General features: G+C 57.6%; 47 protein-coding genes and 2 pseudogenes (2 of these 49 running past the window's edge). 32 read left to right on the plus strand and 17 right to left on the minus strand.

The genetic code is table 11. The features are described 5' to 3' along the window. From RBH71_RS10185 to RBH71_RS10195, 3 genes are all read left to right on the plus strand, one after another. Positions 1-63: the 3' end of an ABC transporter substrate-binding protein gene (locus tag RBH71_RS10185; protein WP_003518329.1), read on the plus strand. The gene continues 852 nt to the left of window position 1, outside the view; the window shows 63 of its 915 coding nt (coding positions 853-915); its start codon lies beyond the left edge, outside the window; the stop codon is at positions 61-63. A gap of 104 nt (positions 64-167) precedes the next feature. Next, on the plus strand, positions 168-911 hold the full coding sequence (gene hutC / locus RBH71_RS10190) for a histidine utilization repressor (protein ID WP_035252724.1): 744 nt from the start codon (positions 168-170) through the stop codon (positions 909-911). Between the two features lie 79 nt (positions 912-990). After that, positions 991-2,481 carry an HAL/PAL/TAL family ammonia-lyase gene (locus RBH71_RS10195; RefSeq protein WP_065705719.1) on the plus strand — a complete coding sequence of 497 codons (1,491 nt, stop codon included), beginning with the start codon at positions 991-993 and terminating at the stop codon, positions 2,479-2,481. A gap of 23 nt (positions 2,482-2,504) precedes the next feature. On the opposite strand, the gene RBH71_RS10200 is transcribed toward RBH71_RS10195, so the two are convergent. Next, positions 2,505-3,251 carry a phosphate/phosphite/phosphonate ABC transporter substrate-binding protein gene (locus RBH71_RS10200; RefSeq protein WP_035252707.1) on the minus strand — a complete coding sequence of 249 codons (747 nt, stop codon included), beginning with the start codon at positions 3,249-3,251 and terminating at the stop codon, positions 2,505-2,507. Between the two features lie 20 nt (positions 3,252-3,271). Continuing rightward, entirely contained in the window at positions 3,272-4,315 is a 1,044-nt protein-coding gene (locus RBH71_RS10205; RefSeq protein ID WP_003518325.1) for a fatty acid desaturase, read from the minus strand. A 135-nt stretch (positions 4,316-4,450) separates the two neighbouring features. Between RBH71_RS10205 and RBH71_RS10210 the strand changes: the two genes are divergently transcribed. Then, complete coding sequence (locus RBH71_RS10210) at positions 4,451-5,287, plus strand: helix-turn-helix domain-containing protein (protein WP_003518324.1); 837 nt, start codon at positions 4,451-4,453, stop codon at positions 5,285-5,287. 172 nt (positions 5,288-5,459) lie between these two features. Here the strand turns inward: RBH71_RS10210 and RBH71_RS10215 are convergent, their stop codons facing one another. Genes RBH71_RS10215 through RBH71_RS10230 form a run of 4 tightly spaced genes read right to left on the minus strand, consistent with a single transcriptional unit; the run spans position 5,460 to position 10,767 of the window. Then, positions 5,460-7,070 (minus strand): ABC transporter ATP-binding protein, encoded by a 1,611-nt coding sequence (locus RBH71_RS10215; RefSeq protein WP_038494790.1) that lies wholly within the window; start codon positions 7,068-7,070, stop codon positions 5,460-5,462. 1 nt (position 7,071) lies between these two features. Next, positions 7,072-8,202, minus strand: a complete 1,131-nt coding sequence (locus tag RBH71_RS10220; RefSeq protein ID WP_003518322.1) for an ABC transporter permease — start codon at positions 8,200-8,202, stop codon at positions 7,072-7,074. Beyond that, entirely contained in the window at positions 8,195-9,118 is a 924-nt protein-coding gene (gene oppB / locus RBH71_RS10225; RefSeq protein WP_003518321.1) for an oligopeptide ABC transporter permease OppB, read from the minus strand. Before oppB ends, RBH71_RS10220 begins: the two co-directional genes overlap by 8 nt. Before the next feature lie 53 nt (positions 9,119-9,171). Beyond that, positions 9,172-10,767, minus strand: a complete 1,596-nt coding sequence (locus RBH71_RS10230; protein ID WP_003518320.1) for a peptide ABC transporter substrate-binding protein — start codon at positions 10,765-10,767, stop codon at positions 9,172-9,174. A 597-nt stretch (positions 10,768-11,364) separates the two neighbouring features. Here RBH71_RS10230 and RBH71_RS10235 point away from each other — a divergent pair. Together RBH71_RS10235 and RBH71_RS10240 are read left to right on the plus strand one after the other, a co-directional pair. Continuing rightward, positions 11,365-13,308, plus strand: a complete 1,944-nt coding sequence (locus RBH71_RS10235) for a methyl-accepting chemotaxis protein (protein ID WP_003518314.1) — start codon at positions 11,365-11,367, stop codon at positions 13,306-13,308. A 313-nt stretch (positions 13,309-13,621) separates the two neighbouring features. Further along, entirely contained in the window at positions 13,622-14,320 is a 699-nt protein-coding gene (locus RBH71_RS10240) for a DUF2161 domain-containing phosphodiesterase (protein WP_003518312.1), read from the plus strand. A 180-nt stretch (positions 14,321-14,500) separates the two neighbouring features. On the opposite strand, the gene RBH71_RS10245 is transcribed toward RBH71_RS10240, so the two are convergent. From RBH71_RS10245 to RBH71_RS10270, 6 genes and pseudogenes are all read right to left on the minus strand, one after another. Continuing rightward, entirely contained in the window at positions 14,501-16,042 is a 1,542-nt protein-coding gene (locus RBH71_RS10245; protein WP_003518309.1) for an aldehyde dehydrogenase family protein, read from the minus strand. Between the two features lie 11 nt (positions 16,043-16,053). Next, positions 16,054-16,941: an NAD(P)-dependent oxidoreductase gene (locus RBH71_RS10250; protein ID WP_013762195.1), complete on the minus strand. Its 888-nt coding sequence runs from the start codon at positions 16,939-16,941 to the stop codon at positions 16,054-16,056. 134 nt (positions 16,942-17,075) lie between these two features. Continuing rightward, on the minus strand, positions 17,076-17,987 hold the full coding sequence (locus tag RBH71_RS10255; RefSeq protein ID WP_003518306.1) for a LysR family transcriptional regulator: 912 nt from the start codon (positions 17,985-17,987) through the stop codon (positions 17,076-17,078). A 62-nt stretch (positions 17,988-18,049) separates the two neighbouring features. Continuing rightward, a pseudogene (locus tag RBH71_RS10260) lies at positions 18,050-19,208 on the minus strand (M20 aminoacylase family protein). 61 nt (positions 19,209-19,269) lie between these two features. Beyond that, positions 19,270-19,788 carry a hypothetical protein gene (locus RBH71_RS10265; protein ID WP_003518302.1) on the minus strand — a complete coding sequence of 173 codons (519 nt, stop codon included), beginning with the start codon at positions 19,786-19,788 and terminating at the stop codon, positions 19,270-19,272. Next, a complete protein-coding gene (locus RBH71_RS10270) occupies positions 19,785-20,618 on the minus strand; it encodes a DUF3100 domain-containing protein (RefSeq protein ID WP_013762197.1) in 834 nt (277 codons plus the stop codon). The genes RBH71_RS10265 and RBH71_RS10270 overlap by 4 nt, the downstream gene beginning before the upstream one ends. Before the next feature lie 502 nt (positions 20,619-21,120). Here RBH71_RS10270 and RBH71_RS10275 point away from each other — a divergent pair. Continuing rightward, positions 21,121-21,873 carry a FadR/GntR family transcriptional regulator gene (locus RBH71_RS10275; RefSeq protein ID WP_080581068.1) on the plus strand — a complete coding sequence of 251 codons (753 nt, stop codon included), beginning with the start codon at positions 21,121-21,123 and terminating at the stop codon, positions 21,871-21,873. On the opposite strand, the gene RBH71_RS10280 is transcribed toward RBH71_RS10275, so the two are convergent. After that, complete coding sequence (locus RBH71_RS10280; RefSeq protein ID WP_080849816.1) at positions 21,870-22,667, minus strand: carbohydrate-binding protein; 798 nt, start codon at positions 22,665-22,667, stop codon at positions 21,870-21,872. The genes RBH71_RS10275 and RBH71_RS10280 overlap by 4 nt on opposite strands. A gap of 10 nt (positions 22,668-22,677) precedes the next feature. Next, positions 22,678-24,466: pseudogene (locus RBH71_RS10285) on the minus strand (heparinase II/III domain-containing protein). Between the two features lie 246 nt (positions 24,467-24,712). On the opposite strand from RBH71_RS10285, the gene RBH71_RS10290 reads away from it, so the two are divergent. The 10 genes from RBH71_RS10290 to RBH71_RS10340 all read left to right on the plus strand — a co-directional run bounded on the left by RBH71_RS10290 (position 24,713) and on the right by RBH71_RS10340 (position 37,665). Then, entirely contained in the window at positions 24,713-25,642 is a 930-nt protein-coding gene (locus RBH71_RS10290; protein ID WP_236759678.1) for a carbohydrate ABC transporter permease, read from the plus strand. Positions 25,643-25,645: 3 nt separating this feature from the next. Continuing rightward, positions 25,646-26,482, plus strand: coding sequence for a carbohydrate ABC transporter permease (locus RBH71_RS10295; RefSeq protein ID WP_003518288.1), 837 nt, complete (start codon positions 25,646-25,648; stop codon positions 26,480-26,482). A 4-nt stretch (positions 26,483-26,486) separates the two neighbouring features. Then, complete coding sequence (locus RBH71_RS10300; RefSeq protein WP_003518286.1) at positions 26,487-27,659, plus strand: glycoside hydrolase family 88 protein; 1,173 nt, start codon at positions 26,487-26,489, stop codon at positions 27,657-27,659. A 13-nt stretch (positions 27,660-27,672) separates the two neighbouring features. Further along, positions 27,673-28,782 (plus strand): ABC transporter ATP-binding protein, encoded by a 1,110-nt coding sequence (locus RBH71_RS10305; protein WP_003518284.1) that lies wholly within the window; start codon positions 27,673-27,675, stop codon positions 28,780-28,782. A 19-nt stretch (positions 28,783-28,801) separates the two neighbouring features. Continuing rightward, positions 28,802-29,506: a DUF624 domain-containing protein gene (locus RBH71_RS10310; protein ID WP_003518282.1), complete on the plus strand. Its 705-nt coding sequence runs from the start codon at positions 28,802-28,804 to the stop codon at positions 29,504-29,506. Between the two features lie 47 nt (positions 29,507-29,553). Continuing rightward, positions 29,554-30,834 carry an ABC transporter substrate-binding protein gene (locus RBH71_RS10315; protein WP_416349311.1) on the plus strand — a complete coding sequence of 427 codons (1,281 nt, stop codon included), beginning with the start codon at positions 29,554-29,556 and terminating at the stop codon, positions 30,832-30,834. Between the two features lie 69 nt (positions 30,835-30,903). After that, complete coding sequence (locus RBH71_RS10320; RefSeq protein ID WP_323687270.1) at positions 30,904-32,778, plus strand: DUF2264 domain-containing protein; 1,875 nt, start codon at positions 30,904-30,906, stop codon at positions 32,776-32,778. Beyond that, on the plus strand, positions 32,775-34,472 hold the full coding sequence (locus RBH71_RS10325; RefSeq protein WP_003518277.1) for an acyltransferase: 1,698 nt from the start codon (positions 32,775-32,777) through the stop codon (positions 34,470-34,472). The genes RBH71_RS10320 and RBH71_RS10325 overlap by 4 nt, the downstream gene beginning before the upstream one ends. A gap of 74 nt (positions 34,473-34,546) precedes the next feature. Continuing rightward, the gene (locus tag RBH71_RS10330) at positions 34,547-36,499 is read left to right on the plus strand and encodes a putative bifunctional diguanylate cyclase/phosphodiesterase (RefSeq protein WP_162632381.1); all 1,953 of its coding nucleotides are present in this window, start codon (positions 34,547-34,549) and stop codon (positions 36,497-36,499) included. An 896-nt stretch (positions 36,500-37,395) separates the two neighbouring features. Then, complete coding sequence (locus RBH71_RS10340; protein WP_003518274.1) at positions 37,396-37,665, plus strand: DUF1488 domain-containing protein; 270 nt, start codon at positions 37,396-37,398, stop codon at positions 37,663-37,665. A gap of 111 nt (positions 37,666-37,776) precedes the next feature. On the opposite strand, the gene RBH71_RS10345 is transcribed toward RBH71_RS10340, so the two are convergent. Then, positions 37,777-38,064 carry a hypothetical protein gene (locus tag RBH71_RS10345; RefSeq protein ID WP_003518273.1) on the minus strand — a complete coding sequence of 96 codons (288 nt, stop codon included), beginning with the start codon at positions 38,062-38,064 and terminating at the stop codon, positions 37,777-37,779. A 526-nt stretch (positions 38,065-38,590) separates the two neighbouring features. Between RBH71_RS10345 and RBH71_RS10350 the strand changes: the two genes are divergently transcribed. Genes RBH71_RS10350 through RBH71_RS10375 form a run of 6 tightly spaced genes read left to right on the plus strand, consistent with a single transcriptional unit; the run spans position 38,591 to position 44,280 of the window. After that, complete coding sequence (locus RBH71_RS10350) at positions 38,591-39,616, plus strand: LacI family DNA-binding transcriptional regulator (protein ID WP_035252703.1); 1,026 nt, start codon at positions 38,591-38,593, stop codon at positions 39,614-39,616. Between the two features lie 35 nt (positions 39,617-39,651). Next, positions 39,652-40,605, plus strand: coding sequence for a substrate-binding domain-containing protein (locus RBH71_RS10355; protein ID WP_003518267.1), 954 nt, complete (start codon positions 39,652-39,654; stop codon positions 40,603-40,605). Beyond that, the gene (locus tag RBH71_RS10360; protein ID WP_003518266.1) at positions 40,602-41,411 is read left to right on the plus strand and encodes an ATP-binding cassette domain-containing protein; all 810 of its coding nucleotides are present in this window, start codon (positions 40,602-40,604) and stop codon (positions 41,409-41,411) included. Before RBH71_RS10355 ends, RBH71_RS10360 begins: the two co-directional genes overlap by 4 nt. After that, positions 41,408-42,412 carry an ABC transporter permease gene (locus RBH71_RS10365; protein ID WP_003518264.1) on the plus strand — a complete coding sequence of 335 codons (1,005 nt, stop codon included), beginning with the start codon at positions 41,408-41,410 and terminating at the stop codon, positions 42,410-42,412. Before RBH71_RS10360 ends, RBH71_RS10365 begins: the two co-directional genes overlap by 4 nt. 4 nt (positions 42,413-42,416) lie before the next feature. Continuing rightward, positions 42,417-43,484, plus strand: coding sequence for a phosphotriesterase family protein (locus tag RBH71_RS10370; RefSeq protein WP_003518262.1), 1,068 nt, complete (start codon positions 42,417-42,419; stop codon positions 43,482-43,484). A gap of 25 nt (positions 43,485-43,509) precedes the next feature. After that, positions 43,510-44,280 (plus strand): glutamine amidotransferase, encoded by a 771-nt coding sequence (locus RBH71_RS10375; RefSeq protein ID WP_003518260.1) that lies wholly within the window; start codon positions 43,510-43,512, stop codon positions 44,278-44,280. A 31-nt stretch (positions 44,281-44,311) separates the two neighbouring features. Here the strand turns inward: RBH71_RS10375 and RBH71_RS10380 are convergent, their stop codons facing one another. Beyond that, positions 44,312-45,208, minus strand: a complete 897-nt coding sequence (locus tag RBH71_RS10380) for a ribokinase (protein ID WP_019566855.1) — start codon at positions 45,206-45,208, stop codon at positions 44,312-44,314. A gap of 24 nt (positions 45,209-45,232) precedes the next feature. On the opposite strand from RBH71_RS10380, the gene RBH71_RS10385 reads away from it, so the two are divergent. The 9 genes from RBH71_RS10385 (at position 45,233) to nadE (ending at position 57,426) form a co-directional block, all read left to right on the plus strand. After that, positions 45,233-46,075 carry a BtpA/SgcQ family protein gene (locus RBH71_RS10385; protein ID WP_003518257.1) on the plus strand — a complete coding sequence of 281 codons (843 nt, stop codon included), beginning with the start codon at positions 45,233-45,235 and terminating at the stop codon, positions 46,073-46,075. A 19-nt stretch (positions 46,076-46,094) separates the two neighbouring features. Then, positions 46,095-47,351 carry a Zn-dependent hydrolase gene (locus tag RBH71_RS10390; protein ID WP_003518255.1) on the plus strand — a complete coding sequence of 419 codons (1,257 nt, stop codon included), beginning with the start codon at positions 46,095-46,097 and terminating at the stop codon, positions 47,349-47,351. 262 nt (positions 47,352-47,613) lie between these two features. Beyond that, positions 47,614-48,171, plus strand: a complete 558-nt coding sequence (locus tag RBH71_RS10395; RefSeq protein ID WP_003518253.1) for a fasciclin domain-containing protein — start codon at positions 47,614-47,616, stop codon at positions 48,169-48,171. Positions 48,172-48,508: 337 nt separating this feature from the next. Continuing rightward, positions 48,509-51,298 (plus strand): bifunctional aconitate hydratase 2/2-methylisocitrate dehydratase, encoded by a 2,790-nt coding sequence (locus RBH71_RS10400; RefSeq protein ID WP_003518250.1) that lies wholly within the window; start codon positions 48,509-48,511, stop codon positions 51,296-51,298. Between the two features lie 467 nt (positions 51,299-51,765). Then, a complete protein-coding gene (locus RBH71_RS10405) occupies positions 51,766-52,668 on the plus strand; it encodes a hypothetical protein (RefSeq protein WP_323687384.1) in 903 nt (300 codons plus the stop codon). Beyond that, entirely contained in the window at positions 52,668-54,620 is a 1,953-nt protein-coding gene (gene asnB, locus RBH71_RS10410; protein ID WP_003518247.1) for an asparagine synthase (glutamine-hydrolyzing), read from the plus strand. The genes RBH71_RS10405 and asnB overlap by 1 nt, the downstream gene beginning before the upstream one ends. After that, a complete protein-coding gene (locus RBH71_RS10415) occupies positions 54,617-54,880 on the plus strand; it encodes an acyl carrier protein (protein ID WP_003518245.1) in 264 nt (87 codons plus the stop codon). Before asnB ends, RBH71_RS10415 begins: the two co-directional genes overlap by 4 nt. 18 nt (positions 54,881-54,898) lie before the next feature. After that, positions 54,899-56,431: a class I adenylate-forming enzyme family protein gene (locus RBH71_RS10420; protein WP_003518243.1), complete on the plus strand. Its 1,533-nt coding sequence runs from the start codon at positions 54,899-54,901 to the stop codon at positions 56,429-56,431. Next, on the plus strand, positions 56,428-57,426 hold the full coding sequence (nadE, locus tag RBH71_RS10425) for an NAD(+) synthase (protein ID WP_003518241.1): 999 nt from the start codon (positions 56,428-56,430) through the stop codon (positions 57,424-57,426). The genes RBH71_RS10420 and nadE overlap by 4 nt, the downstream gene beginning before the upstream one ends. Before the next feature lie 166 nt (positions 57,427-57,592). Here nadE and RBH71_RS10430 read toward each other — a convergent pair whose 3' ends face one another. Further along, a protein-coding gene (locus RBH71_RS10430; RefSeq protein WP_003518238.1) for a hypothetical protein crosses the window boundary here: on the minus strand, positions 57,593-57,671 show its 3' portion. The gene runs 440 nt beyond the window's last position; 79 of the gene's 519 nt are visible here — the last part of the coding sequence; the start codon falls outside the window, past its right edge; the stop codon is at positions 57,593-57,595.

Here is a 57,671-nt window from a genome sequence, read left to right on the forward strand (position 1 = left end):
GCCAATCACGACAGTTTCGATGTCGTGGCGGGCGACTGGCTGGCCGAACACAAATTGAACTGAATCCATCGGCAAAGGGCGTGGCATTGCCCCTCCCTTTGCCGACAACCCTGCGTATTGGTGACGTCATAGCTATGGATCACGACAGAAAGATTTTCCGGGAAGTGATGTCACCGATATCTGAGAACGCTCATGACGCGCAGGGCACCGAAGACCAGAGTTCACCACTCTATGTAAAGCTGAAGGACTATGTCCGCAGTCGCGTCGAGGCGGGTGAGTGGAAGATCGGTCAACGTGTTCCATCGGAAAACGAACTGGTCGATATTCTCGGTGTCAGCCGTATGACGGCCAACCGCGCTTTGCGTGAGCTGGCCGACGAAGGGCTTGTGGTGCGTGTACGCGGCAAAGGTTCGTTCGTTGCGTCCAAGAAGCGCACATCGCAGTTCCAGAGCGTACCCAACATTGCCGAAGAAATAACACGCAACGGCGGTGTTCACAGCGCGCGGGTCATACTTCTTCAAATCGAAACCTGCGATCCAGATCTTGCCGAAGCGCTCGCTGTTCCGGCTGGCAGCCTTGCTGCGCACTCGATCATTGTGCATGCGGAAGACGGCGTGCCGATGCAAATCGAGGATCGTTTCGTCAATTCGGACTGCGCGCCCGATTACATCAAACAGGATTTCAACCTCGTAACACCCAACGGTTATCTCACGCGAGTGGCACCGATCGTGAAAGCCGAGCAGCATATCGAGGCGGTCAGCGCACAGCCCTGGGAATGCAAGCTGCTGGCGATTTCCAAGACGGAACCATGCCTGCTCGTGCGTCGTCGCACATGGTCGACAAAGGGGATCGTGTCTTCTGTCCGCCTCCTTTATCCCGGCAGCCGCTATCGTCTTTACAGCAGTAATTGAGACACGGGCCAACGCCGGCAGTATTCAAGATGGAAAATTCCCGCTCCTCGCAGCCGTTTCTGCATCATAGGAAAACGTCATGACTGTTCTACTGGATGATGGATTGAGTTGGCGCGATGTGGCCCATATCGGCAAGGGCGAGGCACTGCGTGTGTCAGACGCGGCCTATCTGCGGATTGACCGGGCGAGCCAGATCGTTGACAGCATCGTCGAAAGCGGTGTGCGTGCCTATGGCATCAATACCGGGGTCGGTGCACTGTCGGACACTGTGGTGGATCGCACCGCGCAGGGTCGGCTGTCGCGCTCCATTATTCTCAGCCATGCCTGCGGTGTCGGCCCGTTGTTGGATCCTCGCGAAGTTCGGGCAATCATGGCGGCGCAGATCGCCAATTTCGCCCATGGGCACTCCGGTGTCCGACGCGAGATCGTCTCGCATCTGTCGACGTTTCTGGAACAGGATTGTATTCCCGACGTGCCGTCCCGCGGATCGGCGGGCTATCTGGTGCACAACGCGCATGTTGCGCTTGTTCTGATCGGAGAGGGCCAGGCCCGGCTCGGCGGGCGCGTTATGAGTGGACGAGATGCCCTGGCGGCAATGGGACTTCAACCCATCGTGCTGGGTGCCAAGGAAGGGCTGAGCCTCGTCAATGGTACAGCCTGTGCGACCGGTCTTTCCTGCATGGCACTCGCGCGGGCCAATCACCTGCTAGATTGGGCCGATGCCATAGCGGCGCTGACGCTTGAAGCAGCAGGCTGCCAGATCGACGCTTTTGACGAGACGGTTCTCGCGCTGCGTCCCTCGACGGGAATCGCGGCCGTCGGGGCCGCTCTGCGATCCCGGCTTGAAGGCAGTGGGCTGGTTGCCGCCGCTCATGGCAGGCGGACACAGGACGCGCTAAGCCTGCGTGCCGTGCCGCATGCGCATGGTGCTGCACGCGACATCTTCGATGCCTGCGCCTCCATCGTTGACCGAGAGCTCGCCTCCGTCACCGACAATCCCGCGATCCTTGGCACGCCCGAGCAGCCCATCGTCTCGTCGGAGGCCCATGCCGTTGCCCCGGCATTGGGGCAGGCGGCAGACAGTCTCGCCATCGCCATTGCACAGATTGCGTCCATGAGCGAGCGCCGTATCGACAGGCTGGTCAATCCTCTGGTGAGTGGTCTGCCGCCATTTCTGGCGACCGATGCCGGAAGCCATTCAGGTTTCATGATCGCGCAATATACGGCCGTAGCCCTTGTCGGCGATAGCAGACGTCTTTCCGCGCCTGCCTCCACAGATGGAGGGCTGACATCGGGATTACAGGAGGATTTCCTCTCTCATCCCACGGCAGCCGCCAACAAGCTGCTCGCGGTTCTCGACAATGCAGAATATATTCTGGCCATCGAATGGATGGCCGGGGTGCAGGCCCATGATTTCCTGGAAAATGTTGCCGGGCGGGCAGCCGGAACAAATGCGGTCTACAATCTGCTTCGCGAGCACCTCCAGCCCTATTCGGATGACCGGCCCCTGTCTGCGGACATGGAAAAGGCAAGGCTGCTCCTGCGTGATTTCTCGCCACCGGATATGTGATTGAAAGCCGTAAGGCTCGTGCCTTACATGGTGAAAGGCAGATCGATACCCTTGGCGCGGATGAAGGGCAGGCCTTTGCGCCGTGCAGTCCAGCCGATAACGTGAAGGCTCCGGGCGGCCGGTTCATGCCGTTGCGCAAGCATCCAGGATTTGCAGTCGATCGCGGCAATGTCCGCCCGGCCCTCGGCCACTGCGATGACGGAAGCGCGGTGCGCACCGGTTTCGAGACAATTTTCAAACAGATCGAGGCCCGCGCCTTCTGCTTCCAGATCGCGTTTCAAGCTGAGATAGCCGGATAATGACTTGTGCTCGTTGAATGCCAGTATTTTCCCGCTAAGAAATCCTTTCGGCAAAGCGGCCTCACCGGTTTTCGAAGGTTCAGCACCCTCTCCACCGTCTGCTATGCGGGCAATGATGGCGCTGGAATAGAACTCGCCTGCACCACCCTTGATGCCATTATAATCGCTCTGTCCAATCACCTGCACATGATCCTGCAGGCCAAACTCCATTGGGCCCCAGCAGGTGCCGGATATCAGCAGAGCCGGATGCCGCCAGAGCACCGCAAGATCCAATGCATCGGGATCGAGCGTGGCAGGGTCTGCGGCAATGATGGCGCCGTCCTTTCCACGAATACCTCCCGGAACCGCCGGCATATCGCCGTTGCGTCTGGTGAGGCCTTTGGGAGCGTCGATACCCTCTGCTAAAAAACGGGTGCGCATATCGGCCCACAGCCTGTCCGTCTCATTGCGCAGTTCGGGCCAGTCATACATTGGCAGTGCCGCGATCCATGTCACGATGGAATTTCCAGTCTCACGTCTTGTTCCTGCATCGCATTGTCAGAAAAAATCAGAGCGGCAGGCACGACGGGTGACGCGATTAAAACTTGCTCGTCCCGTCGCAAGACAGGATGCGCTACCGGTTCCTTGGCCTTGAAGGCGAAAGCGCGGAACACCTCGAAATAATTGCTGAACACATATCCGTCATTCATCTTCTGCCACTCCGCCCGCCTCTCGCTGTAGAGGGAGGGCAATTTATACCAGGCGGCTGTCGGCATTTTGTGATGCACGAAATGCAGGTTGTTATAGAGAAACAGTGGAGCCAGGATGGAGTTTTCAACAATGATCGTTCTCCCATCCGGCTGTTCGGACCATTGATGTTCGCAATAGGAGCGAATGGCAATGATGGATATGCCCAGATAGGCCGCCACACTAACATAGAGCCAGATTGGAACGCCGAAAATCAGGGATATGACCAGCAGTGTCGGAACAAGTCCGGCCAGATGCAGGGTCCAGGCATAGATCACCCTCCGATCACCCTGCGCGATCTTGCGCCATTCGGATATCGTGAAACCAACAACCATCAGCGGAGGGCCGATGACCAGACGCCCGATGAACGTATTGTTCCATCCCAGCAGGACCTTGAGGAACGACGGCATCTTTTGCCAGTCGCCCATAGCCCGGTAATAGCTTTCCGGATCGTCGAATGGGTCGGTCAGACGCTCGTCTGCATGGTGTTGCAGATGCGTGCGCTTGTAACTGCGATAGGGGTAGAAAATCCCGAGCGGCAGAAAGACCATAGCTTCGTTCAGTCGTGCATTGCGCGTGGGGTGCCCATGTAGAACCTCGTGCTGGAGCGAGGAGTGCAGGGCAACTGCAATGCCCATGAGCACCAGAGAAACGATTGGAAACATCGGATACAGAAAATATCCCGCGAAAATCCAGAGACCGTAACAGACCGCCAACAGCGAGACTGTTGGCCATTCAATTCGGTCACGCGTTCTTCTGCGGCGCACGCCAGTCAGCCGCGCCGTCTTCTTTGCCAATATGTCTGTCATTTCATACTCTTGATGCCCCTGTCACCGTAGGGTCGCATCAGTCTCAGCCAGCCACAACGGGTTTATGGTGACCAACTGTTGATTTTGATAACAGTTTAAGCATTATGGTGATAATTATAAACAAACGGGTGAATTATGGACAAACGCGCGCTCGCAGAATTGTTTCGTGCCCGCCTGATCCAGCTGGTGAACAGGTCAGAAGACAACCAGGCGTCTTTTGCCGCCGCTATTGGCATTGATCGATCAGCACTTTCGCAATTGCTTTCCGGTGATTCGGCGCGGCTTCCGCGTGTGGAGACGCTGCTGAATATCGCCGAGCGACATTCCGTCTCGCTCGACTGGCTACTCGGTCTTTCCCATGATCAGGGGTTGATGGGGGAATTGCGGCCAAGTTTCGAGATCGAGGAGGGCGGTGCTGATTATACGGATACGCTGTTGATGAAGTGGCATGCGGAAGCTGCAGGCACCAAAATCCGTTATGTTCCGGCACGCATTCCCGATCTGCTTCGCACACCCGAGATCATCGCTTTCGAGGCCATGGGCGCGCATCAGAGTGTGATGGCGCAGGCCAGCGAAACGGCGTTTCGACTCGATTATAATCGCCAGCCTGGTACCGACATGGAAGTTTGCATGCCGCTCGAAACGCTGGAAGCTTTTGCGCAGGGGCGCGGTATGTGGAGCGGTTTGGACCGCGAGACACGTGCCGAACAACTCAAACATATGTCGGGACTTATCAGCGAGCTATACCCATCATTCCGGCTGTTTCTGTTCAATGAAAAAGAACGCTTTTCCGTGCCCTATACGATCTTCGGTTCGCAACGGGCAGCACTTTTCGTCGGCGCCATGTATCTTGTGCTCAACAACGCTGAAGCCATCCGTAAGATGCAACGTCACTTCGACGAGCTGATACGTTTTACCCGCATTCATGCCCATGAAACCGCGGATTTCGTTATGAATTTGGAAGTCGCTTAGTCCTGTGACGGGTACCAGCTTTCGCACATCATCGAACCTGCTTGCTACGTGGCGATATGGTCGGGATTGAACAGGAGAGGAAGGCCGCCATGGCCTCTAAATAACGACCTCCTCCACAAACCGGATCTTTTGTAACGGCGCCAGAAAAAGCCCGGCAGTGCCGGGCTGTAATCTATGATGTTACTTCGGCCGAAAACGCGGATTTGATCAGTGTTTTGGTATATTCAGCCGCCGGCCGCTCGAATATCGCGTCCGTTTCTCCCTCTTCGACAATCTTCCCGTTTCTCATCACGATGACATAATCCGAAATGGCCTTGATGACAGAGAGGTCGTGGCTGATGAAGATGTAGGAAAGGTTGTGCGTTTTCTGCAAATTACGCAAGAGGTCGATAACTTGTCCTTGAATGGATCGGTCCAGCGCCGATGTAGGTTCATCGAGAATGACGACATCTGGTTTGAGGATGATCGCGCGGGCAATTGCGATACGCTGACGTTGCCCGCCTGAAAACTCGTGCGGGTAGCGGTTGCGGGCGGCGGGATCGAGGCCGACTTCTTTCAGCGCTTCTATTGCTCGCTCGTCGCGCTGCGCGCGGCTGAGCTGTGGGTCGTGCACAAAGAGACCCTCAGTGATGATCTCTCCAACAGTCTGCCTTGGCGAAAGAGATCCATACGGATCCTGGAACACAAGCTGCAGCTGCCGCCGCAATGGCCTCATTGCCGTTCGGCCAAGTCCGGTGATTTCCGTCTTGCCGAAGAAAATGCGGCCCTCTGCAGTGACAAGGCGCAGAAGCGCGCGACCGAGCGTGGACTTGCCTGATCCGGATTCACCGACGATGCCGATGGTCTGCCCTTGATGAAGGCTGACATTAACGCCGTCCACGGCCCTGAAAGCCCGTGACTTCGACAGGAAGGCGCCCGGGATCACATAATCGATCGTGACGTTCTGGCCAGCGAGAACGACCGGCGCTTCTTTGCCGACCGGCGGCTTGTGGCCGCTGGGTTCGGCATCGAGAAGCATCCTCGTATAGTCCGCCTGCGGGCGCTCGAAGATCTCTTCCGTCGGACCGGTTTCAACGATCTCGCCTCGGCGCATAACCGCAACACGATCGGCAAAATGCCTGACGACACCGAGATCGTGCGTTATCAGCACCACGGCCATGCCGAAGCGCTGCTGCAACGACTTCAGAAGATCGAGGATCTGCGCCTGGATTGTCACGTCGAGCGCGGTGGTTGGCTCATCCGCGATCAGAATATCCGGCTCGTTTGCCAGCGCCATGGCGATCATGACGCGTTGGCGCTGGCCGCCTGAAAGCTCATGCGGGTAGCTGTCGATGCGCCGCTCCGGGTCCGGAATACCGACAAGTTTCAGGAGTTCGAGAACGCGTGCCCTCGCTTCCTTCTTGCTGCCGCCCCGGTGATGGACGATTGGCTCGGCGATCTGCGCGCCGATCCTGTAAAGCGGATCGAGCGAGGTCATCGGCTCCTGGAAAATCATGGTGATTTTCGCGCCACGGATTTTGTTCAGCTCGTTGACCGGCAAGCCTACCAACTCGCGTCCACGATATTGCGCCGAGCCTTGAATGACGCCGTTGGAAGACAAGAGGCCCATGATGCCCATCATGGTCTGGCTTTTGCCGGAGCCGGATTCCCCGACGACAGCGAGCGTTTCACCCTGCTTTACGTGGAGATCGACACCTTTGACGGCGTTGACGGTGCCGTCTGGCGTAGTGAAATCGACCTTGAGATTGCGGACGGTGAGAATGTTTTCAGATGTCGTATTCATGTCAACGATCCTTGGGATCGAGTGCATCACGCAATCCGTCGCCTACGAAGTTCAGCGAAAAAAGCGTCAGCACGAAGAAGATTGCCGGGAATATCAGCAGCCACGGGGCCGACTGAATATTGTTGGCGCCTTCGGAAATGAGCGCACCCCAACTCGTGAGTGGTGCCTGAACACCAAGCCCCAGGAAGGAGAGAAAGCTTTCAAGAAGTATGACCTTCGGGACAACGACCGTCACGAACACGACCACGGGACCGATGGTGTTGGGGATGATGTGACGGCGGATGATCTGCCAGTCGCTCAAACCCAAGGCCTGAGCTGCCGCCACAAATTCCCGCCGTTTCAAGGCAAGCGTCTGGCCACGCACGATACGCGCCATATCCAGCCACTCCACTGCGCCAATGACAAGGAAGATCAGGATGAAGCTACGCCCGAAGAAAACCACGAGAACCACGACCAGGAAGACGAAGGGCAGCGAATAGAGGATCTCGACGAAACGCATCATTACATTGTCGACCCGCCCGCCGATGTAACCCGCCGTAGCGCCGTAAAGCACGCCGATGCCGAGCGAAACGAGGCTGGCGAGAACGCCGACGGCAATGGAGATCTGGCCGCCCAGCATTACGCGAGCCAGCATGTCGCGACCGTTTGAATCTGTACCGAAGAAGAAGTATTCGCGATTGACATCGCCTTCCAACTTCAGCGTTCGACCATCATCTTCCGTAGCAACGACTTTCGTGTTTTCGAATTCGTTGGCGCGGTCGAAATAACGTGTCGTGCGCGGGTCAATCGGGCTGCTGGAGGTAACCGTTGCCGTGAAGGTCTGCCCTTCGACGGCAAACTCCTTCAGTTCGACGCGCGCACGGCCTGCCACACCTTCCATGACGCTCTGGAGGTTGTTCACGTCCGGGCGCGGCTCGAGGCTTGGCGCGACGGAGACGTAGGACGAAAACACCTGATCATAGGTGTGTGAAAGGAAATGCGGGCCGATAAACGAGAAAAGTGTGATCAGCACAAGCATGATGGAGCCAGCCATGGCGGCCTTGTTTCGTCTGAAACGCAGGGCTGCAAGCTGGAACAGGCTTCGGCTTTTCACCGATGGCTGAGGGGCGATATTGCCGGAGATATCAGTCATGTCTGACCCTCGGATCGAGCAGGCCGTAGAGAATATCGACCACGAGATTGAACAGGATGACGAAAATGGCGATGAGAACGACCGTTCCCATGACCAGCGTGTAGTCACGATTGATGGCGCCAAGAACGAAGTAGCGGCCGACACCGGGAATGGTGAAGATCGTCTCGATGACCGCCGAGCCCGTCAGCAGCGCTGCGGCGCAAGGCGCAAGATATGAAACGACCGGCAGCATCGCCGCGCGCATGGCGTGAATCACCACGACGCTGCGAGCCGGGAGGCCATAGGCCCTGGCGGTGCGGATATGGTCCATGCGCAGAGCCTCGATCATTGCACCGCGCGTCAGACGCGCGATGACCGCGAGCTGCGGCAAGGCGAGCGCGATCATCGGAAGAATGAGATAGCGTAGCGACCCATCACCCCAGCTACCTGCGGGCAGAAGCCCCAGCAAGACGGCGAAGATAAGCGTGAGGACAGGTGCGACGACGAAATTCGGCACGGTGATGCCGATGGTCGAGATGGACATGATGGAGAAATCGAAAGTGCTATTCTGCCTGAGTGCGGCAAAGGTGCCGGCAAGAATGCCGCCGACCAACGCCAGCAAAAGAGCATAGCAACCGAGCTCCAGCGAATAGGGCAGGCCTTTGCCGATCAACTGGGCGACGGTGTTGTCCTTGTAGATGTAGCTCGGACCGAAATCGCCGGTGGCGGCGTTGCCGAGATAGATGAGATACTGGCGCCACAATGGCTCATCCAGATGATAGGTTCTCATCAGGTTTTCCATTGTTTGCGGGGGCAGGGGCCGCTCGAGGTTGAACGGACCGCCCGGTGCGAAACGCATCAGGAAAAACGAAATCGTGACGACGATGAACAATGTCGGCACGGCGCTCGCCAAACGGCGCAGGATAAATGAAATCATGATTTTCAGGCTCCGGCATGGCACGGTGGTTTCGGCCACCGTGCCAGCACTGCTTATTCGGAAACGCTCAGGAAGCGGCTGAGGTGTTCGTTAGCAGCATTGTCTTCCCAACCCTTCACGCGGTTGGAAACCAGCCAAAGGTCCGCCTGTGTGAGAAGCGGAGCAACCGGCTGTTCCTTCATGAGGATGGTTTCTGCCTCGTGCAACAGTTTGGAGCGAGCAGCAGGATCCTTTTCGTCATAGGACTTCTGCATCAGCGCATCATATTCGGCATTATTGAACTTCGAGTAGTTGAAGGTCTTGTTGGAGGATACCGAAAGGGCGAGGAAGTTTTCCGCATCCGCATAGTCGGCAACCCAGCCTGCACGCGCTACGTTGTACTTGCCGCCTTCCTGCAGGTAGCCGTAATGCGAGGCGACGTCGAGGTTCACCAGTGACACTTTGGCGCCAAAGGTATTTTTCCACATATCCGCAATAGCGGTGGCAACGCGCTCATGGTTCGGGTTTGTGTTGTAGCGAATTTCGACGGAAAGCGGCTTGCCGCCCTCGCCGTAACCGGCTTCCTTCATGAGTTTGACGGCTTCGTCTTCACGATCGAGTTGCGACAGCGTCGCAAACTCTGCTTTCGCAGGCTCACCGTAGGAGTCCATGCCCGGAGGAACCATGGAGTAGGCGGGAACCTGCGAACCGCTGTAGATTTCCTTGGCGAGGAAATCGCGGTCGACTGCCATGGACAGGGCTTGACGGACGCGGACATCGTTATACGGCGCTTCACGCGTGTCGAAGGTATAGTAATAGGTCGCAAGCGTCGGCGAAACGTGAACCTGTTCGCCATAGGCCTTGCGCAGACGGTCGATCTGGTCCGCGGAAAAGTTGTAGGCGAGGTCCATTTCCTTGGCTTCGAAACGACGAACGGATGCGGCCTGGTCGTCGATCGGGTAGAAGATGACCTTATCGATCTTGGTGTTCGATGCGTCCCAGAAGTTGGTGTTCTTGACCACCGTCAAGCTGTCATTGGGAACATGCGCTTCAAGCTTGTAAGCACCGTTCGAGACCATGACGCCCGGCTTTACGAAGTTGGTTCCGTTCTTGTCAAAGCTTGCCTTCGAGATCGGCAGAGCTGTCTGGTGGGCAAGGAGTTCAAGGAAGAACGGTGTTGAGCGCTCGAGTGTGATCTCAAGGGTCTTGTCATCCACGGCCTTGACGCCAAGCTGGTCAACCGAAGTTTCGCCCTTGTTTATCTTCTCGGCGTTCTTGATCGGATAGAGAATATTCGCATATTTTGCTGCGGTCTTCGGGTCTTCGACGCGCTGATAGGAGAAAACAAAATCTCCAGCCGTTACCGGAGTGCCATCCGACCACTTCGCATCTGCACGCAGTTTGAACGTGTAGACGGTACCATCCTCAGACAGCGTCCAGCTTTCCGCCGTACCGGGAACGATCTTGCCGGCAGCATCGTAAATGGTGAGACCTTCATAAAGGTCTTTGAGGATAAAGGCTTCGATATTGATCGAGGTCTGTGCCTGATCGAGCGTCTGAGGCTCCCCGGAATTGCCGCGGTGAAGAACTGTTTCTGCAAGTGCGGAACTTGCGCCAATCAGAAGCGATCCTACCAGCAGCGTGGCGCGAGTTGTTGTTTTTATCGACATAATTTCCCTCCCGTGAAGAGTGTGAGTCTACAAACAAGGCCAAATTGCTCCGAAGGGCAACCACAATAAATTGTGAGTTTATGCATACACCGTGACTGCTGATCGAACAGAATAAGGGCAAAGCCATGGCCCGCACGCTGGACATTGCCTCGCGTGACGCGACCTCCGGGACGGTTAAATCGATGCGGGAAGCCGCCGGCCCTATCGATATCCTCGTGAAAATACCGATGCCGCCAGCATCAAGCAGTGCTGAAACGGCGAGGATAATCTTCTCTTTCGAGTCCGGCTCGCGAAAGCGCGCAGCCCGTCGAAAAGCAAAGCCCGAGTAAGTTTACGGCATCATACATGTCATCGTTTGCATATGCCGGGTAACACTTCATTTAGTAATTTTGTGAAATCTAAAATACGCAGGTTCCAAAGTTTCATCGGCGGGGCTGGTAGAACGAGTGGATCCAACGCGCCCAGCCTTTGGCGGCCCGGAGCGGATATCCGCTTGTCGCCCTATGAGGAGGGGCACAGCTACCCGCGATGTTCCATTGTTTGTTTCCCTGGCTTCCTGCGCGGACAGCTGGAGGAGCGCTTGCCCTGAGGCTATTCATGTCTTTCCTGAAGAATACCAAAATAAAAACAAAGGTCTTATTCGTCATATCAGTGATGAGTTTGATGTCGCTTTCCGGAATCAGCTACGTCAGCTTGCAGTATAAAAATACCGACAATGTTTACAGCGATTTCATCGCCAATGAGGCGCTTGCTGCGGTGCTGAACGCCCGAACCAGCGGCAATCTCAATGCACTCGGCATGCAGATGCTTCGCGCCAGCCTCAATGACTCGACCAGCAGTGATTTCGAGGCCGCTGTCAAAACATTCAAGGCCGACCGGAAGCAACTGGAAGAACGGCAGAATAAAATCATGCAGCTGGTGCCGGCCCGGACGGATGCCGCTCGTGATATCCTCAAGGGCGTTGCCGAGGTTGAGGAAATCGGCAATCAGGTCATCGCTCTCATGGAGGCGGGAAAAAATGCTGAAGCTCAGCAGATGGCGCTTAACGTCCTTCGAAAAATAACTGAAGTCTCACCGAAAATCAGCGCGGGGAACGAGCAACTGATCCAGGTGATGAACGACGGGAGAGAGCGCCTCACGGCCAGCACCAACACGACAATCTGGACAGCTCTGGTCAGCATAGCACTTGTTTCCCTGGCATTGATCGCGCTCGGCCTGCTTATTTCTTCGCGTGGCATTACCACTCCGATTGCGCGGCTTCGCGAGCGGATGGGGTCGTTGGCGGCAGGCGATACAGCCAGCGAAATCGAAGGTATGGACCGCAAGGATGAAGTCGGCCAGATGGCCGCTGCTGTTCAGGCATTTCGCGAGAACGCCATCGAGCGCCTCCGGCTTGAGAATGAAACGGAAAACCATCGGTCATCTTCAGAGCAGGACCGGATAGAGCGCGAGAAACAGAAGGCGAAAGAAGCTGCCGACGTGCAATTCGCCGTCGACAACCTTGCTGCTGCCCTTTCGAAGATCGCTCAGGGCGACGTTACTTACCGGATCGCTCAGCCGTTCGTGTCCAGCCTTGACGGTATTCGCGGCGACTTCAACAGGGCAGCGGAACAGCTGCAATCCACTCTGAACCAGGTGGCGCAGAACGCGCGCGGCATCGACTCCGGCGCGAACGAGATCAGGGCCGCAGCTGACGATCTGGCCAAGCGTACGGAACAGCAGGCAGCGGCCGTCGAGGAGACTGCTGCTGCACTGGAAGAGATCACCACGACGGTGAAAGACTCGACCAAACGGGCGCAGGAAGCGGGCCACTTTGTCAGTCGTGCAAAAGTTGGCGCGGAACAGTCGGGAGAAGTGGTGCAGAAAGCTGTCACGGCTATGGAGCAAATTGCTGCATCCGCTGATGAGATTTCCAACATTATCGGCGTGATCGACGAGATTGCTTTCCAGACCAACCTTCTGGCGCTGAATGCAGGCGTGGAAGCTGCCCGTGCCGGTGAGGCGGGCAAGGGATTTGCGGTTGTTGCCCAAGAGGTTCGCGAACTGGCACAGCGTTCCGCAGGTGCCGCCAAGGAGATCAAGAATCTCATTACGACATCGAACAGTCAGGTTCAGCAGGGTGTGCAACTGGTTGGCGAAACGGGCAAAGCACTCGAACTCATCGTCACGGAAGTACAGGAAATCAACCGTCACGTGATGGCGATCGCGGAATCGGCACAGGAGCAGTCCTCTGGTCTCCAGCAGATCAATACGGCTGTGAATCAGATGGACCAGGACACCCAGAAGAACGCTGCCATGGTGGAAGAAAGCACGGCGGCAAGCCACGGGCTTGCACGCGAGGCTTCGTCGCTCAACCAACTGCTCGCTCGGTTCAAATTGTCAGAAGGTGGTTACAGCGACATCTCCGCACCGGTTCGCGCAGCCTCGTCCGCCGACAGGCCTGCTGTTTCTCCTGCGCGTGCACTCGGCGGAAAGATTAAAGCTGCGTTCTCCGGCAATGCCGCCCTGAGCACATCGCCAGACAATTGGGAAGAGTTTTGAGAAATGCGAGGTCTTTCGCGCCTGAGGTCAGATGAGAGATTGAAGGCTTTTTCGTAAACACTTGCACCGGTGATTGGACTCTGATTGCCGGTGCCTTGCCGATCGCAAATCGGATCCTCGACGATTTTTGATCGTATTTTTCCACCAAAAGTCGTCCACTTTTGGGGAAAAGTGTCAATTGATCGTCTTAGGGATTATTGGCGACTGCCCGCACCACCGACAACCTGCAACCGCATGGGTGGTTATAATGGTTGTTCTACGCAGGCGGATCGATATATCTAGCGCCTGGATCGTCACTTTAATCTGCGGGTACATGGAAACTTCACTTTATCTGCCCGTCAAATCTTTCCTTGAGCAAGCGGGTTACACTGTCAAAGGTGAGGTTGGCAGTTGTGACCTCGTCGGATTGAGCGACGCCGATCCGCCTGTTGTCGTCATCTGCGAGCTAAAAATGAGCTTCAATCTGGAGCTTATTTTGCAGGCGGTTGATCGCGCGGCTATCGCAGACGAGGTCTGGATTGCGGCACGGGTCTCAGCCAAGGGCAAGGGCCGCGAGGCTGATAAACGTTATCGCGACCTCTGCCGCAGGCTCGGGATCGGCATGCTCGGCATTTCCGATGTTGGGGACGTCAGCGTTATTGTCAGTTCCATATCACCGATGCCGCGAACCAACCCGAAACGGCGTTCGCGATTGATACGTGAACACGAGAGGCGACGCGGAGATCCGGCGGTGGGTGGAAGCACCCGCGCACCAATCATGACCGCGTACCGGCAGCAGGCACTCGGCTGCGCTTTGGCGTTGACATCGGGGCCGCTGCGCGTGCGTCAAGTCAGATCCAGCATACCGGATGCCGGGAAGATTTTGCTTGCAAACGTCTATGGCTGGTTTGACCGTCTGGATAGAGGCGTCTACGGCTTGACCGATACCGGACGGGAGGCACTGCGCCGATGGCCGCAGCAGGAGATGACGGCAAAGACCGTCGTTGATGGAGAGCCGCCGAAGGCCCCTTGATCTTTTGAAATTCGGCTCGATCTCTATGGGACGTTGATCGCGTCCCAACCCGCTGCGCAACCTACGCCAATACCGATGGCAACCGCGATGAATAGCCTGTGCCGTCGCCCCTCCCGAGGAGCAATAGCGCCACGGCCTCCAGCGAGATGAGGACCGGACTGTTGCCCGGTCCTGCCTTGATCAGCCCGAGAAATAACCGAAGGTAATGACCGGTTCCGCGGCGGTTTCGACCCAGATGCTTTTTGTCTGGGTATAAGCGAGAAGCGCGTCCCTGCCGCTGGAACGGCCGTAACCGCTTTTGCCGAAACCACCAAAAGGCGACATCACGCTGATGGTCTTGTAGCCGTTGATCCAGAATGTTCCCGCCCGGACCTGCGAGGCGACCCGGTGTGCCCGTGCGACGTTTTGCGTCCAGACAGCTCCGGCAAGTCCGTAAGGATTGTCATTGGCGAGCGAGATTGCCTCCTCCTCCGTATCGAATGGCGTAACGCCGACGACCGGGCCGAAAACCTCTTCTTTCGAAATCGTCGCATCCGAAGCGACATTATCGAGGATGGTTGGCGCAAAATAAAAGCCGCCTGTCTCCTCGAGGTGCTCTGGCTTGCGTCCGCCTGTAGCCAGATGCGCGCCTTCGCTGATGCCCTGCTGGACCATCTCGCTGATCTTGTTCCACTGGCGTAGATTGTTGATCGGACCGATCTGGGTTGTGTCGAGATAGGGGTCGCCGACAGGAATTTTCGCCGTTGCCGCCGCATAGCGCTCGATGAACTGCTGATGAACAGAACGATGAATCAGCAGTCTTGAACCGGCAACACAACTTTGTCCCGCGCCGCCAAAGATCGCCGATTGGGCGCCGAGGATTGCGCGGTCGATATCGGCGTCGTCGAAAACGACGTTGGCAGATTTGCCGCCAAGTTCAAGAATACAGGGGACCACATTTTTGGCTGCCGCCGCTGCAATCAGAGATCCCGCATGCGCCGATCCGACGAACACGACAAGACCCGTCTTGGCGTGGGCCACGGCTGCTTGCCCGGCGGTCACGCCCTGGCCCGCGATGACGTTCACCAGGCCTCGGGGCGCTCCACCCTGCTCGCAGAGAAGACCTAGAATGATGGTGCTGAGCGGCGTCAGTTCGGAGGGCTTGATGACGACCGCGTTGCCAGCACAGATGGCGGGCGCGATCTGCCATCCGCCGGTGTTCAGCGGTGCGTTCCACGGCGTGATCTGTACAACCACGCCGATCGGTTCCTGGCGTGTGTAGTTGAGATGGGAAGTCGGAACGGGAATGACGTCGCCATGCAGCTTGTCGCACCATCCGGCGTAATATTCGAACATCTCTGCGACTTTGACGACTTCGCCACGGATATCGCGGATCGGACGGCCAGCCGAGCGGCTTTCGATTTCAGCGATGTCGGCCGAATGTTCGCGGATCGTGCGTGCGATCTCGTTCATGACCCGTCCGCGGCCGGAGGCGGTGAGTTGCATCCATGCGCGTTGCGCTCTGGCGGCGGCATCCATTGCGCTGTCCACCACCGAACTGTCGGCGTCTTTGTATGTCGCGAAGGATTTGCCGCTGGAGGGATCGGTAAGGGTGAGCTCTTCGCCCGAACCGAAGACAATCTCACCATTAACGAAACTGCCGATCTCTTCGGTGCCGATGAAGGCCTTGAGGATTTCGCGAATGCGCGGACCCGGATCGCGGATGATATCTACGTTGCCCATAATGCTCGTCCTTAGTTTGAAGCGGGCTGGAAAGCGCCCATGCGGGTAAAGTCGTCGGAATCTTTCAGGTCGCTGGAGCCGGACCAAAGTTTTGCAACGATCTCTGCCATAGGCAGGTCTGCACCGGTCCTTGCTGCAAGCTCATGCGCAAGCCGAACGTCCTTTCGCATCAGTCCCATCGAGAAACCGCTGTCGAACTTGTCCGACATGATCCACGTTGGGAAATGCACTTCGCTGATCATAGATCGACCCGACGCTGCGTTGAGAACCCGTAGCGCTGCTTCGGGATCGATCCCTGCGGCGAGAGCAAGCTTCAGACCCTCACTGGTCGTTACCATGTGTGCTGCGGCAAGAAGGTTGTTCACCAGCTTGGCGACATTGCCCGCGCCGCTAGGCCCCACATGCAGGGCTTTGGCCGACATGGCTTCGATGGCGGGCCTTGCAAGAGCGACGTCTTCGTCAGTGCCACCAATCATCATCGTCAACTTGCCAGAGGCAGCACCGGCGGGGCCGCCGCTGACCGGTGCATCCAGAAAGCCGTGACCAAGCAAGGCAAGCTTTGCGGCAAGCTCGCGGCTCACGTCTGGTTCCGACGTCGAGGTGTCGATGATGATCACCCGCTGAGCGCTCCGGCTTTTCAGGATTTCGATCTGGTCGTTGACCACGCTGGCAACGTCCTTGGCCGTTGGCAGCGAGAAGACCAGAAAAGTGCTCTCTTCAAAGGCATGCGCGATGGTGTCTACGGCAACGACGCCGGACTGCTGCGCCAGCTCTTTCCTCTCTTCCGACAGATCGAAACCCAATGTCCGGAAACCCTTGCCAGCCAGCGTTTGAGCCATGCCAAGGCCCATGCTTCCAAGGCCAATTATTCCAACAATTGTCTGCTTTGCATCCGACATTTGATCGAACTCCCTTTATCTGCGCCGCCGCGTGGCATCGGCTGACGATCATTCAGGTGGGACGTTCTCATCAAAAGGGGACACTCGATAGTGAGGTGTCCGGGTACAGAGCGTTGCGGGTTCAGCAACGCGCATCAGGCTTTGAACGCCGTCATTTCGGCGGCGAGATATCCTGCGAGACTGTCCACCGACCTGGGCAGCCGGCGCCGTGCTTTGACCATCAGGTGGGCGCTGGCCTCGGACAGAAGCGGATCGCTCAGTTCGACGACGCCGAACGCCGACCTCATGAGTTCGGTTGACACGGCGAATCTGGGGAGGAAGGTCACGCCAAGGCCGGCGGCCACGAAGCGGCGCAGAGCATCGATGGACGGCGTCTCGATCAGCGGTGTAACCGCTGCACCACAATTGGCCGCGACACGGCTGACAAGCTGGGTGACGCCGTGTCCTTTGCTGAGCAAGGCGTATTGCGTGTCAGCCAGGCAGTCTTCGAGCGCCACCCGCGGGTTGCTCAACAGCCGATGTCCGAGTGGGGCGACAAGACAAAGCGGTTGCCGGGAAATGGCGAGGGACCGGACACGAATATCGATGACCGGATTGTAGGCAATGCCAATATCCGTATCGCCGTTGGCGACACTATCGAGAACGCCTTCGGTACTTCCCAACTGGACGTCGTAACGGATCGCCGGATAGACGGTGACGAAGGGCTTTAGCCCGTGTTCGATGAGGTCCCCTAGAAAACCCTCACCACAACAAAGCCGGATGCGTCCCCGTTGCACGCCTCTCAGCTGGTCGAGTTGTTCCGAAAGCAGACCATTGTCTTCGAGGATACGTTTGCCATGTTCAAACACCAGTTCCCCGGCCTCGGTCAGTCCAACGCCCCGGCTTGTTCTGTCGAAAAGCGGAAGACCGATCTTCTTCTCGGTATCGGCGATCTGGCGGCTCACGACTGAAGGGGCGACATTGAGATGTTCGGCCGCACTGCGGATCGAGCCGAAGCGAACGACGGCCATAAACATCCGCAGTGCTTTGGCATCCATGGTCTCCATCAAAGCCATCCTGTGCCGGAACGATTATCGGGTCAATGCGCGTTGCTTTTGAAGCAACGCCCTTACGCTGCCTTCAGCTGGTTGTCGACGAGGGATATCCACATCTGAACCCCCAAGGGGAGAAGCGCGTCGTTGAAGTCGAAATAGGCTGAGTGGAGCCCTGGATTTTTACCGGCCTTTTGCGCGCCAAGCCAGAAATAACATCCTGCCTTTTCGCGGAGCATGAAGGAAAAGTCTTCAGCAGCCATGCTCGGCATGGCGTCGACTACCTCGATCCCCGGCATGGTGGAGGCAATATCCCTGATGATTGCGGCGCATCCTGGATCGTTTATCGTCGCCGGATATCGGAAGAGATGATCGACGGTCGCAGTGCAGTCGAGATCCGGTTGCAATAGAGGTTGCCAAGGCGTGAATGCGTTTCTCTATCTTTGCGCCGACATCCTCCTCGAACCAGCGCGTGGTACCGCGGATGACGACATTCTCCGGGATGACGTTCCAGGCGTCACCTCCGTGTATCTGTGTCACCGAAATGACGGCGGATTCCAGAGGGGAGACGTTGCGGCTGGCAATGGTTTGAAGTCCGGAGACGATTTGAGATGCGGCCACGATCGGGTCAGCACCTTCATGGGGCATGGCTCCGTGAGCGCCAAGGCCGGTTATCGTGATCTCGAATGTTCCAAACGCCGCCATCATCTGGTCGTCCCTGGCAACGCATTTGCCAAGCTCCAGCGCCGGCCAGTTGTGCAGACCGTAGATTGCGTCCATGGGGAAATCGCGGAACAGGCCGTCCTCGACCATCGCCCGGCCTCCGCCCTCGTTTTCTTCTGCGGGTTGGAAAATGAAATGCACCGTGCCGTCGAAGTTCAACCGGCTGCAGGCGCGGGCGGCGGCAAGCGCCATCGACACGTGACCGTCGTGGCCGCAGGCATGCATCTTGCCGGGTGTGCGGGAGGCATAGGCAAGCCCTGTTTGCTCCAGGATCGGAAGTGCATCGATGTCTGCGCGGATGCCAATCACCTTTGAAGACGTCCCGCGGCTGAGCGTTCCGACCACTCCGGTCTTACCGTAACCCGTGCGAACTGAGTAACCCCATTCGGAAAGGCGTGCCGCGATGAAAGCTGACGTTTCCTGCTCCTGAAATCCCAATTCAGGGTTTTGGTGGAGATAGTGCCGCCATTGAACGGCTTCATCGATTTCCGTGCTTGGAAAGAATTGCTGCATCTAGGTCTTGCTCCTGAAGGATGCAGCCGTCTTTGCAGGACGGCCGCATCTGGTTCCGGTATTATTGCCCACCGATCCGAAGCGCAATGTCTGCGATAAAGACCGAGCCAATATATGTGCCGAACATCACGCAGACGGCGATGATGACGATCTTCCATCCCGATTTTCGTGCGATGTCGAATTCGCCCTTGGTGAGGGCGAGGCCGCCATAAGCCAGTGCGGGCGTCGCAAGAGCGAGGAAGTTAAGAGCCTCTACCTGCGAAATCACCCATGCCGAACCGGGAATGCCCGGAATTGTCACGAGGATCGCAAGCAGCGACGTCCATGCCACGCCCGGCAAGTAGAACGGCATGAAACGGGCAAACAGAAGACCACCGACCGAAACGAGGTACAATATACTCATGCCCGGCAAGGCGGTGAGCGGGTCTGTGCCGGTGCCTACCCAGTTCGAAACGAGGCCGATGAGAGACGCGACCAACAGAAGTCCGGAGTATCGGACGACGTTGATTTTGCGTTCGTCTTCACCCTCGGATGGCAATGTGTGTTCAGCGGACGCAGTGTGGGTTGAGTTCATGCTCATATCTTCGCTCCTGTCTGAACCTTGTTGGCGGGGTCGTGAGGCCGTGATTTTTTATAAAGCCACTCTGTCAACGGAAGTGCCACGAACAGGCCGACATAAAGACCGGTCGCATAGGTGAGGATGTTGCTCGCCGCTGCCAGAGCCAGAATGATGTCCTTGTTTTCCGGCATGACGGTAGCAAGGCTACCCGTGCAGGCTGCCAGCATGCTGCCCGAGCCGACGCCACAGGACATTGCCAGTGCGCGATAATCGAACCATCCAAGCGCATGGATCAGAGGAGGCATGATTGCGAAGACGAATGTACCGATCAGCGTCCCGGTGGCATAGACGCCCATTGCGCCAGCTCCCTCGGGGCTGTTCAGGCCGTAGCGATCGGCAATCAATGCGATGTTCGGTTCGCGGTCGATCGAGTAGGTGGCTCCGATCGCCTCACGGCCCATACGCAGGAGAAACACGGCGACCGGGAAAGCGATCAGGATCGTTCCGAGATTGCCTATTTCCTGCAAGACAAGCGCCGGGCCTGCCTCGATGATTTTCTCGATCTGAGGCCCAACTGTTGTTCCGAACTTCGCAATGAACGGCATGATCGCGATGGTGATCATAGTGCCGGAAAGTTTCACGGCGCTCGGCGGAATGAGCTTTGCCGTCTTCTTTAGAATATGCGGGTTAAGCGCGATGCCGATGGCAAACGCATACAGGATCGGCAGGAACACGACGGTTCCTATGCCGATCGGAACTTTTCGGATGCCGATTATTTCCGCAATGATGACGATGGCCAGGACGATACCGTGAAGCCACCAGCTTCCTGCTGATGTTGGGGCTCTGCTCATATTTTTCTTCCTCTGGTCGGTCGCGCACCGATTGTTTTTCTTTATGTGCACCATCGACGAATATGAAGTGAGCTATGACACTTTGTAGTCCCGGAAGCGGGAACAATGCGTTGCGCGTGCGGCAACAGACGGGCAGTCCGTGAGAGAATTTTGGAACAGTATTTCTCGGGTCCGATAGACAGCCAGGCTCGGGAAACACGTGAAAAATGCAACAGGCCTGCCGCGTGCAATACATACGTGCCGGACGAAGACGCCAGGAAGCCTCCGTTTACTCAGCGGCAAGGAGACCATGCCGAGCCAACGACGCGGCGAATTTCTGGCGGATTTCCCTGTTGCCGATGATGGGAAATGCACGCGATCCGGTAACACGTTCGATTATCAAGCTGCTCATCGCCAATTTTGAACGATATGAGGCATTTGTGCAAAAACTGGTATAATTGGTATGATCATTGAGTTTGAATGAAATTCATCATACATATTTATCAGTCTCTATTTTCCATGCATGGTGACCGACGTGCCAGAACAACAAAAACAGCGCAGCAAGTCTTCCGGGTCTCTGGTGACCAAGGTCAGCTTGAGCCTTAGAAACGCTATTGCGTCCGGCCAATATGGACCCGGCGACCGCCTGCCCAGCGAGATCGAAATGACGGAGGCGCACGGTGTCAGCCGCACTGTCGTGCGTGAGGCGGTTACGGCGTTGCGATGCGACGGGCTGGTGGAGGTTCGCCAGGGGGCTGGCATCTTCGTGCTGAGGCGCGGAAAGGAAGTCTCGTCCTCTCCCGGCGTCGATCGCGCCCGACTGTCTTCCGACCTTGAAGTGTTGGAAATCAGAACGCCGCTTGAAATCGAGGCGGCAGGCCTTGCCGCTCTTCGCCGTTCACCATCGCAGGAAGAGGCGATTTTCGACTGTCACGCCCGGCTTCTCGAATGTATTGAGCAGAACCGCTCCATTCGCGAGGCGGATCTGGCTCTTCACATCGCCGTGGCGACCGCGACCAACAATCCGCTCTTCACACAATTTCTCGAGTTGCACGGCCAGGCCGTCATCCCGCAATCCCGCGTGGTTTCCGAAGCCGCGGAAAACGACCAGACGGCCTACAGACGGCTGATCCACAAGGAACATGAGGCGATCGTCATCGCCATATCGGACAGAAATGAACAGGATGCCAAACTGGCGATGCAGGCGCATCTACGCGGCAGCCAGAACCGCTACCGTGACATGATGCGCGACCTGCGGGGCATCGCGCACAGCTAAAGACTTTCCGGAAGATCGGCGCCCCAGACCTCGATTTGCGTCAGTGCGGGAAATGGCGATGGGTCATCCGCTTTTTTAAGATCGTGCAGACGAATCCATTCCACCTGGCGCGGCGAGACTGAAAAAGTCTGGGCGGCCCCGGTTTTTTGCAAGGCGAAGCTTACGCACTCACCGTCGGAAAAGGTGACACTCGCTTGTTTCCACCATGCATCGTGGGGGAAATCCGCCCGCAGATAAAATGTCAGTTGGTCGATCATCACCGCACGGCCAAAAACAAGCGTCAATGAAGCGTCAGGATCGCGATTGATGCCCCAGCTGGTATAGGGCCAAAAACCGTGACCTGCGCTGGCTTTTTCACCATCAATCACATTGCGTGCCGCAAAGGCGGCCTCTCCGCGCGTCTCGGTACTCGCATAGACGTGTGGAAACAGGGCGGTGTTTTCATGGTCATCAAACGGGTTCAAGGCCAGGTTTCTACGGACCCCAACATCCCCGGCGAGCGCACGGCGCGCCGCGATCCGGTGAATGGCGCCGCTGAACGCCTGCGGCGGATAGGATTTTCGCCTTGAGGCGGAAGGAACGGGCAGGACGAATTCTGTCGTTCGTAAAAAAACCAGTGTCGCCGGCATTCCGGCATCCAGGGCAAGCCAGATGTGTCCGGGCTGTGAAACCTCGACGACAAGCCGATCACCCTCGCAATACTCGGCCCTGTATACGAGAAAAACCTCGTCTTCCGCACCGGTCTGCGCCAAAATCGCGCCAGCCGCATTAACGACCTTGAGTGTAAGCTTCATCGGCACTTCCTTAAGTGATTTTCAGGCAAAGACGGTTGGCTTTAACAGGGATGAGAATGCGATAGATCACCGGCGGCCAGGACTGGCGAAGGCGGGTATCGTCGATCGATATCGTCTCAATGGCCGGGTCGCCCTCGCCGTCGCAGTCCACCTTTCCTAGGTCTGCAAAATTAAAGCCACCCGGTGTGATTTGCGGTTTTTCTGCAACCATCAGCGACAGGACCGCGTCAATTTCGCCCCGATGGTCATCGATGATTTCCACATGGCTGCCGCGCAGCAACCGGACACGGCGACGATAATGCGCGACAGTTGCTGCGGCTGGATATGCACCGGCTATATCAAAGGAAATTTCCACCTTTCCCTCCGAGAATTCGGCCACAAAATCGCGTGCTGCAAACTCAGGTCCGGCGGATTGCATGACGCCGCCGAAGGTCGGCAGGTTGTGAAAGGCCGATTGCATCGTCCAGATGTCATAGCGCTGCGGGGAAAAGGTTTTGGCGGTGTAGGCTTCCACCCCCACATCGATGATGAATGGCCGGCCGTGTTTGTAAAGCGTGAAACTGCCGACATCGTTATGGTTATGGCTTTCGCCGTTATTGCCTGCCTTCACGGCAAGATCGAAAACACTGTCACGGGCAATCACCAGTCCGATGCCTGAATAAACTATGTCGGTCTTTGTGGGTGCCACGGGCGTAAGCGCTGACAATTCCGGTGTGGTGAGAACCGCCTGAACGCGATACCAAAGGTTCCATTCCTTCGACATAAGCCGGTCCGGTGAGCGGTTCCAGCAGGCGGCAGCGAAGGCCTGAAGCGGGGTCGAGGAAACGGCTTTGCCCAAGAGATATTCCCGCACCCCTGATGTCTCGACCTTCGCCGGCGCATCGGCGAAGTTGAAAAAACGGTCTTCTGCCACATGCATATTGAGGACGAATTCGGCCATGTTTCGCAGCTTCGGCGCATTGAAGAGCGGGGCAATCGAGCCGGGCGCGCAGCTTTCGACAATAGTCATCGCCCCGAACATGCAAAGTGCTGCATGGCCGTAATAAAGAACGCCCTCTTCGCAGGCCCCGTCTTCGGCATAATCCTTCTGAAACGCGTCGAGACTCTCAAGTGCCTTTTCAACCACCGAACGTCGCGTCGGCTGGTCTGTCGGCAAGAGCAGCGTCGAGAGCAGGACATTCTGGGTGATCCAGGCCGTCCAATTGTTCATCCGTTCTGCGCCGTTCCCCATCCACCAGAAATGTCTGTTCAGATATGGTGTCGTTATACGCCGGTCTATCTCTGCGTGAATTCTCGAAACGAGATTCGTATTTGCCCGCTCCAGCTCCGGTCCAAGCAGATGCAGGCACAACGCCAGATTGGCACCCGTTTCCGCAGCGAACAGGTCGATCACTGGGTTTTCCGGGTCAGGCAGAGGGTCACGCGGGCCGCCGCGAATATGGGAATTATGAGCGGGCAATTGCCAGCCGCTTTCCTCGCATATCAGCCACAGGCCATCGATGATGGCATCGAGAAAACGGCCTTGCCCCTCCGCGCATTCACCAAGAACCAGTGCGTTCAGCTTCAGCCGGCGGGAAAAATAAAGCCACTCGAAACGATCACGATTGCCACTCCCGCTATATTCCCGGTAGTCGCCCGCCAGAATGGTGGACCAGGACTCGCCAAGAGCCTGCACCGCCGCCTCGATAAGTCTGCCGCGAACCGCAGCCGACGCTGAGGAGTGAATTTTTTTTCGCTGTGAGTTCTGCCCCGAAATCGGCGAACCGATCGGGCATAAGCCGCATCATTTCGACAAACACGCCCTGAACCTCCCGCGCGTTCCGCAATCCGATGATTGGCTCCTATCATACGTATTTTTGAAAAACTAGAAAATTTGTCTGACTTTATGTAAAGTTGTTTGACCAATATCGATATTGTGTTATCCAGAGCGCGGGAGGCGGCAGGGTGAGGATCCCGCGCCGTTATGGAAAACGCAGCAGCCGACACCTGAGATGCGGTGAAACGGCAGCAATGGGAGGTAGGCTGTGGCAATCGCAACCGCGACCATGTCCGACAAGCAGGCGGCCCCGTATCGCAGGAAAAAAGTCCGCATCGTCTCCAGGCGGCGACGCCGGATCGAGAATGCGCTGGTGGCCTATTCTTTTATTGCGCCCAATTTTCTCGGTTTCGCGATTTTCACGCTCGGACCGATCCTTTTTGCCTTCGTGCTCGCCTTCATGCATTGGGACGGCTCCAATCCAATGCGTTTTGCAGGCCTGGATAATTTCTGGCGGCTGTTCGAGGACAAGGCCTTCATCGCGGCCTTATGGAACACGGTCATTTACACTGTCGCATCGGTGCCGGCCACGCTTGCCTGCGCCCTGGGGCTCGCGATACTGCTCAACCAGAAAATCTTAGGTCGCAACTTCTTCCGCACGGCGATGTTCTTTCCCTATGTGGCGTCACTGGTTGCCGTGGCCGTCGTCTGGAACATGATTTTCAATCCGGAGATGGGTCCGGTCAACATGTTGCTCTATACGCTCGGTCTCGATCCCGCCGATATGCCGGGATGGGCGGCGGACCGGCATTGGGCAATGGTTACCGTCATCCTATTTGGCGTGTGGAAGAGCATGGGCTACTACATGGTCATCTATCTCGCCGGGCTACAGGGCATCAATTCCGAGCTTTATGAAGCGGCCGGTCTTGATGGCGCCAATTCCTGGCAGAAATTCATCCACGTCACCCTGCCGCAGCTCGCACCGACGACTTTTTTCGTCACCGTCATGCTGACGATCCAGTCCTTCAAGGTTTTCGATCAGGTCTACATGATCACGCAGGGCGGACCGGGAACCTCGACGCTGGTTCTGGTCTATCACATCTACAACGAAGCCTTCATTTCTTGGGACCTCGGTTACTCCAGCATGATCGCCCTCGTCCTGTTCTTCCTCGTTCTCATCGTCACTATCGTCCAGTTCAAACGGCAGCGGGAGGATTGAGCCATGCGTATCATGGGCCGGAAAATCCCCGCCACCACGATCGGCATCTATTTCACGGTGATTATCGTCACCATCGTCATGCTCCTGCCGTTCGCATGGATGCTGTCGGCGTCGCTGAAGCTCAGCCGCGATGTCTTCGCCTTCCCGATCGAATGGATCCCTTCTCAGCCGCGCTGGGAGAACTATGTCGATATCTGGACGAAAATCCCACTGGCGCTGTTCATCTACAATACATCGAAGCTGACAATCATCGTCACGCTGCTGCAATTGCTGACATCCAGCTTTGCCGCCTATGCCTTCGCCAAGCTGCACTTTCCCTACAAGAACACGCTGTTTCTAGGCTATATCGCCACCATCGCCATGCCCTGGCAGGTCTATATGGTGCCGCAGTTTTTGCTGATGCGCGAATTCGGGCTCAACAACACCCATCTCGCGCTGATTTTCCTGCAGGCCTTCACCGCCTTCGGCGTTTTCCTGATGCGGCAGTTCTACATGTCGGTTCCGAACGAGCTTTGCGAAGCGGCCCGTATCGATGGCATGAACGAATACCAGATCTGGGCAAAGATCATGCTGCCGCTCTCGAAGCCGGCGCTCTCCACATTGACGATCTTCACCTTCGTCACGACGTGGAACGACTTCCTCGGGCCGATGATCTATCTCACCAAGACCGAGCTGAAGACCATCCAGATCGGCCTGCGCATGTTCATTTCGCAATATTCGGCGGAATACGGGTTGATCATGGCCGCCTCGGTTGTGGCGCTTATCCCGGTTCTCATCGTTTTCCTAGCATTGCAGCGCTTTTTCGTCGAAGGCGTCGCTTCCACTGGCCTCAAGGGTTGATTTCATGTTCGACTTGACCACGACCGTTCCGAACCCGATCACCGCTGCGGAAATCGACGCCGCGCTCGTAGCCGCCGTCGCACAGGTCCGGCGCAATCTGCCGCAGTTCACCTACGCGGCGCAGAACCACTCGAGCGTGAAGAATTTTTACCCCGCAGTCGCCAACGATCAATGGACCGCCGGTTTCTGGCCGGGACAGATGTGGCTCGCCTTCGAACATACCGGCGACAGGACCTTTCAGCACGCGGCGCAAATTCAGGTGCAGAGCTTTCTTCATCGGATCGAAAACCGCATAGAGACCGACCATCATGATATGGGTTTCCTCTATTCGCCCTCCTGCATCGCCGCATGGAAACTGGTGGGTGACGAGGATGGCAGACGAGCGGCGCTGATGGCCGCCGATCAGCTGATGGAGCGGTTCCAGCCGATTGGTCAATTCATTCAGGCCTGGGGTCGCCGGGATAATCCCAACGAATTTCGTTACATCATCGACTGCCTGCTGAACCTGCCGCTGCTTTATTGGGCAAGCCGGGAAACGGGCCGGGAAGATTATCGCACCGTCGCCCTTGCCCATGCCCGCACCACGCTCGCTCACTCTGTGCGGCCGGACGATTCCACCTATCATACATTCTATATGGACCCCGAGACCGGCGCACCGGTGCGCGGCGTGACGAAGCAAGGCTACAGCGACGAGAGCTACTGGGCGCGCGGACAGGCCTGGGGTATTGCCGGCATGGCCATTTCGTACCGCTACGAGCGACTTCCCGCCTATCGCGAAACGTTCGAGCGGCTTCTTGCCTTCTATCTGAAGCGCCTGCCTGATGATCTCGTGCCCTATTGGGACCTGGTCTTTGCGGATGGCGATGACGAGCCGCGCGACAGTTCGGCAGCGGCCATCGTCGCCTGCGGTCTGCTGGAAATGGCGGAGCTGGAAACGCGGGAAAAGGCCAAGGAGTATCGCGAGCTGGCGAGACGCATGGTGAAGAGCCTGATGGACAACTATTCGGTCCGCGACCCGGCGATCTCCAACGGCCAGCTTCTGCACGGCACCTATTCCAAGAAAACCGCCCACAATACCTGCCGGGGCGAAGGGGTCGATGAGTGCGTCTCCTGGGGTGATTATTATTATCTGGAAGCGCTGATCCGGCTTTCGCGCAACTGGTCTTCCTATTGGTGAGCGCGAGGAACAGATGGCAAGCATTTCCCTGAAAAAACTCAATAAAAGCTACGGCGCGCTCAAGGTCGTTCACGATATCGATCTGGATATTGCCGACAAGGAATTCATCATTCTGGTTGGCCCTTCCGGATGCGGCAAATCCACCACCCTGCGGATGATTGCCGGGCTGGAGGAAATTTCCGGCGGCGAATTGCGCATCGGCGAAGACGTGATGAACGATGTGCCCTCCAAGGACCGCGACATCGCCATGGTGTTCCAGAACTATGCGCTTTATCCGCACATGACCGTCTACAAGAACATGGCCTTCGGTCTCGAGCTTAGAAAAGCGCCGCGCGACCTCATCGATACGAAGGTGAAGGACGCGGCGAAAATTCTAGACATCACCCACCTGCTGAACCGCAAACCCAAGGCGCTATCCGGTGGCCAGCGCCAGCGTGTCGCGCTCGGCCGGGCGATGGTGCGCAATCCGGAAGTTTTTCTTCTCGATGAGCCGCTTTCCAATCTGGATGCCAAGCTGCGCGGCACCATGCGGTCGGAAATTTCCAAGCTTCACAAGCGGCTGGACGCCACCTTCATTTATGTGACCCACGATCAGGTTGAGGCCATGACCATGGCGGATCGCATCGTGGTGATGAAGGATGGCCATATCCAGCAGGTGGATACGCCCCAAAATCTATATGACCGGCCGATTAACATGTTCGTTGCAGGTTTCATCGGCGCACCGCAGATGAACATGCTTCCGGTGACGCTGCACCGCCAGGACGACGGCTTTATCGCCATATTCGACGGCAACCCATTGCCGCTGCCGGCAGGTATCGATCCTGGGCGTGTACTTCCCTACGAAGGAAAACAGCTCGTTCTGGGCATTCGCCCTGAAAATTTCCACGAATTTGCTCCGGCGGATATCGATGCCGCCAATGTCTCTCCCTTCAAGGCGACAGTGGAATTGGCGGAGCCGATGGGATCGGAAGTGCATCTCAATCTCATCTCGGGCGGTCAAAACCTCGTCGCACGTGTTTCACCGCGCTTCCGGGCGAAGATCGGCGATCCCGTTGAGCTGGTGGCCGATCTGACGAATGCGCAGCTCTTTGATCCCGCCACCGAGCGATCGATCCTTTATTGAACGGGCCGGGAGAAAAGCGATGCAATGGCTGGAAGGATTATGGACGAAGGAAGGAGCCGGGATCGACAAGAACGCCCCGCCGCCTACCGGTCTCGCCCTGTTCCTCGATATTATCAGACGCGAATGGTGGGAGATGGTGAAGCTAAACCTCCTCTTTATCATCGCCAGCCTGCCGGTCGTAACGATGCCCGCAGCAATGTTGGCCATGGGCCGCGTCTGCGTTTCTTTCTCGAACGACGAAAATACCTATCTGCTGCGCGATTTCCTTGAAGCCTTGCGGACATTCGCCCTGCGCGGCACCGCGCTTGTGCTTCTCGCAGCGCTGGTGGTCGGTGGCGGTGGTTACGCAACTGTCAGCTATGCCGATGCTGCCCGGTCGCAACTCGCCTACAGTGTGCCTTTTGCGATCAGCCTCGCAGTCACACTGTTCCTCACCCTTCTCTGCGCCTATGCCACCGTTGTCCTGGCGAAGGAGGATTTGCCGCTTTTACAGACCCTGCGGCGTGCGGCGTTTCTGGCGCTCACCAGACCATGGCCGATGCTGGCGGCGCTCAGCTTCGTCGCGGCGCTCTGGATCGCGCATATCCTCTTCTATCCGGTGTCCGTGTTTATGCCGGCAACCATCAATTTTTCGCTCGGCATGTTCGCCCTGTGTTTCGCGGCGAGAAACGTCGCCGCGCAAACGCGCCTGCGGATATCAGAACGGGCGGGGAGCGGCGTTTAAGACATACCAAAATCAAACGACATCAGTCAGGGAAGGAGAAACGGGCTATGGAGTTTAAAACAACCAGACGTGCATTTGCTCTGGCAACCGCCGGTCTCGGCATTGCCATGGGTATGGGAGGAACAGCATTCGCCGCGGGCGATGCCCCCGTCACCTTGAAATGGGCCCTATGGGATCTGGATAAGGGCGCTTACTTCAAGCCCTTGATGGAGGCCTATAAGCAGAAGCATCCGAATGTCACGTTCGAGGTGGTGGACCTCGGCTCGCAGGACTATACGCAGATGATATCCACGCAGTTGACTGGCGGCTCGAAGGACATTGACGTCGTTACCATCAAGGACTTTCCCGGATACGCCAATCTGGTCCGCGCCGGCAACATCACCGATCTCAGCGGCTTCATCAAGGATCAGAAGATCGAGACGGCACCCTATGGCGGCCTGATCGAGGAACTGACCATTGACGGCAAGGTATACGCCCTGCCGTTCCGCTCCGATTTCTGGGTGGTCTATTACAACAAGGATATTTTCGACAAGGCAGGCGTGCCTTATCCAACCAATGACATGACCTGGGCGCAGTTCGATGAAACAGCCTGCAAGCTGAAGGGCGGCATGGGCGCGAACCGCATTTACGGCGCTCTGTTGCACACTTGGCGTTCGACGGTGCAACTGCCCGGCATTCAGGATGGAAAACACACGCTGGTTGATGGAAACTATGAGTTCCTGAAACCCTGGTATGAGCGTGCGCTTGCCCTGCAAAAGACCGGCGCGATACCGTCCTACGCCTCGCTGAAGACATCCAATACCCATTACTCCGCGCTGTTCTTCAACGGAACGATCGGCATGCTGCCGATGGGCACCTGGTTCGTCGGAACCCAGATCGCCAAGGTGAAATCGGGCGAGTCGAAAAGCGCCAACTGGGGTATCGTGAAATTCCCCCATCCCGATGGCGTGGCGGCAGGTGCGACGGCCGCGCAGATTGCCGGACTGTCGGTCAACACCAATTCCGGCCATAAGGAAGCGGCGCTGGATTTCATTCAGTTCGTGACCGGGCCTGAGGGAGCGGCCATCATTGCCTCCACCGGCACTTTCCCTGCACTCCGAACCGACGATGTGGCTGAGAAGATCGCATCGCTGCCGGGCTTCCCGCAGGATCAGGGCAGCAAGGACGCGTTGCAGGCGGGCAAGGCCTATCTGGAAATGGCGGTCAACCCGAATGCAGCCAAGATCGAAGTCGTTCTGAACCGTGTCCATGACGCACTGATGACCGACAATATTTCGATCGATGACGGCATCAAGGACATGAATGACGGCGTCAAGGCCATCAAATAATTGCCATGGGCCGCAGGCGGAAAGCCTGCGGCCTTTTTCCTGGCCCAAGAATTCCGGACATTCGTCACCGTGCCCCATGAAACCGCCGCAGCCAATCCGCTCTTTCACAATCCGCTTTCAAGCAGGGACGATCTCGCAAAGGCTGTGATTGATCTCTTCAATCCGCTGCTTGCCTGTTTTTCGGCGGGCGGCGCGCGCGTGCAGTTGGGCGCGACAGGCGCGATATTTGATTACCCGGCTGCCGAACTGGAAGGCTTTGCCCGACCGTTATGGGGCATCGTACCCCTTGCCGCCGGCGGCTATGACTTTCCGCACTGGGATCTCTACCGGCGCGGATTGGCCAATGGCACCAACCCGGCCCACCCCGAATATTGGGGTGACACCGCAGACCGGCACCAACGATTGGTGGAGCTGGCGGCAATAGGCTTTGCACTCGCCATGGTTCCCGAACACATCTGGGAGCCGCTTGCGGAAACGGATAGAAAGACCGTCACGGTCTACCTTCTGGCGGCGCGCGAGCGGGAATTCGTCGATAATAACTGGAAGTTTTTCCGCGTTCTGATCGATCTCGGGCTGGAGCGGGTGGGTGTCGAATTCGACACGGCCAAGACCCATGCATATCTCGACGAAATAGAGGCATTTGATATCGGCAATGGCTGGTATCGTGACGGGCCGGTACGGCGTGTCGACCACTATATTCCCTTCGCCATGCATTTTTATGGGCTGATCTATACCGTGCTTGCGAAAGACGATGAGGCGAGAAAAAAACGGCTCATCGAACGCTCGAGAGTTTTCGCCCGCGACATGCGCCATTGGTTCGGGCCGGACGGGGCCTCGCTCGCCTTCGGGCGCAGCCAGACATACCGGTTTGCGGCGGGTGGTTTCTGGGGTGCACTCGCCTTTTCCGGCTTGCAGGCGCTGCCATGGCCAGAGATCAAAGGTTATTACATGCGGCATATCCGCTGGTGGTCGAAGCGGCCGATCGCGGATCGCGATGGCGTACTTTCCGTGGGATACGGCTATCCGAACCTTTTAATGAGCGAGAGCTACAATTCTCCCTGCTCGCCCTACTGGGCGCTCAAATTCTTCCTGCCGCTGGCGCTGCCCGCCGATCATCCCTTCTGGACGGCGGAAGAGACCAGATCAGAAGAATTCGCCGAACCCGTTTCATTGCCGGAACCGGGCATGGTTGCTTTCCATACGCCCGGCAACGTCGTTGTTCTATCCTCGGGGCAGCAGCACGACAGGATGCGCGGCGCGCAGGAAAAATATTCGAAATTCGTCTATTCCACCCGTTATGCCTTCAATGTCGAGGCGGATGACCGGCATTTTGCCGCCGCAGCTTTTGACGGCATGCTCGGTCTTTCCGACGATGGTGTACACTTCCGTACGCGCGAGACGATGGAAGAGGCATTGATTGCCGGAGACTGCCTCTATTCCCGCTGGAGGCCATGGGTGGGTGTGGAGATAGAGACCTGGCTCGTGCCGCATAATCCGTGGCATATTAGGCTGCACCGCATCCGGACCCCACGCGCGCTGCAAACATCGGAAGGCGGATTTGCCATAGAGCGCGCCGATTTCAACCGTGACCGAACAGAAGCGGGAGAATGCCGCGCTGTATGCTACGGCCAAAGCGACACAAGCGTCATTGTCGATCTTTCGCTCGGGGCTCGTCGTGAAGGACGGTGCCATCAGGCCATTGCCAACACCAATCTCATCCACGCCAGAACCCTCGTGCCGCAATTGCGTGGCACCGTTCCATCAGGCGAAACGCTGCTTGTTACGGCCTGCATGGCGCTACCCGCCGGCAAGGCGGCAGAAGCGGCATTGGTGACCTTACCGGATGCTCCCGATCTCACCGCGCTGGAAGAGATGTTCAGGCTTGAGGGACGTCGCGTTTCCGCCTTTGCACTCGATGAAAGCCGTGCAGGCTTGCCATTATGACAGACGAAACCCAGACTGTTTTCCAACGGCTGGATCGGCTGAATATCCTGACCTGGGAACGAAAACAGGAAGATATCGACCGTCCCGACCATCAGGCGCTGTTGCGCGGTCTTGAGCGCTCGGCCAATGCCAGTTTCGGGCAGGGCGTCTACATCGCCGCAAAAGCCGAGTTGCATACGGACAGGCTGGTGATGGGCGCGCAGTCCTGGATTGCCGGTTACGCAATCGTGCGCGGTGATATCGAACTTGGAGAAAACGTCTCGATCAACCCCTATGCCTGCCTTTCCGGCAGGGTGAAGATCGGTAATGGTGCGCGCATCGCCTCGCATGTCAGCATCGTCGGCTTCAATCACGGTTTTGACGATACCGACACCCCCATCTATCGCCAGCCGTTGACCTCGCTCGGCATAGATATCGGCGACGATGTCTGGATCGGCGCCAACGCAGTCGTGCTGGACGGCGTGAAGATAGGGCGCGGAGCGATTATTGCCGCGGGCGCGGTGGTGGCGAAAGACGTTCCCGCCTTGGCCGTTGCCGGTGGTGTTCCCGCCCGGGTTCTGAAATATCGCGGGGAAAAGGCAGATACGCCCAAGGTGCCTGAAACCGATCGCCTGTTGCGAGAACTCGGCGAGGAAATTGCCGGCGACTGGCTTGCCGCCATTCGCTCCTATGATGAGGGGGGCTCCTATCGTTCAGCCGATGCATCCGGACATGAGGTCGAAAACGCCAGGCATCTGTGTGATGCTATCGAGATCGCCGCAGCCTTCGGGCAGCAAGAGACCGCCTTCGACGTCGAAAGAACCGTGGCTGGCCTTCATGCTATGCAGGATACCCAAACAGGACTGTTTTTCTCTGCCAACCGCCGCCCTTCATCGCCGCCGGAACAGGACCCAACGGTCCTCTACAATATTCTGGCTGTCGGATATGCGCTCGAATGTCTTGGCGCCGCCCCGAAACAGCAGATTGCTTTCGTGGAGGAGATGCGTGCCGACGCCCTCATTCTTCTTCTGGAAGAACTCCCCTGGCAAAACCGGGCATGGCATTGCGGCGCTACTATCGACGCCATCTCCACCGCGCTTTATTTCAACCGGCGCTACTTCGTATCCGGCGACAATCTCGCCGTACTATTTGGCTGGCTGATGGTGAATGCGGACAGAACTACCGGTCTCTGGGGTGACGCGACGACCGAGCAGGGCCTGCTGCAACCGGTCAACGGCTTTTACCGCCTCACCCGCGGCTCTTACGCCCAGTTCGGCCTGCCCGTTCCCTATCCGGAAGCGGCAGTCGACTCGGTCATCGCCAATTATCGCGCCTATGGCGGTTTTCAGGGTACGGAGTTTAACGCCTGCAACCTGCTCGATACGGTCCATCCCCTGCTTCTCTGCCTGAAACAGACGGATCACAGGCGGGACGAGGCAAAAGAGATCGCCCGTGAAGTTCTGAGACGCAATAGGGGGCGCTGGCAGAAAGGCAGCGGATTTGCCTTCGCGGAAGGGCATCCTTCCGGACTACAAGGCACAGAAATGTGGATGTCTGTTCTCTGGCTTTCGGCGAGGCTCCTCGGTGAACAACAGCTTCTGCCATTCCAACCGAGAGGCATTCATCGCTTTGAACCAGTGGAAATCCTCGGCGGCTGCCGCAGATTATGTACAAATATGAATGCACATCTTGGAGTTGATTTCATTTCCTCTTGATTTACCTTGTGTATTTCCGATGATGTAAGACGGACTTGCTAAACAACCGACTCTGTACTCGATGAGTCGTGCAAATGAACATAACAAACGCCAAACAGAAATTGCTTGATTTTATGTCTGTCCGGTCCGACAATCCGGACCTGGTGAAAGCGCAATATCGCGCCTTCACCCGGCAGATGCCGATGATGTATTTCATACTGATTTCAAGTACATGGGCGCTGGCGACTACACATCTGCAACTGGCGCCGTTTTGGCTCACCATTGGAATTCCGGCTTTTTTTACACTCGGCTGCACCGTCAGGATCGCGTTCTGGTGGAGGACCCGCGGTATCGATCCCGCGCCGAAGGTGGCTCATGCAGCGCTTCAGCGCACAAATCGCCTGGCGGCCGGCATTGCCGTGGTATTTACGCTCTGGTCTTTTCTGCTGGTGCCGTATGGGGATGCCTATACGCAATCCCACGTCGCCTTCTACATGGCGATTACCGTCATATCCTGCATCTTCTGTCTGATGTATGTGCGTTCGGCGGCGTTCATGGTCACGGCCATCGTCAACGGCGCCTTCGTCATCTTTTTTTTGGCCTCACAGCAACCGACATTCATCGCCATTGCCATCAATGTTCTGTTGGTCTGTGCGGGCATGATGTCCATCCTGTTGACCAACTACCGCAATTTCGAGCGCATGATTGTTTCGCAGCAGCGCACGGAAGCGCTGAACAATGAGAACCTGCTGCTTGCCAATATTGACAGCCTGACGGAACTGCCTAACCGCCGCGCCTTTTTCGCCCATCTGGAAGCCGAGATCGAGAAAGCAAGGGTGGCGGGAACGCGGCTGGCGCTGGGCGTTATCGATCTCGATGGGTTCAAGCCGGTTAACGACCTTTACGGCCATTCCGTGGGCGACAGGTTGCTCGTCAGCGTCAGCAAACGTCTCACAGATACTCTGACGACCAGCAGGGCATTTAGACTTGGCGGAGACGAATTTGCGATCGTTGCCCCCATCATACCTGACGATGCACAACTCGTTGCAAATGCGAACGTGATCTCGGAACGGTTGAGGGAGGCCTATCATCTTCCCGAGGGGACTGTGCATGTCGCTGCTTCCATGGGAATCGCCGTATTTCCGTGCCTTGCTCTGACGCTTGAGCAACTTTTCGACCGTGCGGACTATGCGTTGTATCACGCCAAGAAAACCCGGCGCGGCGATGCCGTCCTCTTCGATGCGGAGCACGAAAAGCAGATCAATATCGAAGCTCGTATCGAACATCTGCTCAAGCAGAAAGAGATAGAAAACGAGCTTTCAGTCGTGTTCCAACCGATCGTCGACATACGCGATGGAAGAGCTGCGGGCTTTGAAGCACTGGCGCGCTGGCACAGCCCGGTCCTTGGGCATGTCCCGCCTGCCCAGTTCTTCGCCATTGCCGAGCGGGCCGGTATCGTCAGCTCGCTGACGCGGCCTCTTCTTCGAACCGCTCTCGCTTCCGCATCGGTATGGGAGCCATCCCTTAGACTGTCCTTCAACCTCTCGGCCCATGACCTCAATTCCTGCGAAGGCGTGCTGTCATTGATCGGCATCATCGAAAACAGCGGCTTCGACGCAACACGTATTGACCTTGAAATTACCGAAACGGCCTTTGCGCATGATTTCGAACAGGTCAGGCAATCGGTCGAAATGCTGCGGCGGCTCGGTTGCGGCATTTCGCTTGATGATTTCGGCACCGGTTATTCCAGCCTGACACGGCTGCACGCTCTCCCCCTCACCAAGATCAAGATTGACCGCAGCTTCGTCACGGATCTGCACGAAAAGCCAGCCAGCTACAAAATCGTTAAATCGCTGCTCACGCTCAGCCGCGACATGGGGCTGGAATGCGTGGTGGAAGGGGTCGAAACACTGGAGGAACTCGCGGCCCTTGAAGGTCTCGGTGCTACGCTGGTGCAGGGTTATATCTATGCGGCGCCACTACGAGAACAGGATGTCCGTGAGTTTCTTTCCGGACAGGAAAAAAAGCGCATGATCCTGTCAGCCTGAAGTGGCCTGGGTTTTTCGGGCCCGATTTTCCGGCTGCGATGCCTGCCTGCTGATGTTGATCCGGGGAAGGACAGGAAACAGGGCTCGGCGACTTCTATCGTGGCGTAGAAAGGCGTGCTTTGAATTGACGTGTTTGCTTTGTCTGCCTGGCAGGTTTTAGCGTCCGCCTTGTTTTCCGCGCAATCCTGGCGCAGTATAAGCTTCGTTGTGCTGGCAGCACGGCTCCCCGGTGTCAGAGAGGCACCGCCTCTTCTTCGTTGTCATTTAGTGAACGTTTGCGCTGACGGTGCCGTATTTCTTTGCGGTAATCACCGAGATGTCACCTGTTGCGTCACGAGCATGCAGGTTGACGGGCGATTACGCTGCCATCAGTTGCACAACGCAGACCATCTGCATTTCTCCAGTGCCATTTCATGGCATCTGGTCGTTTCGCTCCTGGATTTTCTTGGTACCACCCGGACACGACACCGCATTTAGTCCTTAGGGATGTCTGGCTCAAGCACCACTCCGATCGATAGGGACTTTCGACCGAGAAACAGGAACGCAGCAGTTGCAATGTAGAATAAAACCGGCTCCACGCGGATCAAAGCCGCGCTGAAGCCTCGGATGAAAGGCAAGACCATGAATAGTTATAAAGACCAAAGACGCCAGGCGCTCAGGATCGAAGTTTGGGAGAACGAAGGCGGGTCTTCCGTAGCGGATACGCTTGACTCCCAATATGGAAGAAGGATCGAGAGGGATCAAACCTGGACCATATATCATGTATTCACCGGTGTACCGGTACGGGTGGGTGGCCGCAGGCTGAGCGAACTCAGCATATCGGAAGCAACCGATGGCATGCTTTCACTCAATCGTCGCAACGTTTTGCGAAGGGAAGAACGCAGCAGGTGTGAAGCATGACACTGGCTTTCCCCAACTCGGCCCGCAGTTTTGACGACGTGCGTAAAGCTGTGCGGTTTTTCGGCCATGACGGCATGTTCGAAATCCGGTTTTTTGTCGAAGCCGCTGCACTCGCCAAGGGCGGCGTGCATGCAACAGGCATGTCGGAAGCCCAATGCCTTTCGTCTTTTGACGCAATGCGCACGCCGATCTACGAGGCTGCCAAGAAGGTGTATGCCAAGTACCGGCGCAATCTGAACGTCCTGACGCCTTCCGACTTCGGCTAGAGCACATCCTGTTTAGACAAAATTGTCTGACGTGCTCTCGCTATTTGTTTTTACGCATTTTCCGGGCGTAAAACTGCTACGCACTTTAGGAAATGCGCGACCATTGCGGGATCATGGAATGGCGCGCGGGCCGACGTCTACGGTTGCGACACCGCGAGCCAATGCATCATCGATTTCAGTCGGTGACACCTGAAGGAACTGTCGGCGGTTCATGGCGACAGCGATCGCGGGAATCTCTAGATGGGTTCCCACGCGGCGATACGCCGTGAAGCTGAGGCCCTCTATCAATTCCTCGTCTATGACCAGGCGATAAGTGCCCGCTCCCAAGGGTTCCGAAAGGGCCTCCAGACGGAACGGATGCGTGAATGTGATTTCGGTCTCTGTGGTTCTTTCGATCATGTCCAACACCGCGTTCCGTTGCGTTAAAACCTGCACAGTTACAGCCGGTTATCGCAACTATGCGCCGATCAGGATGTAAACGATCAGCGCCACACTTGCCGCAGACAAGCCGTAGCCAGCCAGCGTTGCGAGATTCTGTTTTGTCGGTTGGTGGAATATGGAAGACATGGCGTCCTCCTTTGTCGGGGCCAGGGTATTCAACCCTTAAACAGCAGCGCCCGTACTATAGCTGCTGGAACAAACACATTGGACCCGTTTCAATCGTTTAGCAATGAAACAATCCTGATAATCAGAGGTGCTGATCGAAGACCCCTCTATGTGAAGGCGAGGAGCGCCGTCACTCTTCCTGCGAGGCCTTTGTCCGCCGGAAGGCCGCAAAAGTCTCCGATATGCCAAAATTCGAATGCCTCACCAAATGATCTTGACAGGGGGCAAGTTTTGGATTTCCTTGTAAACCGGTTTAGTAAATCGCTTTACAAGCCTATCAAGAGGCCAAAGGCCCACGGGAACAGGAACGGGAAGAATGATGGCGCCAAATCGTGCGGCTAGTCTGAAGGATGTTGCCCGCACGGCGGGTGTTTCCGTCGCCACGGTGTCGCGGCTGCTCAACGGCTCGCTGGAATTGCCTGCGGACACGAAGGCCCGCATCGAAGACGCCATTCGCCAGCTCAACTATGTTCCTAACCCGCATGCCCGGCGTCTGAGCCGTGGGCGCTCCGATACGATCGGTCTCGTCGTTCCCGATATCGGCAACCCGTTCTTCGGCATGCTGGTTGCAGCAGTGGAAGAGGAGGCAGACAGGCGCGGTCTTGCCGTATCGCTTTTCGCAACGTTGAACCGGCCGGGACGCGAACTGTCCTATCTGCGGCTTCTTGCCCGCAACCATGTCGACGGGCTGGTCTTCGTTACCAACCACCCCGATACGGACGAGCTTGCCGAGCTTATCAGCGCCACCGGCAAAGTCGTTGTGGTCGATGAAGACGTCAGTGGGGCATCCGTGCCGAAGCTGTTCTGTGATAATGAACAGGGCGGCCGCCTGGCTGGCGAACACCTTGCCGGATATGGCCACGAACGTGTGCTTTATGTCGGCGGCCCGGCAGAAATGCTCAGCACGCAGCGGCGTTTCCTTGGGTTGGAGGCAGCGTTGCGGACACATTGCGGCTGCGAGCCGTCGATCATGCGTTATTGCGGCGACTATACTGCGGAGTTCGGTCGCGAGGCGGCCTTGCGTTTTCTTTCCGAAGGCCGTCCCGCCACGGCAATTTTCGCCAGCTCCGACGAAATCGCCATCGGGATGATTGAAGTCTTGCGGGCGCAGGGTGTGCGCATTCCGCAGGACGTATCGATGATCGGCTTCGACGATGTCGGCCCGCTGCATCTGTTCGATCCGCCGCTTACCGCCATTCGCCAGCCGGTCAGGGCCATTGGCCAGCGCGCCCTGTCGTTGCTCGCCGAAACCAATTGGGAACAGGAAACTCCGGCCCATCCGGAAGAGCTGCTTCCCGTAGAAATCGTCGTGCGGAGCTCCGTTGCGCCGCCGTCGAAACAATAATTGCGACGGACAAAACCAACAGAGGAAGAACGCAAATGACAATAATCAAACGCAGATATTTCTCCGCAGCCCTTGCCGCCACCGTTCTGGCCGGGGCGACGCTTTCCGCCGGCATTGCCGGTGCCGCGGAAAAGACGATAGCCCTGGTGCAGATCAACCAGCAGGCCATCTTTTTCAACGACATGAACAAGGGTGCGGAAAAGGCGGCAAAGGAAGCGGGCGTCAAGCTCGTCATCTTCAATGCCAATAACGATCCGGCTGCGCAAAACAGCGCCATCGAGACCTATATCCAGCAGAAGGTCGATGGGATCGCGGTCGTTGCCATTGATGTCAACGGCATCATGCCTGCGGTAAAGCAGGCCGCCGAAGCGAACATCCCAGTGGTCGCTATCGACGCAATATTGCCCGAAGGGCCTCAGAAGGCACAGATTGGCGTCGACAATGCCAAGGCTGGTGCCGACATGGGCAAGTTCTTCGTCGACTATGTGAAGTCAGACATGGGCGGCAAGGCCAAGATCGGCGTCGTCGGGGCCCTCAACTCTTTCATCCAGAATATCCGTCAGAAGGGCTTTGAGGACACGCTCAAGGATCATCCCGGCATCACGGCGGCCGGCGTCGTTGACGGACAGAACGTGCAGGATACGGCTCTTTCCGCAGCGGAAAACCTCATAACTGGCAATCCGGATATGACCGCAATCTACGCAACGGGTGAACCGGCCCTTCTCGGCGCCGTCGCTGCCGTCGAAAGCCAGAGCAAGCAGAAGGACATCAAGGTCTTCGGCTGGGATCTGACCAAGCAGGCGATCGCTGGCATCGACGCTGGTTATGTCGCGGGTGTCATCCAGCAGGACCCGGCGGCCATGGGTGCTGCGGCCGTCAAGGCGCTGAAGACCGTTTCTGATGGCGGCAGTGTCGAAAAGACGATTGCCGTGCCGGTGACCATCGTCACCAAGGCCAATGTCGAGCCCTACCGGGCGGTCTTCAAATGATCGCCGGCGGACAGCACCCAACCGCTGTCACCGGCGCTGGGGGAGATATTCTCCCCCAGCATCTCTCCGGTGCGGCGCGAGAACCGCGCGTCTCGCTTCGCGGTATCGTAAAAACCTTCGGTTCACATCAGGCGCTGCGCGGCGTCGATCTCGACATCTATCCCGGTGAATGCCTGGGCCTTGTCGGTGACAACGCGGCTGGAAAATCGACGCTGACGAAGGTTATTTCCGGAACCTACATTCCGGATGAAGGATCCATTACGCTCGAGGGGGAAGAGGTCCGTTTCTCCGGTCCCGCCGATGCGCGCAATCGCAATATCGAGATGGTCTTTCAGGATTTGAGCCTCTGTGACCATATAGACGTGATCGGCAACCTGTTTCTTGGGCGCGAGATCACCAAGGGTCCGTTCCTCGACCGGCAGACGATGTTGGCCGAGGCCCGCAAGATGCTGGATGCGCTGGAAATCCGTATTCCAAGGTTGACGGCCAAGGTGGAAAAACTCTCCGGCGGACAGCGGCAGGCAATCGCAATCGCCCGTGCGGCGTCCTTCAATCCCAAGGTCCTGATCATGGACGAACCCACTTCGGCGCTTGCCGTGGCAGAGGTGGAGGCCGTTCTGGCGTTGATCAACCGGGTCAAGGCCAAGGGCGTCTCCGTCATCCTCATCACTCATCGTCTTCAGGATCTGTTCCGCGTGTGTGATCGCATCGCCGTCATGTACGAGGGAACGAAGGTCGCCGAACGGCAGATCAACGAAACCAGCCTCGAAGACCTCGTCAAACTGATCGTGGGAGGTCGCCATTGACCGTCTACACTGAACGCGCCAAGGGCTCACCCGTCGCCGATTTCATCGCCGAAAACGCGCAGGTCTTGTCCATAACGGCCTTTTTCATCGCCTGCATGCTGTTCTTTGCCGTAAGCACGGATACGTTCCTGACGGCAGGCAACCTGCTGAACGTCGTGCGTCAGGCCGCTCCCATCCTCATCGTTTCCGTCGCCATGACGCTTGTCATCATCACCGGCGGCATCGACCTGTCGGTCGGCTCCATGGTTGCGCTGATCAACGCCGTCGGTGCCATCCTCATGGCGGCGGGCTATCCCTGGCCTCTGGTGCTGGTCGCCATGCTCATGCTCGGCGCCGTGCTTGGTCTCTTGCAGGGCTGGTTCATTGCCTATCAGGGCATTCCGGCCTTCATCGTCACGCTCGCAGGCTTGTCCATCCTTCGAGGGGTCGCACTCTATATCACCCAAGGGTATTCGGTGCCTATTCCGGATGCGCCCGGCTTCTTTTTTCTCGGTCGCGGAGACCTGTTCGGTTTCCCGGTGCCGGCGCTGATCGGTATCCTCATCACTGTCGTGGCCTATGTGGTCATTTCGTCCACCCGCTACGGACGCCGGGTCGTGGCGGTAGGCTCCAATCTGGAGGCTGCCCGTCGTGTGGGTATGCCGGCAAAATGGATCCTTGCATCGGTCTATCTGGTCGCAGGCGTGGCATCCGCAATCGCTGGGCTGCTGATCGCGTCACGCCTCGGCTCGGGTTCCTCCAATGCTGCTGTCGGCTTTGAGCTGCAAGTCGTGGCAGCGGTTGTGCTTGGCGGTACATCGTTGATGGGCGGACGCGGAACCATTCTCGGCTCCGTGCTTGGCACCATGACCATTGCCGTGATCGGCAACGGGCTGATCCTGATGCATATTTCACCCTTTTTCACACAGATTGTCACGGGCGCGATCATTCTTGCCGCTATCTGGCTCAACACACGCATCTTCACCACCAACTTCCGCTTGGGTTCCAGAAAAAAGGGTTGAGGCCATGGTGGATGAACTCTCGAAAGGCCATATTCGCTCCGGCAATTTCATGACGGTTGCCGGTCCCGTCCCGGTGGAAAAGCTCGGCCTGACGCTGATGCACGAGCATATTCTCAACGATTGCCGCTGCTGGTGGCACGCACCGAAAACGCCGGAGCGGCAATATCTGGCAGAGGGCTTGGTCTGCCAGGAAATCCTCGGCGAACTTCGCCAGGATCCCTTCGTCAACAAGCACAACATCACGCTGGATGATGAGCCGCTTGCGATTAAAGAACTGCATGAATTCGCCGCTCAGGGCGGCCATACGGTGGTGGAGCCGACCTGCCAGGGTATCGGCAGAAATCCGCTTGCCCTCAGGCGGATATCCGAAGCGACCGGGCTCAATATCGTGATGGGGGCGGGTTATTATCTGGCCTCCTCTCATCCTGAGAAAGTGGCAGCGCTCAGCATCGACGACATCGCCAATGAAATCGTTCACGAGGCGCTTCAGGGCGTCGACGGAACCGGTGTGAAAATCGGTCTGATCGGAGAGATCGGTGTGTCCTCGGACTTCACCCCCGAGGAGCAAAAATCGCTGCGGGGTGCGGCGAGGGCGCAGGCCCGTACAGGTCTGCCCCTTATGGTGCATCTTCCGGGCTGGTTAAGGCTGGGTCACAGGGTTCTCGATGTAGTCGAGCAGGAAGGCGCGGATGTCAGTCACACCGTTCTGTGTCACATGAACCCGTCGCATGATGACCTTGGCTATCAGGGAGAACTTGCCGGCCGCGGTGCCTTCATCGAATACGACATGATCGGCATGGATTTCTTCTATGCCGATCAGCAGGTCCAATGCCCGAGTGACGACGAAGCGGCCAAAGCCCTCGTCCAGCTGGTGGAGCGCGGATATCTGGACCGCATCCTGCTTTCCCACGATGTTTTCCTGAAGATGATGCTGACGCGGTATGGCGGCAATGGTTACGCCTATATCCTCAAGCATTTCCTGCCGCGATTGAAGCGGCATGGTCTGGATGACCTCACCTTGCAAATCCTCATGCGGGATAACCCGCGCTCGGTCTTCCAGGCGAAGACGTGACGAACCCATAGAAATGGAACGAAAAATGACAAAGAAAATACTTCTCGTGGGCGAAAGCTGGGTCAGCTCCGCAACTCACTACAAGGGCTTCGACCAGTTCGGCAGCGTCACCTTTCACTTGGGCGCGGAACCTCTGGTAAAGGCGCTCGAAGGTAGTGAGTACGAGCTGACCTACCTGACGGCTCATGATGCTGTCGAGAAACTTCCCTTCGATATGGCGGGGCTGGATGCGTATGACGCGATCATCCTCTCTGACATCGGTGCCAATTCGCTGCTTTTGCCGCCTGCGGTTTGGCTGCACTCGAAAACCGTTCCAAACCGTCTGAAGCTTCTCAAGGCATGGGTCGAAAAGGGTGGCGGCCTGCTGATGGTTGGCGGATATTTCTCGTTCCAGGGTATCGATGGCAAGGCCCGGTGGCGACGCACCCCCGTGGAAGATACGCTTCCCGTGACCTGCCTGCCATGGGATGACCGCGTTGAAATTCCAGAAGGATCGACGGCCGACATTCTGATGCCGGATCATCCCACCGTTGCAGGTCTTTCCGGCGAATGGCCGCTTCTCCTCGGTGTCAATGAGGTAGAGGTGCGCGAACGCGCAGATGTGGACGTGGTCGCCCGCCTGCCTGCGGAGCAGGGCGGTCATCCGCTTCTGGTCACCGGCGTTTTTGGACAGGGTCGGACAGCGGCGTGGACATCCGACATTGGTCCGCACTGGCTCTCTCCCGCCTTCTGCGAATGGCAGGGCTACGGCCGTTTGTGGAAAAACATTCTGGGCTGGCTGACAGAAGCTCGCTGAGCGCGGCGGCATGTATCGGTGGAGAGGATCGTCAGTTGGACAAAATATCCGCGAGCTCAAGGATATCGGGAAAGGCTGAAAGCGTGCCCCGACGACTGACGGTCAGCGCAGATGCCTTTGCGCCATGCCTCAACGCCCGTTCATCCACACTGACGTTTCTCAACGCGGCGGAGGCCAGCGTGACGGCCATGAAGCAATCGCCAGCACCCGTCGTGTCGACAACGCCAGTTTTTTCGGCGGGCACGGTCAGGCATTGGTTTGTCGTGCCGAGCATCGAACCCTCGCCGCCAAGGGTGAGGATGACCTGGCGGACACCGGCTGAAATGAGCAATTTTATCGCTGTCGAGCCGGTATCCCCGGTCAGGGCGGCCGCTTCGCCGCGGTTGAGGAAAGCGATGTCCGTGAGCGGCCAGAGACTTTCAAACCAGGGTTGGAGAGGTGACGGATTGAATGCGGTGATCATTCCCGTTGCCTTTGCCTGCGACAGTGCGAGACGGGTGGTTGTTTCGCCCAGATTGCCTTGCACGACGAGAAGGTCGCCGGGGCTGGCTGTACCAAGGGTTCCGGCCACGTCTTCCGGGGTCAGGGATTCTGCGCAGGCCGTGGTCGTGACGATGCTGTTTTCACCATCGGGCGTATTGAAGATGATGGAGAGATCGCTGGTCTGCCCATCCATGCCAATGAGGTCGGCGGTCAGAGGTTCGGTTGCAAGGCGGGCGCGGATGGTCGCAGACCTGTCATCTGTACCTACAGCAGCAGTCAATGTGGTATCGAGCCCGCATCGGGCCATAACAATGGCTTGATTGCAGCCTTTTCCGCCAAGATCGCGGAAGGCCTGCCGGCCGAAAATCGAAGCCCCGGCTTCCGGCAGGGCGGAAACGGAATAGGTTTCGTCGAGCGCGATATTGCCGATGACGAAGGCACGCATGAAAAACTTTCGAGAGGACAAGGCATGCAGATCATATCCGACAATAGGGCGAACGCCATCCAGGAAATCTTTGGTCGTGACAAGGCTTTGATCGGCATGGTGCATTGCCCGCCGTTTCCCGGAGCACCAAGGTATCGTGGCGCGGCCATGGATGCCATCTACGACGTCTGCATGCGCGATGCCGAGGCTTTGATCGAAGGCGGTATGCATGGTCTTCTCATTGAAAACCATGGCGATATTCCCTTTTCCAAGCCGGAGGATATCGGTCATGAGACAGCTGCCTTCATGAGCGTGGTGACTGACCGGGTCGCGCGGGCGACTGGCGTTCCGCTCGGTATCAACGTGCTTGCCAATGCGCCGATCCCGGCTTTCGCCATTGCCATGGCGGGCGGAGCGAAATTCATCCGCGTCAACCAGTGGGCCAATGCCTATGTCGCCAACGAGGGTTTCATGGAAGGGCGTGCGGCGGAAGCGATGCGTTATCGATCCCTGCTCAGGGCCGAGCACATAAAGGTTTTCGCCGACAGCCACGTCAAGCACGGCGCGCATGCTATCACGGGTGATCGTAGCATCGATGAGCTGACCCGCGACCTTGCCTTCTTTGATGCGGATGCGGTGATCGCTACTGGCCAGCGAACCGGCAACAGCGCAACGATGGCGGAAATCGAAGAGATCGGGCAGGCCACACATCTCCCGCTTCTGGTCGGTTCTGGTGTTGGGGAAGCCAATATCGTTGAAATCCTGAAGCGCACCAGCGGTGTCATCGTCGCTTCGTCGCTAAAACAGGGCGGTGTCTGGTGGAACCCTGTCGAGCCTGCCCGTGTGCGATCGTTTGTTGAGGCGGCGCAGCCAGGGCTTTCGGGTTGAGGGCAAACGGGAAATGATGATGACGCAAACTCTTTCGATCAACGGGCAGCGACTTATCGATCGACTCGACCGGTTTGCGCAAATAGGCGCGACGGCAAAGGGTGGCGTAAACCGCCAGGCCTTGACCGGCCTCGACCGGCAGGCGCGGCAATTGCTGACGGAGCTGGCGCTGCAGCGCGGCTTCAAGGTCTTTCAGGACCCGATTGCCAATCTGTTCATTCGCCGCGAGGGGAGCAACCCGGATCTGTCGCCGCTGCTTATCGGCAGTCATCTCGACAGTCAGCCCACAGGCGGTCGTTTTGACGGTGCGCTCGGCACGCTCGCAGCTTTTGAGGTTCTGGAAACACTCGAGGATTGCGGGGTGGAAACCGAGCGGCCGGTGGAGGTCGTGTCGTTCACGAATGAAGAGGGCTGCCGCTTCGCGCCGGGCTGCATGGGCTCCATGGCTTTTGCCGCCGGTTCAATTCCAAGCGCCTGGGAGACCATGCGCGCGACTGACGGTGCGCTTTTCGCAGATGAACTCTCCGCCACGCTGGAAAGTCTCCCGGTTGCCGTGATGCGGCCTCTGGGCACGCCGGTTTTCGCTTATCTCGAGGTCCATATCGAGCAAGGCCCTTCATTGGAAAAAGAGGGCTTACCGATCGGCATCGTCACCGGCATACAGGGAACGCGCTGGCTGGAGGTGATTATCGAAGGGCAGACCGCCCACGCTGGAACAACGGCGCTGCAATATCGGCATGACCCCATGCAAGCCACGGTCAACGCGCTGTCTGAACTCTATCGCGACATCATGCCAGCCGATCCGGCCGCGCGTTTCACGATTGGCCGAATGGCCCTTGAACCCGGCGCGGTGAACGCGATCCCGGCAACGGTGCGCTTCACGATCGATTTTAGACACCCTTCGCTGACAACAATCGGCGTCATGGAGCAGACAATCCGCATGGCTATCCAGCAGGCAGCGGCGGACACAGGCTGCTCGGCGACTATTTCGCAGATTTTCGACATGCCGCCGGCAAGTTTTCCGGATGAATTACTTGCCGTATTGGATCAGGCCGCACAAGAGCGGGACTTTGCAACAAAGAGAATGCTCTCCGGCGCATTCCACGATGCGCTTTTTATGAACCGCGTCGCGCCATCGGCCATGATTTTCGTACCCTGCCGGGATGGTCTCAGTCACAATGAGGCTGAATATGTGGAGCAGGAGCATAGTATTGCGGGTGGCAACATGCTCTTGGCTTCGCTTCTCCAGCAGCTAGCGCCGACGGCAGCGTTGTAAATCGAATGTTTGCGGGGAGCTTTCGCCCCTTGTTAGGGTTGCTCCGTTTGCAGATCACTGCGCGCTGGCCGATCGCGAGTGTAATTCGGTTGAGAAAAAGCCGATGTGAATCAGCGCTGTAGCAAGCGATCGTATGAAACTGCCTTTTGCTTGAAACTTTCCTCCTGTCGCTCTCGTCACTTGTGCTGTTCCCCGAGACGGGAACGACAGGCCTTCAGAGGCGCGCTTCCGCGCCGAGGCGATTAGGGAAGAGGAATATTCAATGTTCAAGTCCGCAATCCGTACGCTCGCCCTTGCTACGGCAATCTCGACTCTTGCTTCGGGTGCCTTTGCTGAAAATCCAAAGGTCGGCGGTGCAGCAATGTACGAAAACAAGAACATCATCGAGAATGCCGTCAACTCGAAGGATCACACCACGCTGGTCGCCGCCGTCAAGGCTGCCGGTCTCGTAGAAACCCTTCAGGGCAAGGGACCGTTCACGGTCTTCGCTCCGACCAATGAGGCCTTTGCCAAATTGCCGAAGGGTACAGTCGAAACTCTGCTGAAGCCGGAAAACAAGGCGCAGCTGACCAAGATCCTGACCTGTCATGTCGTGGCGGCCGATGCCATGTCCAGCGCCATCGAGAAGATGATCAAGGATGACAACGGCACCCATGATGTGAAGACGGTCGGCGGCTGCATCCTCAAGGCGAAGGAAAGCATGGGCAAGATTACCCTGACCGACGAAGCGGGTGGTGTTGCGCATGTGACGATCGCCGACGTCAAGCAGTCGAACGGCGTCATTCATGTCATCGACAAGGTTCTGCTTCCGAAGATGTGATTGCTCTTATCTTCTGCATGCCTGATCCGGCCACCTCCTCGGTGGCCGGATTTTTTGTGCTCGACGTTGCTTCTATCGGTGAGGCAATGGTTTGCCGGCATCGCGTACGGCAGGCCGCGGGGAGGAATGCCGGGCGCATCCCTGAGGGCACGACGGCAGACGGCATGCCTGCCCGCATGTTCTCCTGTTCCGTTATCGAAAACAGAAACAGAGTGCGCTATCTTGCCTTCCGGCCCTGGTTGACGTACTCGAAATCGATAGGACCCTGGGCCGATTAACAATAGTGTTTCGTGGCGCTGCGTTTCGGCGCCATACACCTCATGACGTTGGGATTGCGATGAACCTTTACTTGGATTACCTGGCTGAGATCGAAAGCAGAAAAACTCAAGGGCTCGCTCCCAAGCCGATCGACGATGGCGGATTAACCGGCGAAATCATTGCCTTGATCCGGGATACCGGTAGCGAATATCGCGCGGATGCCCTCAAATTCTTCATTTACAACACCTTGCCAGGCACCACGAGCGCTGCCGGCGTCAAGGCCGCCTTTCTGAAGCAGATCATTCTGGGCGAAACTGTCGTTCCGGAGATCACGCCCACTTTCGCCCTTGAACTGCTGTCGCACATGAAGGGTGGCCCCTCCATCGAAGCGCTGCTCGACATCGCCCTTGGCGATGATGCCGGGCTTGCCCAGCAGGCAGGCGAAGTGCTGAAGACGCAGGTCTTCCTCTATGACGCTGACATGTTCCGGCTACGTGATGCCTTCAAGGCGGGCAATACCGTCGCGAAGGGCGTTCTTGAGAGCTATGCCAAGGCTGAGTTCTTTACCAAGCTTCCCGATGTCGAGGATGAGATCAAGGTCGTGACCTTCATCGCCGCCGAAGGCGATATTTCGACCGATCTTCTGTCGCCTGGCAACCAGGCGCATTCGCGCTCCGACCGACAGCTGCACGGCCAGTGTATGATCACGCCGGAAGCGCAGGCGGAAATCGTCGCGCTGCAGAAGCAGCATCCCGACAAGCGGGTGATGATGATCGCCGAAAAGGGCACGATGGGCGTCGGCTCGTCGCGCATGTCGGGCGTCAACAACGTGGCGCTGTGGACCGGCAAGCAGGCCAGCCCCTATGTGCCCTTCGTCAACTTCGCCCCGATCGTTGCCGGCACCAACGGCATTTCGCCGATCTTCGCCACCACTGTCGACGTCACGGGCGGCATCGGCATTAACCTGAAGAACTGGGTGAAGAAGCTCGGCGAAGACGGCAAGCCTATCCTCAACAATGACGGCAATCCGGTTCTGGAGCAGAAATATTCGGTTGAGACCGGCACCGTTTTGAAGATCGACGCCAAGAACTACAAGCTTCGTGACGAGAACGGCACGGAACTGGTCGATCTCTCCTCCTCCTTCACACCGCAGAAGATGGAATTCATGAAGGCGGGCAGCTCCTATGCCATCGTCTTCGGCAAGAAGCTCCAGACATTTGCGGCTGAAACGCTTGGCGTCGAGGCCACCCCGGTCTTTGCGCCCAACAAGGAAATCTCCATCGAAGGCCAGGGCCTCACGGCCGTCGAGAAAATCTTCAACCGCAATGCCGTTGGCGTCACGCCCGGCAAGGTGCTGCATGCCGGCTCCGACGTGCGCGTGAAGGTCAACATCGTCGGCTCGCAGGACACGACCGGTCTGATGACGGCGCAGGAACTTGAGGCGATGGCGGCGACCGTCATTTCGCCGCTGGTGGATGGTGCGTACCAGTCGGGTTGCCACACGGCCTCCGTCTGGGACAAGAAGGCGCAGGCGAACATTCCGAAGCTCATGTCCTTCATGAACAACTTCGGCGTCATCACTGCCCGCGACCCCAAGGGCGTCTATCATTCGATGACGGACGTGATCCACAAGGTGCTGAACGACATCACCGTGGACGACTGGGCGATCATCATCGGCGGCGACAGCCACACCCGCATGTCCAAGGGCGTGGCCTTCGGTGCCGACTCGGGCACTGTGGCGCTGGCACTGGCGACGGGCGAGGCGACCATGCCGATCCCGCAATCCGTCAAGGTCACCTTTAAGGGCAAGATGCAGCCGCATATGGACTTCCGCGATGTTGTCCATGCGACGCAGGCGCAGATGCTGAAGCAGCATGGCGACAACGTTTTCCAGGGCCGCATCATCGAAGTCCATATCGGCACGCTGCTCGCTGACCAGGCCTTCACCTTTACCGACTGGACGGCCGAGATGAAGGCCAAGGCGTCGATCTGTATCTCTGAAGACGAGACGCTGATCGAGTCGCTGGAAATCGCCAAGTCGCGTATCCAGATCATGATCGACAAGGGCATGGATAATGCCGCCCAGACACTGAAGGGCCTGATCGCCAAGGCAGATCAGCGTATTGCCGAAATCCGCTCGGGCGAAAAGCCCGCTCTTACCCCCGATGCCAACGCGAAATATTTCGCTGAAGTCGTCGTGGATCTGGACGTGATCGACGAACCGATGATCGCCGACCCCGACGTCAACAACACCGATGTCTCCCGGCGCTACACCCATGACACGATCCGTCCGGTGTCCTATTACGGCGGCACCAAGAAGGTCGATCTGGGCTTCGTCGGTTCGTGCATGGTGCATAAGGGCGACATAAAGATCGTCGCCCAGATGCTGAAGAACATCGAGAAGGCCGAAGGTAAGGTCGAGTTCAAGGCGCCGCTCGTGGTCGCGGCACCGACCTATAACATCATCGACGAGCTGAAGGCGGAAGGGGATTGGGAAATCCTGCAGAAGTATTCCGGCTTCGAGTTCGATGATCTCAAGCCGAAGACTGCCAACCGGACAGAATACGAGAACATCCTCTATCTGGAGCGCCCGGGCTGCAACCTTTGCATGGGCAACCAGGAGAAGGCGGAGAAGGGTGATACTGTTCTGGCAACCTCGACCCGTCTCTTCCAGGGCCGCGTTGTTGAGGACACTGCCGAGAAGAAGGGTGAATCGCTGCTGGCCTCGACCCCTGTCGTGGTACTGTCGGCAATCCTTGGCCGCACACCGAGCGCTGAGGAATACAAGGCCGCCGTGGTAGGTATCGATCTGACCAAGTTCGCACCGCCGAAAGCCGCGCCAATCGATTCCCTGTCTGTCCAATACTAAAGTATTTCCGGGCGTAGGACTTTTACGTCCGGAAAAACGTTTGAAACCAAAGATATAGAGCGCGTCCACCGAATTCAGTTGAAACCGGACGCGCTCTAGGGTTGAAATTACCCTTCAAATTCTTTGCAAAACGCCACAATCACGCGAAAAAACGCCGGCACATAACTTCTGATTAATACGCCTGCGGCAGAATAGGAATGATAATTACTTTCGATTAAATATCTATCCGGCAAGAAGCGGCGAGTATGTCTGAAATACGCTCATTTATTGCGGACGATCTCGTGTCCGTGGCTGACATGTTTCACCGTTTTTTGCGGAAGAAAGATGGGGCCGCGACAGATGATCTGACCTCATATTTGCGCGCCGTCTTTCTCGAAAATTCAAACATAAACCCGGATATTCACTCCAAGGTCTATGTGCGCGACGATGGCCGCGTGTCTGGATTTCTGGGCGTTTTGCCCGTGGCAATGGAACTTAATGGCCGGAACATACAGGCCGCTGTCTGCTCTTCCTTTGTCGCTGAAGACCGTGAGACCGATCCCTTTGCCGGAGCGCGTTTGCTGCGTGAAGTTTTGGGTGGACCTCAGGAGCTGACATTTGGGGAGACGATCAACGATGTTTCCGCCGATATGTGGAAGACGATGCGCGGCCAGCTGCTCGCCTCCTACAGTCTCGATTGGCTGCGGATTTTGCGCCCGGCTTCATTCGGGCTGGAAATAGCCGCTGATCGTTTCTCCAGCACTTTCCGCGCGCTGACGCCGTTCAGCAAGATCATCGATCGCACCATTTCGGCGCGTGGCCATGGGCGAGCATTATCCTATTACGCATCACATCCGGACAAGGTGGACAGCTTTACCGACGACGAAGCGAGCGATACCGAATTCGCGCGTCTGGCACGGGAACTCGTCGGCCACTTTCCGCTCCATCCCGTTTGGACCGAGGAAAGCCTGTTGCACATGCTCCAACACGCCAAACGCAAACGTCTGCACGGCGAACCAGTCCAGCGGATTGTGAGGGCCCGCGGCGGCAGGGCGGTGGGGCTTTTTCTTTACCACGGCAATCCAACGGGCATCGGCCGGACGCTGCAGATCATGGCCGTGCCCGGGCAGGAGCAGATCGTGATCGACCGGCTGATCCGCAATGCCTATGATCGTGGTCTCGCGGCCATCAGAGGTCGCACCCAGCCGGCACTGCTGCGGGCGATGCTCGGTAAGAAATGCACGTTTCTGCATGCGTCATCCACCATCGTGCATTCGCGCAATGCGGACCTCCTCAAGGCAGCGACGGATGGAACGGCATTTTTTAACGGCTTTTGCGGTGAAAGCTGGACGCGCCTCATCGGTGACAGCTTTGGTCAGGCGGTCGAGTAATGTGCGGAATTGCCGGATTTTATCGACACGACATGCCGGCCGAGCGCGCAAACGAGCGCCTTGCGCTGATGGCGTCGCGTCTTAAGCATCGTGGTCCAGATGCGCATGGAGCCCTGCTGCGCGGCGATGTAGGCCTTGCCCACGCAAGGCTGGCGATTGTGGGCATTGCCGATGGCGCGCAGCCGATGCGCACCGTCGAAGACGATCTTGCCATTTCCTTCAACGGCGAAATCTTCAATCACGTCGAACTGCGCGAAACGCTGTCCGCACGCGGCCACCATTTCCGCACCCACTCCGACACCGAAGTCATCCTGCATGACTATCGAGACAAGGGGCTGGATTGCCTCAACGAATTCAACGGCGATTTTGCCTTCGCCCTGCACGACGCCCGCAACGACACGCTGGTGCTTGCGCGTGACCGGATGGGTGTCCGGCCGCTTTATTATACGTGGCATGAAGGTACGTTTTATTTCGCATCCGAGATCGGGGCGCTTCTGGCGTTGCCGGGAATGACGGCCGAGATCGATCCGGTGGCGCTGGATCAGATATTCACCTTCTGGTTCCCGTTGCCGCCGCGCACCGCGTTTCGCGGCATTCACGAATTGCCGCCCGGTCATCTGATGATCCTGCGCGATGGCGCGTCCACGGTACGGCGCTGGTGGCAGCTTTCCTATCCTGACGGCAAGGACGCAGCACCGCCGGCAAGCCTTGGCGCGCAGGTGGAAGAGCTGACGGCGCTTCTGGCCGACGCAACGCGGATCAGGCTTCGCGCCGATGTGCCTGTCGGCTCCTATCTGTCCGGCGGGCTCGATTCCTCCCTCGTTTCTGCCCTGGCTGCGCAAAGCGTTAGCCGAGGCCTGCGCACATTTTCGCTGGCCTTCGAAAGTGCGGAGCACGACGAAAGTATCTGGCAGAAAACAATGAGCCAGCATCTTGGCGTCGCATCCGGAACCACGGAGTGCTCAATTGCGGACATAGCGCAATACATGCCTGAGGTCATGGAGCACGTGCAGACGCCCATTCTTCGCACAGCACCGGTGCCGCTTTACCTGCTTTCCCGGCATGTGCGCGAACGGGGAATGAAGGTGGTGCTGACCGGTGAAGGTGCTGATGAGCTGTTCGCTGGCTACGATATTTTCCGCGAAGCGCGGGTACGGCGCTTTTGCAGCCGCCAGCCGCAATCGGCTCGCCGGCCGAAACTGTTCCAGCGGCTTTATCCCTACCTTCCGGGGCTGAAACAGCAGACGCCGGATTATCTGGCACGCTTCTTCTCCTTCGGCGCAGAAGCCACCGACGAACCGCTGTTTTCCCATCGGCCGCGCTTGCGCTCTACGGCGGCGGCGAAAATCTTCTTTTCAGCGGAATTGAAAGCGCAGCTTGGCGACTACGACGCTGCGGCCGATCTTGCCGCGCAGTTGCCAGAGAATTTCCGCCGCTGGCATCCGCTTCATCAGGCGCAGTACCTCGAGACAGCATTTCTCTTGCCCGGGTATATTCTGTCCAGTCAGGGAGACCGGGTCATGATGGCAAATGGAGTGGAAGGCCGGTTTCCGTTCCTCGATCCCCGTGTGGTGGACTTTGCCGCAGCGCTCCATCCCGAGGCGAAACTGCGCGGTCTGAAGGAAAAATATATCCTTAAACAGGCTGCAGCCGAGCTGGTGCCCGATGCGATCTTAAACCGACCCAAGCAGCCCTATCGCGCGCCCGACGCAGAAGCCTTCGCGGATGCCGGCTATCTCGAAACCGTACTTTCTACCGGTCAAGTCAGGACCACCGGCCTGTTCAATGCCCAGGCGGTGGAAAAGCTGACGACAAAGGTGCGGCAAAAACAGGCGACCGGCTTTCGCGACAACGCCGCCTTCGTCGGCATACTCTCGACCCAGCTTCTGCACGCTGCCACGACCCAGAATTCCACAATGTCATCGCAAAAAATCGAAGGAAGCTCCAAATGACCAATGAAAGCACCGGCATGAAAGCCGAAATTCGCGGTTTCATCATCGAAAACTTTCTGTTCGGTGACGAAAGCCGGCCGTTTGGCGATGATCTTTCGTTGATCGACAATGACATGGTTGATTCCACGGGAATTCTCGAATTGGTGAGCTTCATCGAGGAACGCTACGGCGTCCGCGTTGCCGACGGCGATATCGTACCGGCCAATCTCGATACGATCGACAACATCGCCGCCTTCATCGGTCGCAAGCAGACCGCCTGAAATTTCGGGAAGCGCCAATTGCGTATCGACCACTACCTGCATCGAAGTGCGGAGCGCCATGCCGGCAAGACGGCGCTGGTGGCCGGTGAGACGCGCCTGAGTTACGGCGAACTCAAGACGATGAGCGAGGCTTTCGCCACTGCTCTGATAGCGCGAGGCGCAAGCCCGGGAGACCGTGTCGTCCTTGTGCTGGACAATGGCTGGCGCATGGCGGTTGCGGTTTTCGGTTGCTGGATGGCGGGCGCTTTTGCCTGCCCCATCAACCCATCGTCCAAGGCCGCACGCCTTTCGCAAATTCTGGACAGTTGTACGCCCTTTGCGGTGGTTGCCGAGGCCCGGCTGGAAAAGGTCGTTTCGGATGCGGCCGGTTCTTCTCCGTTGTTGCGCATCGTTTCCGGCGCGCCGAACCCAACGGCCGATGGTGTCGATTTTGACGCGATGCTCGAGGAGCCGATAGGCGCGCTGCCGCGAAACCTGCTCGATACCGATCTGGCAGTAATCATCTATACATCTGGCTCCACCGGCGAGCCAAAGGGCGTGATGCTGGCGCATGATAACATGGATGCGGCCGTCCGTTCGATTACCTCGTATCTCGGCAATAGGCCGGAAGATATTCTGCTCGGCGTATTACCGCTTTCGTTCGGATATGGCCTGAACCAGCTGCTTTCCAGCGTTTTCGTCGGCGGCACGCTGGTGATCGAGAAATCCTTCGCCTATCCGCATCTGATTTTCGAGCGTATCCGCGACGAGCGGATCACGGGCCTCGCGCTGGTGCCGACCATGCTGTCCATCATGATGCAGACGCGCGATCTGTCGCCGGCGCTGTTTGAAAGCCTGCGCTACGTCACCGCTGCCGCTGCACCCCTGTCGCCCACCCATAGCGACTGGCTGCGGACCTTTCTGCCGCATGTGCACCTGTTTTGCATGTATGGCCAGACGGAGTGTACCCGTATCAGCTTTCTGCCGCCGGAAGACCTCGACAGGAAACGCGGTTCTGTCGGCATCGCCATTCCGGGCACTGCCATCGCGGTGGTGAACGAGGACGGAGACAGCCTGTTGCCCGGAGAGGTCGGCGAACTCGTGGTCAGCGGGCCGCACGTCATGCGCGGTTATTGGCGCAACGAGGCTGCCACAGCGCGCGCGCTGCGCGTTGATGCCGCAACGGGCCGGACGCGTCTTCACACCGGCGACCTGTTTACCTGCGATGCCGAGGGTTATCTCACCTTCGTTGCCCGCAAGGACGATATCATCAAGTCGCGTGGCGAAAAGGTTGCGCCGCAGGCTGTCGAAGCCGTTCTGCAAGCCATGCCGGGCGTTTCGGACGCATTGGTCGTCGGCGTTGCGCATGAGGTTTTCGGTCAGGCGGTGAAGGCGATCGTGATCGCATCCGACGAGGCGATCACCGCAAAAGACGTCATGCGCTACTGCGCTCTGCACCTCGAAACCCACATGGTGCCAACACTGGTTGAATTTCGCGATTTCCTGCCGACGACGGATACCGGCAAGGTCAGTCGCCGCCTCGCTGCTCAAGATACGGAGAACAATCGATGACGAACAATGCAAAGAGCCTGCCTTTCTCGCCGCTTGAACTTGATGCGGCGGCGGAGGTAGAGCGTATCGCCGAAAAAATCCGCCAGTCGCTTCGTTTCAACCTGCGCAAGCGCGGGCTGGTGCTGGGCATTTCCGGCGGTATCGATTCCAGCGTCTGCGCCGCACTTGCCGTTCACGCGCTCGGGGCAGCAAATGTTATTGGCCTGTTCATGCCGGAAAACGATTCCGACCCGGAAAGCCTGCGCTTGGGGCAGGCTTTGGCGACGAAGCTGGGTATGGACTGCGTGCTGGAAGATATCGGCCCTTCGCTCGCCGCCATGGGTTGTTATGAAAGGCGCGATGGCTTCATCCGCGAGGTTGTGCCTGAATACGGGCCGGGCTGGGCCTCGAAGATCGTCTTCGACAACGCCATGAGCACCGGCGCCTATAATATTTCCTCGCTGGTCGTCCGTTCGCCATCGGGCGAAACGCGCAAGGTTCGTCTCTCCGCAAAAGCCTATCTCGGCATCGTTGCGGCGACGAATATGAAGCAGCGCACGCGCAAGCAGTTCGAATATTATCACGCCGACCGCCTGAACTTCGCGGTGCTCGGAACCCCGAACCGGCTGGAGTACGACCAGGGCTTCTTCGTCAAGAACGGCGACGGGGCTGCCGACATCAAGCCGATCGCCCATCTTTACAAATCACAGGTCTATCAACTCGCGGCCCATCTCGGCGTCCCGCAGGAAATCCGCTCCCGCCCGCCGACAACGGATACCTATTCCATGCCGCAGACGCAGGAAGAGTTCTATTTCGCGCTTCCTTACGACAAGATGGATATCTGCCTCTACGGTCTGGAACACGGCATGCCTGCAACCGAGATCGCCACGGCGACCGGGTTGACGGAGGACAATGTCCGGTTCGTCTGGACCGATATCGCCGCCAAGCGAAAGGTTGCGCACTATCTGCACCACGCCCCTATCCATTTCCATGAGGGCGCTCAGGCGAAATCCTGAAATTGTTCCAAGCGGCGCCGGCCTGGGCGATCAGGCTGGCGTATGAAACAAACCTCGATATGAATATGTAGCCGCGCCCGCCAGCAGAAGAGCTGTGAAAGCGGTATGCGGGCGGCAATTACATTTGGTAATCAAGCCGTTAGGATTGGCAGTGCTTCGCCACCATTCAGTCCGCTGCGAATTCGCACGCCAACAGGGTCTTGTCGCCAAGTGCCGCACCTTCGCGCGCCACAATGGAGACTTTT

The organism is Rhizobium sp. AN68 (assembly GCF_030758035.1).
Taxonomy (GTDB): Bacteria; Pseudomonadota; Alphaproteobacteria; order Rhizobiales; family Rhizobiaceae; genus Agrobacterium; species Agrobacterium tumefaciens.

What these genes read in the sequence shown, in the direction of transcription:
- RBH71_RS10415 (WP_003518245.1), top strand. Translation starts at nt 54,617, where the DNA reads ATGACCAATGAAAGCACCGGCATGAAAGCCGAAATTCGCGGTTTCATC.
- RBH71_RS10360 (WP_003518266.1), top strand. Translation starts at nt 40,602, where the DNA reads ATGATCGCCGGCGGACAGCACCCAACCGCTGTCACCGGCGCTGGGGGA.
- RBH71_RS10230 (WP_003518320.1), bottom strand. Translation starts at nt 10,767, where the DNA reads ATGTCGATAAAAACAACAACTCGCGCCACGCTGCTGGTAGGATCGCTT.
- asnB (WP_003518247.1), top strand. Translation starts at nt 52,668, where the DNA reads ATGTGCGGAATTGCCGGATTTTATCGACACGACATGCCGGCCGAGCGC.
- RBH71_RS10405 (WP_323687384.1), top strand. Translation starts at nt 51,766, where the DNA reads ATGGAACTTAATGGCCGGAACATACAGGCCGCTGTCTGCTCTTCCTTT.
- RBH71_RS10385 (WP_003518257.1), top strand. Translation starts at nt 45,233, where the DNA reads ATGCAGATCATATCCGACAATAGGGCGAACGCCATCCAGGAAATCTTT.
- RBH71_RS10280 (WP_080849816.1), bottom strand. Translation starts at nt 22,667, where the DNA reads ATGAAGCTTACACTCAAGGTCGTTAATGCGGCTGGCGCGATTTTGGCG.
- RBH71_RS10270 (WP_013762197.1), bottom strand. Translation starts at nt 20,618, where the DNA reads ATGAGCAGAGCCCCAACATCAGCAGGAAGCTGGTGGCTTCACGGTATC.
- RBH71_RS10195 (WP_065705719.1), top strand. Translation starts at nt 991, where the DNA reads ATGACTGTTCTACTGGATGATGGATTGAGTTGGCGCGATGTGGCCCAT.
- nadE (WP_003518241.1), top strand. Translation starts at nt 56,428, where the DNA reads ATGACGAACAATGCAAAGAGCCTGCCTTTCTCGCCGCTTGAACTTGAT.
- RBH71_RS10215 (WP_038494790.1), bottom strand. Translation starts at nt 7,070, where the DNA reads ATGAATACGACATCTGAAAACATTCTCACCGTCCGCAATCTCAAGGTC.
- RBH71_RS10325 (WP_003518277.1), top strand. Translation starts at nt 32,775, where the DNA reads ATGACAGACGAAACCCAGACTGTTTTCCAACGGCTGGATCGGCTGAAT.
- RBH71_RS10355 (WP_003518267.1), top strand. Translation starts at nt 39,652, where the DNA reads ATGACAATAATCAAACGCAGATATTTCTCCGCAGCCCTTGCCGCCACC.
- RBH71_RS10205 (WP_003518325.1), bottom strand. Translation starts at nt 4,315, where the DNA reads ATGACAGACATATTGGCAAAGAAGACGGCGCGGCTGACTGGCGTGCGC.
- RBH71_RS10375 (WP_003518260.1), top strand. Translation starts at nt 43,510, where the DNA reads ATGACAAAGAAAATACTTCTCGTGGGCGAAAGCTGGGTCAGCTCCGCA.
- oppB (WP_003518321.1), bottom strand. Translation starts at nt 9,118, where the DNA reads ATGATTTCATTTATCCTGCGCCGTTTGGCGAGCGCCGTGCCGACATTG.
- RBH71_RS10370 (WP_003518262.1), top strand. Translation starts at nt 42,417, where the DNA reads ATGGTGGATGAACTCTCGAAAGGCCATATTCGCTCCGGCAATTTCATG.
- RBH71_RS10240 (WP_003518312.1), top strand. Translation starts at nt 13,622, where the DNA reads ATGGAAACTTCACTTTATCTGCCCGTCAAATCTTTCCTTGAGCAAGCG.
- RBH71_RS10265 (WP_003518302.1), bottom strand. Translation starts at nt 19,788, where the DNA reads ATGAGCATGAACTCAACCCACACTGCGTCCGCTGAACACACATTGCCA.
- RBH71_RS10210 (WP_003518324.1), top strand. Translation starts at nt 4,451, where the DNA reads ATGGACAAACGCGCGCTCGCAGAATTGTTTCGTGCCCGCCTGATCCAG.
- RBH71_RS10310 (WP_003518282.1), top strand. Translation starts at nt 28,802, where the DNA reads ATGCAATGGCTGGAAGGATTATGGACGAAGGAAGGAGCCGGGATCGAC.
- hutC (WP_035252724.1), top strand. Translation starts at nt 168, where the DNA reads ATGTCACCGATATCTGAGAACGCTCATGACGCGCAGGGCACCGAAGAC.
- RBH71_RS10400 (WP_003518250.1), top strand. Translation starts at nt 48,509, where the DNA reads ATGAACCTTTACTTGGATTACCTGGCTGAGATCGAAAGCAGAAAAACT.
- RBH71_RS10395 (WP_003518253.1), top strand. Translation starts at nt 47,614, where the DNA reads ATGTTCAAGTCCGCAATCCGTACGCTCGCCCTTGCTACGGCAATCTCG.
- RBH71_RS10245 (WP_003518309.1), bottom strand. Translation starts at nt 16,042, where the DNA reads ATGGGCAACGTAGATATCATCCGCGATCCGGGTCCGCGCATTCGCGAA.
- RBH71_RS10330 (WP_162632381.1), top strand. Translation starts at nt 34,547, where the DNA reads ATGAACATAACAAACGCCAAACAGAAATTGCTTGATTTTATGTCTGTC.
- RBH71_RS10290 (WP_236759678.1), top strand. Translation starts at nt 24,713, where the DNA reads ATGTCCGACAAGCAGGCGGCCCCGTATCGCAGGAAAAAAGTCCGCATC.
- RBH71_RS10300 (WP_003518286.1), top strand. Translation starts at nt 26,487, where the DNA reads ATGTTCGACTTGACCACGACCGTTCCGAACCCGATCACCGCTGCGGAA.
- RBH71_RS10255 (WP_003518306.1), bottom strand. Translation starts at nt 17,987, where the DNA reads ATGGAGACCATGGATGCCAAAGCACTGCGGATGTTTATGGCCGTCGTT.
- RBH71_RS10345 (WP_003518273.1), bottom strand. Translation starts at nt 38,064, where the DNA reads ATGATCGAAAGAACCACAGAGACCGAAATCACATTCACGCATCCGTTC.
- RBH71_RS10380 (WP_019566855.1), bottom strand. Translation starts at nt 45,208, where the DNA reads ATGCGTGCCTTCGTCATCGGCAATATCGCGCTCGACGAAACCTATTCC.
- RBH71_RS10350 (WP_035252703.1), top strand. Translation starts at nt 38,591, where the DNA reads ATGGCGCCAAATCGTGCGGCTAGTCTGAAGGATGTTGCCCGCACGGCG.
- RBH71_RS10235 (WP_003518314.1), top strand. Translation starts at nt 11,365, where the DNA reads ATGTCTTTCCTGAAGAATACCAAAATAAAAACAAAGGTCTTATTCGTC.
- RBH71_RS10220 (WP_003518322.1), bottom strand. Translation starts at nt 8,202, where the DNA reads ATGACTGATATCTCCGGCAATATCGCCCCTCAGCCATCGGTGAAAAGC.
- RBH71_RS10200 (WP_035252707.1), bottom strand. Translation starts at nt 3,251, where the DNA reads ATGTATGACTGGCCCGAACTGCGCAATGAGACGGACAGGCTGTGGGCC.
- RBH71_RS10295 (WP_003518288.1), top strand. Translation starts at nt 25,646, where the DNA reads ATGCGTATCATGGGCCGGAAAATCCCCGCCACCACGATCGGCATCTAT.
- RBH71_RS10305 (WP_003518284.1), top strand. Translation starts at nt 27,673, where the DNA reads ATGGCAAGCATTTCCCTGAAAAAACTCAATAAAAGCTACGGCGCGCTC.
- RBH71_RS10275 (WP_080581068.1), top strand. Translation starts at nt 21,121, where the DNA reads ATGGTGACCGACGTGCCAGAACAACAAAAACAGCGCAGCAAGTCTTCC.
- RBH71_RS10315 (WP_416349311.1), top strand. Translation starts at nt 29,554, where the DNA reads ATGGAGTTTAAAACAACCAGACGTGCATTTGCTCTGGCAACCGCCGGT.
- RBH71_RS10250 (WP_013762195.1), bottom strand. Translation starts at nt 16,941, where the DNA reads ATGTCGGATGCAAAGCAGACAATTGTTGGAATAATTGGCCTTGGAAGC.
- RBH71_RS10340 (WP_003518274.1), top strand. Translation starts at nt 37,396, where the DNA reads ATGACACTGGCTTTCCCCAACTCGGCCCGCAGTTTTGACGACGTGCGT.
- RBH71_RS10390 (WP_003518255.1), top strand. Translation starts at nt 46,095, where the DNA reads ATGACGCAAACTCTTTCGATCAACGGGCAGCGACTTATCGATCGACTC.